Genomic DNA, 57,671 nt, shown 5'->3' with positions numbered 1-57,671 from the left:
AAACGGAGGTTACCAACCCGACGATCAGCCCCAGCACGGCGACACTGGACGCGTATTGCCTTGCCTGTTCGACCCGCCCGCCGCCCAACTCACGCGCGACCAGCGCCCCGGCAGAAATCGACAGACCGATATTGATGGCGTTCGTAAAAAACAGCAGCGTCCCGGCATAACCTACCGCTGCGGCCAGCGCGTCGTTGCCCAGCATCGAGATAAAGACCATATCGACAAAATCGACAGCAAAGATCGCCATCAATCCAATGCTCGTGGTCAGCGACATGCGCGTCACATGCAGCATCAGGTTGCCACTTAGAAAGATTGCCTTACCTGATGATTTTTCCACCAATACTCTGGTCGTCCCACCTGCGCGACCCAGACGGGCCCATGATGCCACTGCGTTCGACAAGGGAAAGCCCCGGGCAACGCCTAAGTAAACTCACGCGTTTCCGGGGCTTTGTACACCGATTATTTCAGTTCAGGCTGAGCCGACAGGAATCACACAAAGCGGTTCACGTAATTCTCAAGCACTTCCTGACGCCCCGAGCGTGGCTGAGGATTGAGGTCTTCGGCAATCACCCGCGCTGCAATCTCGTCGAGGCCAGAGGTTAGCATCGCCTGAGCTTTAGGCGTTTTCCAGCCTGCATACCGGTCGGCCAGCGCCTGTTCCAGACCACCATCTTCAAGCATCGCAGCTGCCGCTTTCAGGCCCCGGGCACAGATATCCATCCCGCCCACATGCGCAGCGATCAGGTCTTCGGCGTCGATGGATTGCCTGCGAAGTTTAGCGTCGAAGTTGGTGCCACCCGTGGTAAACCCGCCCGCTTTCAGGATGTGGTAATAAGCCAGCGCGACTTCGGGCGTGTTGTTGGGGAACTGATCCGTATCCCACCCGGACTGGTAATCGTTCCGGTTCATGTCGATGGACCCAAGCATACCCTCAGCCGCAGCAACAGCGATCTCGTGTTCGAAACTGTGTCCTGCCAGGATTGCGTGCCCTTGTTCCAGGTTCAGCTTGACCTCATCCTCGAGGCCGTACTTGCGCAGGAAACCGATACAGGTTGCCGCATCGAAATCATATTGATGCTTGGACGGCTCCTGCGGTTTGGGTTCGACGAGGATCGTGCCTTTGAAGCCGATCTTGTGCTTGTACTCGACCACCATGTTCAGGAACCGGCCCATATGATCCAGTTCGGCCTTCATGTCGGTATTGAGCAGCGTCTCGTAGCCCTCGCGTCCACCCCAAAGCACATAGTTCTCGCCGCCCAGTTTGTGGGTCGCGTCCAAACAGGATTTCACCGTGGCGGCAGCGAAAGCAAAGACGTCGGGGTCGGGGTTGGTGCTGGCACCCCCCATCCAGCGACGGTGGCTGAACATGTTGGCCGTTCCCCACAACAGCTTGGTGCCGGATGCCTGCATCTTTTCACCGATATAATCGGTGATCTCATTCAGCGTGCGCAGATTGTCGGCGAAGTTCCCATGCTCAGGGCGGATATCCGCGTCATGCCAGCAGAAATAGGGCTGTCCCAGGATCTGAAACATCTCAAAGGCGATATCGGCCTTCATCTTGGCGCGGCCCATGTCGTCTTGCGGTTGCCATGGGCGTTCAAAAGTCGAGCCACCAAACGGATCCCCGCCTTCCCAGGCAAACGAGTGCCACCACGCCACGGCAAAACGCAGGTGATCCTCCATGCGCTTACCCATCACGATCTCGTCCGGGTTGTAGTGACGGAATGCGAGCGGGTTCTTACTGTTCTCGCCCTCGAATTGGACCTGCTCGATCCCCTGAAAGAAACCGCTCGTCATCTCTTTTGCCTCATTCCGTCTTTTCACCGGGCTTCTTGCCCAGAATGATCATCGACAGCAAATCGTCATCCGTGACATCAGCGATGTCGACTGTGCCAACCAGTTGCCCGTTTTTCATGACCGAAGCCCGGTCGCACAACTCCATTACTGCATGCACATCGTGGTCGATCAGGAAAATTCCGATCCCTTGCGCCTTGAGCTGCTGGATCAGGTCCGCCACCATCTGTGTTTCGTGCGGGCCAAGCGCGGCTGTGGGCTCGTCCATGATCAGGATGCGCGCATTGAAATATACCGCACGCGCTATGGCCACCGACTGCCGCTGACCACCGGATAGCGCCGAGACCGGGTCGTTGAACTTCTGAAAGTTCGGGTTCAGCTGTGCCATGATCTTGCGGCATTCGGCCTCCATCGCGGCATCGTTGACCAGCCCGAAAGGCGTTACCATTTCCCGCCCCAGGAAAAGGTTCGAACTTGCATCCAGATTGTCCGCCAAGGCCAGCGTCTGATAGATCGTCTCGATATTGTTGGCACGCGCATCGCGGGGGTTGTTGATCTCAACCTTCTTGCCGTCGATCAGGATCTCTCCGTGGTCCTTCTGATAGGCACCCGAAAGCACCTTGATCAGCGTGGATTTACCGGCCCCATTGTGGCCTAGAAGGCCCACAACCTCGCCCTGGTACAGATCGACCGAGACACGGTCCACCGCTTTGATACCGCCGAACGAAATCGAGATATCGCGCATTTCGACAAGCGGAGGCTGGCCGGACCCACGGCCCGAAGTTTGGTTCTGTGTTTCTTGTGCTTGCATCATTTCGCTCCCAGACGTTTGCGATAGACGATGTCGATATAGACGGCCAAAACCAGAACGGTGCCCACGACGATGTTCTGAAACGGTGCGTCCACGCCAACCATGGCCATGCCCGATTGCAGCGCCTGCATGATCAGCGCGCCAAGGATCGCGCCGTAAATCGTACCGATACCGCCAGACAGCGCCGTGCCGCCGATCACGGCCGCAGCAATCACGCGCAGCTCATCCAATGTGCCGATGTCGTTCGAGTGGTTGGCCAGACGGGCCGAGGCCACGACCGCCGACAGCGCACACAGGAACCCCATCAGGGCAAAGATCTTGACGGTCATCATGCGAGTGTTGATGCCCGACAATTCCGCCGCATCCGGGTTGCCCCCCGTGGCAAAGATATAGCGGCCAAATCGGGTTTTGCGGGCCACAACAGTCAAGGTTACCGCAACAAGGATCAGGATCAGAACCGAGATCGGGATACCATAACCCACAACAAGCCCTTCAGGCATGGTCTCGCCCCGCGCTTCGAACATACGTTCCAGCCTGCGTGTGGGGATCGAGTAACTGTTTACGATCAAGACATAGCCCATAATGGCGATGCCAATGATCCCCGCCAAAGTTGTTTCAGCCCAAACCGGTTTCACAGGGAACCCATGGGCAGCCTTGGAGCGGCGTCCGCTCCACAACGCCCAGACCGCAATAGCGGTGGCGGCAAGGCCGAACAGAAGGCTGACCGTTGTACCCAAGGTCCCGTTGGTTCCGCCAAAAATCAGGAACGTGCTGTCCAGCGGGCCGATTGTCTGGCCGTCTGTCATGTACCAGGCGACGTTGCGCCAGACCAGAAAACCGCCAAGCGTCACGATAAAGGCCGGTATTGTCAGATAGCCTACCATCCAACCGTGGAATGCGCCGATCAAGGTTCCGACTGCGAGGCCGACAACAAGGGTGATTGCCCAAGTCGCCGGGTGATTTAAACCTAACCCCAGCACGTTCGGCAAAAGCTCGGTTTGGGTCATCGCCATGACGGCGGATGTGGTCGCCAGCAGCGCGCCGACCGAAAGATCAATGTGGCGCATCACGATAATGAACACCATGCCGCAGGCCATTATCGCAACCGAGACGGTCTGGATCGACAGGTTGAACAGGTTTCTGGGCGTCAGAAAACGGCCATCCGTTACGATGTTGAAGCCGATGCACAGGATGATGAAGGCGCCGATCATGCCCAATAGCCGCATGTCCAGTTCCAGTTGCTGGAACAGGTTGGCCTTTGCTTTTTGGGGTACCGGCTGAGACGAAGTTTCGGTCATATCCGATCTTTCATGTTCAGCTATGGTCTCTGGCCCGGCCTTGCGGGCCAGAGACGTTATGGTTTGGAGACTTGACTTAGTTGCAGGGTGCAGGGCCGTTTTCGACGCCCTGGCACAGGTCTTCCAGCGGAATCCAGCCAGCATCGACCACAACGGAAAGGTTGTCTTTTGTGATCGGCACAGGCGCCAGGAAGACTGACGTCATCTCGGTTCCACCTGGCGAAGTCCAGCTGACCGCGCCTTCGACGTCCGCCGCAGCCGTTCCACCGCTCAGCGCGACCGCGATTTCACCTGCGGCCTTGCCCAGCTCACGTGCGTCTTTCCAGACCGAAACGGTTTGCGTGCCTTTGGCCACCCGGTTCAGCGCCGCATGGTCGCCATCCTGACCCGACACCGGAATGCCGTCCATACCTTGTGCGGTCAGTGCAGCAACTACACCGCCTGCGGTTCCGTCATTTGACGCGACCACAGCATCAACTTTGTTTTCGTTGGCCGTCAGGATCTGTTCCATGTTGCGCTGCGCGTTCGCAGGCAGCCAGCCGTCGGTATAGGCTTCGCCAACGATCACAATGTCACCACTGTCAACAGCGCCCTGAATGATCTCCTGTTGACCACCGCGCAGGAAATCCGCGTTCGGGTCGGTGGGCGAGCCCTTGATCATCACATAGTTGCCTTTGGGCATGGCGTCGAACACCGCACGCGCCTGCATACGACCGACTTCGACATTGTCGAAAGTCAGGTAGAAGGCCCGATCATCTTCGATCAGACGGTCATATGCGATGACTGGGATACCTTCGTCGGCCGCTGCCTGAACAGCCGGTCCGATGGCCTGGGAATCCTGCGCCAGAATGATCAGCGCATCAACGCCCTGGGCGATCAGGCTTTCAATATCCGACAATTGCTTGGCCGACGACGATTGCGCATCTGCCGAAATATACTCGGCACCGCCTGCCTCAAGCGCGGCTTTGATCGCCGCTTCGTCGGTTTTCCAGCGCTCTTCCTGGAAGTTCGACCAGCTGACACCGACCGTGGTTTCTGCAAACGCAACCGTCCCCATCAGGACGGCCACAGCAGAAGCGCTGAGAATTCGTTTCATGATTTCCTCCCGGTTTATCGAGCCATCGCTTCATGATTCGTGGCTCTCACAATTCTGAGTATCATATTTATTTCAGTCAGTAAAATATTTATGCTACCGGAAAGAAGAAAAACCGCTTACGCTTAGGAAATCACCAGATTCGCGAGGGCAGGATGCTGAAAAGCAAGGTTTCTTCAAACGCTACGGATCAACGAAACATCACCCGTTTGCGTGTGCTGGAACAAATCCGGTCGACCGGCGCGATATCGCGGATCGACATTGCAAGCGCGCTTGAGACCAGCCCAGCGACAGTGACGGCGGCAACGTCAGATCTGCTTTCAGCTGGTCTGATTCAGGAAATCGAAAGCGAAACACCGTCAAAATCCGCGCGCCGCGGCAGACCACGTGTGCTGCTGAAGCTGCATGGCGGATGTCACCTGATTGCCGGTGTAAAAGTGGCCCGGCACCAGATTTCAGTCATCTTGGTCGATTTTGAAGGCACCGAGATCACCTCTTACACTCATCCGTTGGAGGAGGCCCGGATGGCCCCGGAGGCGTTTGCAAAAAAGATATGCGCGGCGCTGGAACAGGCCTGCGTCTCTGCAAGCAAGTCCCTGACAGACGTCTCCGGCGTCTGCATAGGCATTGCCGGACTGGTCGACGCAGAGCGGAACTTTGTACATTGGTCATCTTCGCTGACAGTGCGCAACGTGGATCTGAGCCCGCTTCTGTCTCAAGTGCTCCCCTGCCCCGCGTTCATCGAGAATGACGCTAATCTGGTTGCAAAGGCCGAACAGCTTTTCGGGCTTGGCAAAGGGTTGAAGAACTTTCTGGTTGTCACGATAGAACACGGCATTGGTCTGGGCATTGTGTTGGATGGCAAGCTATATCGCGGCGAGCGCGGCTGCGGTGCGGAATTCGGGCATGTCAAAGTTCAGCTGGATGGCGCGTTATGTCAGTGCGGGCAGCGCGGATGCCTTGAAGCTTATGTTGGGGAATATGCCCTGATCCGCGAGGCAACCATTGCCAGCCAGGCTACTGACCCGCACACTCTTGCTGATATTCACGCAGCTGCCCAATCCGGTGATGCCCGGTCCATTTCCGTTTTGTCCCGCGCTGGCCAGATGTTTGGAATGGGGCTTTCCAACCTAATCAATCTGTTCGATCCGGAATGTATCATCCTGTCCGGCACCCGAGGCAGCTTTGAATACCTGCATTCCGACGCAGTGATGACCCGCATCAATAACGGTGTTGTCAGCGTTGACGCGCCGCTGCCTGAAATCAACGTAAACCATTGGGGGGATTCAATGTGGGCAAAAGGGGCGGCGGCCTATGGGATCGAACAAGTCTCGATTTTGAAAGTCAGGGAACTGGCGGAAAATGCGAGTTGAACTGACGATCCTGCTAGCGACAGCGTCTGCCGCCTTGGCTGACATCAGCCTGCCACAGTTTCACAGCATCGACGTCCCCAGCCATGTTTACGACGGCGGGTGGGAGCATTTCGTCGGCGGAGGCGTTGCCGTTTTTGACTGCAACGGCGATGATCGGCCCGAGCTGTTTGCCGCAGGAGGAACTAATCCGGCTCAATTGTTTGTCAACACATCAGGACCCAATGTCAGTTTTCGGTCAGAAACGCCAAGCGCACTGTCTCTGACCGGCGTGACCGGCGCTTACCCACTGGATATCGATGGAGACGGGTTTGTGGACCTGGCAGTATTGCGCGTTGGTGAAGACGTTTTGTTGCGTGGCAAACCAAATTGCGCATTCGAACCGTTCACCTCGTTGAATTTCCAGTCTCAGGATCACTGGACCACCGGATTCTCCGCCACCTGGGAAAGCGGTCAAACCCTGCCGACACTGGCTTTTGGAACATATGTCGACCGAACCAACCCCGATGGCCCGTTTGAAGCCTGCGGGCCAACGCTTTTGTATCGCCCCGAAGGGGCGGCCTATGGCCCACCTCTCCACCTGGTACCGGGACATTGTTCCTTGTCCATTCTGTTTTCCGACTGGGCGCGCACCGGGCGCGCGGATCTGCGTGTCAGTAACGACCGACATTACTATGTGCGCGGCGGGCAAGAGCAGCTTTGGGCTATGGAAGACACGCCACGCCTTTACGCGCCGGAAGATGGGTGGCTGCCCTATTCGATCTGGGGCATGGGGATTGCATCAAGGGATATATCAGGGGACGGCTTCCCGGATGTTTACCTGACCTCGATGGGGGACCAGAAGTTTCAGATCTTTGATCCCACTGCCGAGGGGCCGACATGGCGCGACGCGACTTATGACCGGGGAACAACGGCGCACAGGCCACATGTTGGTGGCGATGGCCGCCCCTCAACCGGCTGGCATGCGCAGTTCGGCGACGTCAATAACGACGGGCGCGACGACATATTTGTCGCCAAGGGCAATGTCGAACAGATGCCCGATGCAGCGCAAACTGACCCCAACAACCTGTTGCTGCAATCCGCAGATGATCAGTTTTTCGAGGCTGCCTCAGCGGCGGGTGTCGCCTCTATGGGCAAGTCCCGCGGTGGAGCCCTGGCGGACCTGAACGAGGATGGATCGCTTGATCTGATCGTGGTCAATCGCGGGTCAGCGCTTGAAGTATTTCAGAACGAACAACAACTTGGAAACTGGGTTCAGGTTGATCTTGGCCAGGATCGTTCCAACCGCGCAGCTGTCGGCAGCTTCATCGAGGTCAAAACCACCGACGGAATTCAAACACGGGAAGTGACCATTGGCGGCGGTCACGCAAGCGGCATCTCAGGGCTTCATCACTTTGGCCTGGGCAACGCGGACGAACTGGCGCTGCGGGTTATCTGGCCAGACGGCACAGTTGGTGATTGGCAGACCTTCAAAAGCAATCAGGTGCTTCGCATCGACCGATGATCATTGATCAACAGGCAAACCGCTGGGCACATGCGCAGGCACACCTAGCCGGACTGCCGGGTCTTCCAGTGTGCTGAGGAAACTCAGAATGGCGTTCACCTCGTCATCACTCAGGCTGATTGGGGCCAGTTCATTCGACGCTGCAATCGCCTCGATCAACGTGGGGTCGAGCAAGGCTTTTTGATCTTCCGCGCCCGGAAACTCTGGCAACGCTGTTTTTTCGACCGAGTAGCTGCGCAAAGCTGCGACCGGATCCAGATGATGACGGACAACATCTTCAAGCCGCGCGTAGGCTCCGTTGTGACCATAGGGTGCCGTCAGGGTTACATTACGCAAGGATGGCGTGCGAAATGTGAAGGCGTCATCCGCATTGCCCGTAACACGCAATCGCCCGTCATCGCGAACATGGTTCTCGAACCGGGCGGCTTTTCCCGGCCCGATTTGCGGCATGGCGATTGAATGAAACCCATGATCCGTCTGGAACCAGCCGGAATGGCAGGTGCTGCACCCGGCCTTGCCGTAAAAAAGGTCGAGCCCCATTTGCGCCTGCTCGGGCAGCTCCTCTTTCCCTTGCATCGCGCGATCAAACAGGCTGTTGTCAGCGCGCCATTCAAAAGCGATGAAATCAGCAATGATATTGGCGATTGCGGTAAAAGTGATCTCTTCTCCGGGCGCGAGCTGGTCAAAGCGTGTCCTGTATTCCGGGATTGCGGCAACACGCGCCGCGATAAGGTCCCATGCGCCGTCCTTTTGGGTCAGCAAACCAAGACGTACGGCTTTGCTCACTTCGTTTTCCGAATAGTGGCCCGCCATTTCGTCAGCCGACAAGACCGGGAACATCGCCTGCGCGGCCAGTGCAGATTGGAAGCCCGGCCTCATATCTGTGCCCAAGGGCGTTCTGAACCCGTCAGGCTGTGACGGGTCTGCCTCAAGACGCCCGTCATGAAAGAAGGTGGTGAATTCCAGCGCCCCAAGGTTCCACAGCCCCGGTGCATTTCGGGGAATGCGCTGCTCGGGCATGTTTTCCTGATCAAGCCTGCGCGCTGCCCCCAGCCCCACACCGCCTTCACCGATACCCAGAGACAGCGCGTCTGACGTTCCCAGTTTCGGATGATGACAAGTGGCGCAGCTGATGTTTTTGTTCCCCGACAGGATCGGGTCGTAAAACAGCAACTGTCCCAGTTCGACCTTGGCAAGGTCCGGTTCTACAAATTGAGGAAGCGGCCCGAGGTCCTGCGCCTGCGCCGCCGACAGTGTCACGCAAAAGGCCAGAGCATACACCGATATCCCAACTCTCATACCTGATCCCCTGAGATTTCCAACGTCAGAACTTGTTTATAGGGTTTGTCCGGAGAATAGATGACGGACGGAAACAAGGGGTGGTTCACAGCGTCCGTGTAACCGGAAGGCTCAATGCAAAGCCCTGCGCATGGCGTGAAAGGATCAGACAGGTGCACGGCGGAATAGACCTGCGCGCCGGGCTGATCAGAGTAAACATTCATGCGCAAACCTGACGGTGTTTCAACCGTTGCAACCGGTCGATTTGATTTGCCCGCCTCTTCAAACACGAAGTAGTGGTCAAGGCCACGCCCCTCATCACCGATAACGCGCTCGGATGAGAAATCCAGCGCTTGCGTTTCAAGCTCATTCACGACGCCTGTCGGAATGGAGCTGTCGTCCAACTCCAGTACCCGCTTGGAATTCAGTGTCAAACGGTTGTCAAGAATACCGCTTTGACATCCCAGAGAATAGTAATTGTGCTGCGCGATACTGATCGGTGTAGACCGGTCCGGCCATGCGGTGATCGTGTAAGTCAGCCGTGGAAAAGCCAGCTCGACATGAATCTCGAACCTGATTTCTCCGGGAAAACCATCATCGCCGTCAGGTGACGTCAACGACAGAACCGCACGGTTCGGCTTGGTCTTCCTGATAATCCAGTGGCTGCGCGACAGCCCGAGCGCACCGCCATGCAGCGTGTTTTCCCCCTCATTCGCTGTCAGGCGATAAGCGGCATCCTGCATTTTAAACGTTGCGCCACCGATCCGATTGGCGACGCGACCCACGATTGCGCCTATGTAATACGGGTCCGCCAAGTATTCCTGCGGGTCTGGATAGCCCAGGATCAAGGGCGTTTCACCGATCCACCACCCTTGTGTGATCGCACCATAACTCAGCAGCGAGACCGACATCACACCATCTAACAGAACAACCTGTTCGATTGGTACTGAAGTGACGTCCTTCATCATGACGCAGACAGGGGGGATAGAGCCGCATAAAATTGGCGGTATCTTTGATATTCAGCCTCATAGGCGTCGAATAACCCCACGCGCGGTTGAACTATTTCAGAGATTTCTGGCGATGTCATGAGCTCCGCCGGATCTGCAACTTTTACTGCGCAGGCCGCAAGGCGTGCCGCGCCTATGGCGGCTCCGAATTCACTACCTTTAGGCAAGGCAAGCGGGATGTTCAGAACAGTTGCCAGCGTCTCGACCCAGAAACGGGATCGTGCGCCCCCACCGACGACCATCAGGCTTTCAGGCTTGGTTCCCGTGCTCCTGAGGGCTTCAAGGCAATCTCGCAGCGCGAACGAGACACCTTCCATCACGGACTGTGCAAGATCCTCTGGATCCGACGCAATATCCAGCCCCATAAACGCCCCCCGGATAGCGCTGTCATTATGAGGGGTACGTTCCCCCGACAGATATGGCAGGAACTTGGTCTTCGACGGCCCGGTGACGGTATCCGGCAACGCCGATGCGAGTGCACCAACGGATTGGCCGAGGTTCCGGGACAGCCAGTTCAGACTGTTGGTCGCCGACAGGATGACACCCATTTGAATCCAGTGGTCCGGCACCGCGTGGCAGAAGCAGTGAACCGCCGTTTCCGGTGCGGGCGCGTAACTGTCCTTGGCAACCAGCAGCACACCCGACGTTCCCAGCGATAGAAAACCGCTGCCTTCGGCGATACTTCCTATACCACAGGCAGCCGCGGCGTTGTCGCCTGCCCCGCCCGCAACGACTACGGGTCCGGTCAGGCCCCAGTGCTGCAATATCTCCGCCCTCAGCTCGCCCCCGACGGCGCTGCCTTCGACCAGTTCGGGCATCTGATCCCGGCGCATGTGGCTGAGCTCAAGCGCTGTTTCCGACCATTTCCGACGTCCGACGTCCAACCACGCTGTACCCGCGCTGTCGGACATTTCACTTATGTATTCTCCGGTCAGCCAGAAGCGTAAATAGTCTTTGGGGAGCAAGACTTTGGAGGTTTTTTCGAAAACGTCAGGTTCATGCCTGCGCATCCATTCCAGCTTGGGCGCAGTGAAGCCGGGAAAAACGATGTTTCCGGTGATCGATCGCATCGCGGAAAGCGCATCCAGTTCGGCAGCTTCACGGGCAGACCTTGTGTCGTTCCAAAGGACACAGGGCCTCAATACGCTACCATTTCGGTCCAGAAGCGTTGCGCCATGCATATGCCCGCTCAGACCTATGCCCCGCACTGCCGAAAACGCAGCGCTGTTTTGCCCCTGCAACTGGGCAACGACCTTTTGACACGCTTCAACCCAATCCGCAGGTTCCTGCTCTGACCAGCCCGGATGCGGTGTCGATGTGTTCACGCTCGCTTCGGCCTCGGCAACGACGTCACCGTCTTCACTGACCACAATTCCCCGAAGACCTGACGTCCCCAAATCAAGACCGAGATACACCTGCTCCTCCCATTTGTAAGCCGCAATACTGAGGCCACAGAAACCCAGTTTTGCAAAGGCATCAGGTTTCACTGGCACAGTTTGCGCTAACATCACAAGGTGAAACAAGACAAGGAATATAAAAATGATGTCGTCCTGGACAGCACTGAATGACCCGGACCCAGACAGCGACCAATACGAAGGTGCCCGATAAGAGGTGACCTGAACTAAGCCGCGGGAGAAATTTTTTGCGATTGTCTGGCGACATGTTTCCGTAAAAACTTCGAAATGTTCTCGTCTTACTGATTTCGGGCAGGCAAAGCTTCTGACACCATGATCAGCCGCAAGAAGGAAATCGGCGAATGAAATCACATGCCAAAGTTGTTGTCGTTGGCGGCGGATGTGTGGGCGCGTCCCTTCTGTATAGTCTGACACAGCACGGCTGTAGCGATGCGGTGATGCTGGAACGAACCACGCTGACCTCAGGCTCGACCTGGCATGCCGCCGGCCTGCTGGTCACCTTCGTGCGGTCCCATAACGTGTCGAAGATGACGATGGAAACCATCCGCATCTATTCAGAAGTCGAACAGAAGATGGGTACGTCGGTAGGCTTGCGCAAAGTGGGTCAGCTGCGCGTTGCCAACACCCAGAAACGTTGGGATGAATTCCAGTCATATATCTCGATTGCCGAGGCTGCAGGTGTGCCCTGCAAACTGCTGACGCCCGCGGAAATTGCCGATGTTCATCCCCTTCTGAACCAGTCTGAGCATATTCGCGGCGGTATCCTGCATACCGAGGACGGCTATGTGAACCCGGCCGACATCACCATGGCAATGGCAAAGCTGGCGCGAGATGCGGGCGCCACAATCTATCAGAACACCGAAGCACAGGCGTATGAAAAGCTGGAAAGCGGTCATTGGAAAGTGACCACCAATCAGGGAGAGATCACGTGCGAGCATCTGGTTTTTGCCACCGGCAACTATGCCCGTGAAAATGCCCGGCGCGTTGGGCTGGACCTGCCCTGCATTCCCATCGTTCACCAGTACTGGACCACGGAAACCGTTCCGCTGCTCAAGGAACGTCGCGCGCAGGGTTTGCCCGAGTTCCCGATCCTGCGGGATGAGGATTACGGCGCATATCTACGCGAAGATGTCGGCGGCATTCAGTTCGGGCCCTATGAGTTCACCAAGGACCTGAAGCTGTTTGCCGAAGACAGCGTGCCACCTGACTTTGGCGCAGACCTCTTGCCCGAGGATTTCGATGCCGTGGAAACCCAATGGGAACGGGCTATTGAGCGGGTTCCGGTCCTTGGCGAGGTGGGCATCAAGGCCAACACGCGCGGACCCTTCCAAATGACGCCGGACGAATTGCCACTTGCCGGGCCAGCGCCAGGGCACAATAACCTGTGGCTGGCCGAAGGGATGCCCGGCGGCATTCTGTGGGGCGGCACCGTGGGCGAACGGCTGGCCCGTTGGATCGTCGACGGTGATCCGGGCATGGACATGTCGGAACTGGACCCGCGCCGTTTCTCGGACTACGCCTCTAAACGCTGGACCATGGACAAGGTTCGCGAAACCTGGGGCACACATATGAACGCGCATATCCCCGGCGAAGATTTCCCGGACGCGCGCCCAATGAAAACCGTGGGGTCTTACGATCTGCTGACGGCGCATGGCGCAGTCTGGACCAGCTTCAACGGCTATGAATTCCCGCGCTGGTTCGCCAAATCGCCGCAAGAGGCGATCCCTGAACATTCTTTCCGCCGCACCAATCACATGGAACGCGTTCAGGAGGAAGTGCACACCACCCGCGAAGAGGCCGGGTTCATCGAGATGTCGCCAATGACCAAGTTTACTGTACGCGGTCCCGGCGCCGCGCGGTGGCTGGATGGTCTGATGGCAAACAAACTGCCTAAAGTGGGCCGGATGAGCCTGTCGCTGTTGTTGAACGCAAAAGGTGGCATGGATGCGGAATACACAGTTGTCCGTTATGCCGAGAATGATTTCTATCTGGTCTCTACCCCGAATTGGCGCGCCTATAACTGGGATCACCTGCAACGTCTGCTACCACAAGATCAAACGGTTATCCTTGAAGACGTTTCGGAACAGTTGGGTGTGATCGCTCTGGCGGGTCCCAAGGCGCGCGAGATTTTGCAACCGCTGACCGACAACGATTTGACGAACGCAGCTTTTCCCTGGCTCTCTGCACAAAAAGGTGAAGTTGGTTATGCCAAAGACGTTCACCTGCTTCGGGTATCTTACACAGGCGAGCTGGGCTGGGAACTGCACCATCCGGTCGGGTATAACCGCCATCTTGTCGACCTGCTTTTGAAAGCCGGTGTAAAACCCTTCGGGCTTGAGGCGTTGGAGTCCATGCGCCTTGAAAAATCCTATCGCGCCATCAACCGTGAGATTTGCAAGGACATGACACCATATGAGGCCAGCCTTGATCGGTTTGTCGTCACCGAGGGACGCGAGTTCATCGGAAAAGCGGCGCTGGAGAAGCAGAGATACGAGGGCAATCACAAACGGCTGGTCACGTTGAAACTTCCCTTTGGCGAAACTTCGGTGATGTTCGATGAAGGTGTTTATGCAAACGGTGAACTGATTGGTCGCGTTACGTCGGGTGGGTTTTCTTATTATTGCAACCACGACATAGCGATGGCACTTGTACCAAACGACATGACCTTGCCGGGTGCACGGATGCAGGTGCTGGTCCATAACGAAATGCGCGATGCCGAGGTGATCGATACTTGCGCCGTTGATCCCACCAACGCACGTGCGCGTGCCTGACCCCAGAAGTAAAAAGACTGGATTTGAAAAGATGACCGAACAATCGACCAAAACGCTTTCTCTTGCCGAGGTTCGGGCGCTGGCGAAATCCGTACTTGTTTCTGCCGGAGTCAATGCACAGGGCAGCGATATTCTGGCCGACATTGTTACCCGGTCCGAGCGGGACGGCCCGCGCAGCCACGGATTGCGTATGCTGCCGGTCTATGTCCAAAGCTTCACCTCGGGCTATGCAAACGGCAATGCGAAGCCAAAGATCGAAAAGGCTGCCCCGGGCGTTCTGCGCTGTGACGCCGATAACGGGTATTATCAGGTCGCGGCAGCCGAAGCCCGCGACATGTTGATCGAAATGACGCGGGAAAACGGCATTGCCGCTTTCACCTGCGCAAATTGCCACCATCTGGGCGCGTTAAGGTTTGACACCGAACCGCTTGCCGAAGCTGGTCTGGTGGCTTTCGCCGTGATCAACTCATTGTCCATGGTGGTGCCGCAAGGCGGGGTGCGCCCGGTATTTGGCACCAACCCGATGTCTTTTGCCTGTCCGCGCGAGGGCGGTGCGCCGATAGTCTGGGATCAGGCGTCTTCAATGGTTGCTTTGATGGATATCCGCATGGCCGCAGCCGAGGGGCACGACCTGCCCCACCCTGCCGGTCTGGACCCTGACGGCGCACCCAGTACGGACCCGAACGCTATCCTGGAAACCCGCAGCCTGTTACCTTTTGGCGAGCACAAGGGCGCCGCAATCGCTTTCATGGTTGAAGTGTTGGGTGCCGCCCTGGCTGGTGGAACCCTTTCCGTGAACAATCAAGAACGTGAGGCGTTCGGAGCCCTTAACATCAAAGGCGGTGCAACACTGATTGCGATTGATCCGACGCGGTTCGGCAACGAGGCCTTCAATCAATATATCGCGCGCATTTGCTCAGAAATTGTCGGTAATGGGGACGCCCGTGTTCCGGGTGATGGGCGTCTGGCCAAACGGGCGGCAGCCGAGGCTGACGGTGTTGAGGTCAGCACCGAGGTTCTGGCCGCGTTAAACGCGTCCTGAAATACCCGCGCTCAGCTTTCTGGCTAGAGGGCCATCCTACGACACGGGCGGCTTCAAGCGTCAATGCAGCTTTGCACAGGCGGTAATCTTGCCGAACCAAGCACGGATGCGACAGTCCATTCTCCCCTCGTAACGGCGGTCCATTGCGGTCTAAGGCGTCGCACTTATCTACCGCCGCCCGCAACAAATAGCCTGGAGAAGAAGTCAAACAAGTCAGCGTGACACTCTAATGGCAGGATATGCGCCACATATTGGTCCGGCCTGACGACGACCATACAACCCTTTCTCCGGTCAATTCCGCGCATTTCGTAGATGTCTTCACGCCTCTTGTGATCAACGCAAAAAACCTTCTCGAAGTCGCGCAGGCCATACCTGCCCTTCTCGGGTTTCAAAAGAGACGGCATATCCTCATAATTCAGCGATATGATATCCTGCGGGAAGATGGCCCGTAGGTCTAACAAACCGTCGATGTCTTCGTCAGGGCGCACAAACCGTCGCAGAGGAGAGTTCGGATCGCTTTGCAAAACCTCGCAAAGCTGATGGATCGATCCGCCTTGCGTACCTGCGTCTCCCTGTCCTGCGAAGGCATAGAGCCTCCAGCGCGCATCCGCTTCGGCCACATGCCCCAGTTGCATGGGCATGGCATCTGCAAGCCGGACAACTGGTGCTGAATGAAATCGCTTGCCTATAACCAGCCCACGCGCCAGATGCTGGTGAACCGGTTCGGCGACCAAGTCCGAAGGCCCATAGTGAACCGAAAGCCCGCCGGTGAACTCCAGATTTTCGATAAACTGTTTTTGAATTCGGGGCATATCGGTGCCGTCAAGCTCTGACTCGCCCGGAGGCGCACTCATGATCCGGGCCCATTTATGGTCGGTTTCGACCAGTCTTTTGGCCTCTTGCAAACGCTCGGCCGAGTAGCTGTGAAGAAGATCAGGCTTTGACCTTCCTGTCAGCACATGCACCAGTTTCCAGCCCAGGTTAAAAGTATCGCCCATCGACACGTTCATCCCCTGACCCGCCTTGGGGCTATGCGTGTGGCAGGCGTCGCCCGCCGTGAAAACGCGCGGGGTGCGTGTAGCAACTTCATGCTTAGGAACATCGTCGAACTTGTCGGTCAGCCTGTGGCCAATCTCGTAGACCGACCACCAAACGACTTCTTTTACGTCGATGGAATAAGGACGCATGATCCGGTTCGCGGCAGCGATGATATGGTCAGCCGTCAGATTGCGGTTGGCGATCCGCTCATCCGGGTTCAGTTTGTCAAGCTCGACATACATTCGGAACAGGTATCCGCCCTCGCGCGGAAGGATCAGAACGTTTCCTTCCGATGCCGATTGAACAAGGCATTTCCGCCGCAAATCGGGAAAATCGGAATTCGCCAGAATGTCCATCACGCCCCACGCCTGATGTGCGGCATCGCCTTGCAGCTTACCCCCTATAGCCTTGCGCACATTGCTGCGTGCACCGTCACAGCCTACGACATAGTTGGCACGTATTGTAAGCCGTTCAACAACGCCGCCATCATCGCCCAGACGTTCAAGCTCTGCCGTTACGGGGTGATCCGTGGAACCGGTATCAATCGTCAAATCGCTGACACGAAGCCCGTAATGGGGTTGCAGCCGCGTTGGAGCGTTTCTCATCACATCCAGAAACAGCTCATGAATCCGGGCCTGATTCATCAAGGTATGTGGCATCTCGGATTGATCGTCGGCAACGTCCTGCAACGTGCCCACCCGGCGGATGTGGCCTGGGCTTGCGGGATCGGGCGTCCAGAATGCCGTTTGGTTGACCCAATACGCTTCGCGCTTCACTTTCTCAGCGAAACCGAGCGCCTGAAACATCTCCATCGAGCGGACGTTGACGCCATCCGCCTGGCCTTTCTCCATTGGACCCGGCTTTTGATCCACGATCATTGTCGAAATTTCGGCGAACCCGGCCAGCTGCGCCGCGAGGCAAAGCCCGGCCGGTCCACAACCCGCGATCAAAACATCAACCTTTTCGGGGATGGATGCGGGGTGGTTGTGGTGATCGGGGCGACCGGGGCGACCGAACGCAGCCGGTTTGATATCCGGGTCACCCGGACGAAATCCATCATCGTAATATTGCATTGTCCCCTCCTCCGCAGGTTCACATAAATTTAATAACTGTACTTACTATTTCCTGTCAACAAAGATATGTACACTCACTAATTGCCGCGGTAATTCTGGAATAAGTGACGGCGTAAAGTGATTTCGGAGGTTTTGCGTGAGTATTTACGGAATGGCGGGCCACCTCATCCGCAGGCTCAATCAGATTTCAACCCACGTGTTTTCGGTCCGGATGCAGGAGGCCGGGATTGACCTTACATCCGTTCAGTTCGCAGCACTTGAAACAATTCGCGCCGAACCCGGCATTGATCAGGCCACAGTCGCGGCGAAAATCGCCTATGACCGCGCAACAATCGGCGGGGTCATCGACCGGCTGGAGCAGAAAAACTACGTCAAACGCTCGGTCAGTCAACGTGACAGACGCGCGCGAGAGGTCACCTTATCCGAAAAAGGAAAAGACATCCTTGCGGCGGCTATGCCAGTCGTAATTGACCTGCAAAACGAGATCCTCGGAGGGCTAACTCCGAATGAACGCGAAACGTTCCTGAAGCTCGCAGGCAAGGCAGTTGATGCTGTCACCGACGATAACACACGGCCTTGAATTACAAAGCGGACGCTGGCTCAATTGAAACAAGGAAAGCAAATCCACCATTTTTGAGCTTTAGTTTCCGAAACCAGAAACTTAAATCTAAGAAATCTCAATTTACCTTTGAGCCAACCGAGGGCAATGTAATCCTGAGAGGATAAATTGCGTCCGCGCATGACCTGTCTGATGCGTAGCGTTTCGACGAAAAGGTTCACATGTGTGAACATTCTGTTTTCCGAAAAGGACCTGAAACCAAACACTGAAAAAGTGGATATAACTCGTTATAAAACATAACTAATATGAGCAATCATGAACAGGGGATGATACTCATAGGTCATCTAGGGAGGAGACCATGACCAACTTGCGCAGAACCATACTCAAATCTGCAGTGGCGGCGATTGCTTTCGGTGCCATGTCAACCACTGCCATCGCGGCCGAAGTGACACTGCGGATGCACCAATTCCTGCCGGCACAAGCCAACGTACCCAAGAACGTTCTGGATGTCTGGGCCGACAAGGTCGAAGCGGATTCGGATGGCCGGATCGAAATTCAAAGGTTTCCGTCCATGCAGCTTGGGGGCAAACCCCCCGAACTGATCGACCAGGCCATTGATGGTGTGGCAGACATTGTCTGGACTGTGTCCGGATATACACCAGGACGCTTTCCCCGAACCGAGGTGTTCGAACTGCCGTTCACCATGACCAATGCCGAAGCCGTCTCACGCGCCTATTGGGATCTGGCCGAAGAAACCATGATGGACGATGACTTCAAGCAGTTCAAAGTACTCGGTCTCTGGGTGCACGGCCCCGGTTTGATCCATTCAAAGGAACCGATCGAAAGCATCGAGGATCTGAACGGCGTAAAGCTGCGCGCACCGACACGCGTAACCAACGGCCTTTTCAGCTCGCTTGGAGCAACCCCGGTTGGCATGCCTGTTCCTGCGGTGCCTGAAGCGCTGTCCAAAGGCGTGATCGACGCCACCGTGATTCCCTGGGAAGTGACCGGCGCCCTGAAGGTCAACGAGCTGGTCGGAAACCACACGACCTTTGGCGACGACACGCTATACACCACCACTTTCATCTTCGCGATGAACAAGGACCGCTGGGATGCACTGCCGGATGATCTGAAGGCCGTCATCGACGCCAACTCGGGTGCTGAATTCTCGGCCTTCGCAGGCAAGCAGATGCAGGCCGATGATGACGGGCCTCACAAGCAGGCGATGGAACGCGGCAACAACATCATCACGCTGAGCCCGGAACAGGTTGCGGAATGGAAGGCAGCATCACAGCCGACCACTGACGCCTGGATCGCCGAGATGGATGAAAAAGGTCTGGACGGAACCGGTTTGCGCGCCCGCGCGCTCGAACTGATTTCGCAATACTCGGGCAACTGATCCGATCGCTCTTCCGGCGCTATTTCACGCCGGGAGAGCAATCCCTTTGGAGTTGATCATGCGGAAACTGGTAGAGCGCATCGCGCGCTTCATGGCCGTTCTCGGCGGTGTGGTTCTGACTGCGCTGGTCCTGCTGACCTGTGTCAGCGTGCTGGGGCGCGGCCTGAATACGCTGGGCCACTCGGACGTCATGACGTCACTGTCGGAAGCAGCGGCAAATGCGCTGATTGCATCGGGCGTCGGGCCGGTGAGTGGCGATTTTGAATTGGTCGAAGCCGGCATTGCATTCGCCATATTCTCGTTCCTGCCGATCTGCCAGCTCTATGGCTCTCACGCCACAGTCGACGTATTCACCAACACGCTTCCGGCAAAGGCGAACAAAGTGATCATCACATTCTGGGAAATCGTCCTGTCGCTTGTCATTCTTTTGATCACGTGGCGCTTGTTTGTCGGCATGCAAAACAAGCTGGACTATGGTGAAACGACCTTTCTGCTGCAATTTCCGGTTTGGTGGGCCTATGGGCTAAGCTTTGTTGCCGCCCTTGTCGCATCACTTGTTGCTGTCTATTGCGCCGTCGCGCAGGTCATCGAGCTTGTCACCGGGCGTCATATCCTGCCCTACCGCGGGGAGGCCGCACATTGACCATGCTCGAACTGGGCTACGTGTCCTTTCCCGTACTTCTGATCATGATCTTTCTGCGCGCACCGATTGGCCTTGCCATGTTGCTGTGCGGGATTGGCGGGCTGTATTTTGCCATGGGTGGCACCAGCATGTTCATGGCCAAGCTCAAAACCGAAACCTACTCAACCTTTTCCAGCTATTCGCTGACGATCATTCCGATGTTCCTGCTGATGGGGCAGTTCGCGACATTGTCGGGCATGTCTTCAGCCTTGTTCAAAGCTGCTGAAAGCTGGCTGGGCCACCGCAAAGGGGGCGTCGCCATGGCGGCAGTCGGCGCTTGTGCCGGATTTGGCGCAATCTGCGGGTCCTCCCTTGCCACTGCCGCAACGATGAGCCGTGTCGCGCTGCCCGAACTGCGCCGCTACGGCTATTCCGGCGGGTTTTCAACCGCAACGCTTGCTGCTGGCGGCACATTGGGCATTCTGATCCCGCCTTCGGTGATCCTTGTGATCTATGCGATCCTGACGGAACAGAATATCGCTAAGCTGTTTCTCGCGGCCTTTGTCCCCGGCATTCTGGCAGCGCTCGGCTATATCATCACGATTTCGATCTATGTGCGCATGTATCCTGACGCCGCGGGCACCCGCGAAGCGATCCCATATCCTGAACGCGTTCGGGCACTGCTGGATGTCTGGCCTGTCCTGCTGGTTTTTGCCCTTGTTGTCGGTGGCATCTATCTTGGCTGGTTCACCCCAACCGAAGGCGCAGCCGTGGGGGCGGCGGGAACCGGGCTGATTGCTCTGATCTCGGGCAATCTGAACTGGCAGGTCTTCGTCGAAAGCATCATTGCAACGGCCTCAAGCACGGCGATGATCTTCTTCATCGTGTTGGGCGCAGGGCTGTATAACAGTTTCCTAGCGCTCACTCAGGTACCGCAGGAACTGTCTGGCTGGGTCGTTGGACTTGGGCTCAGCCCGTGGATGGTGTTGTGCCTGATCCTGGTGTTCTACCTGATCTTTGGATGTCTGATGGACAGCCTGTCAATGATCCTGCTGACTATCCCGATCTTCTTTCCGGTCATCAGCGCACTGGATTTCGGCATGAGCCCCGAGCATGTGGCCATCTGGTTCGGTATTCTGGTTCTGATCGTTGTCGAGGTCGGGCTGATCACCCCTCCGGTCGGGATGAACCTGTTCATTATCAACGCCATGGATCGTTCAACCCCGATGACCCAAACTTACAAGGCAGTGATGTGGTTCGTCACCTCTGACATCATTCGGGTCATTATCCTGGTGCTGTTTCCGGCCATTACCCTGTTCCTGATCCCCTAACTTAAACACCTTCAGCGGTTCGGGGCGGGCACATCCGAAAATAGATATGAGACACAACAATGATTGAACATATTAAAATGGAGAGGGTACGATGCAGTTAAGTGGATGTGTCGCCCTGGTCACCGGCGGCGGAAGCGGGCTGGGTGCTGCAACGGCTAGGCATTTCGCCGCCAGCGGAGCAAAGGTTGCCGTTTTGGATTTCAATGCTGAAGGTGCGAAGGCAGTTGCTGACGAAATTGGTGGTCTTGCCCTGCAAGCCGATGTCAGTGACGAGGCCGCCGTCAGTGCCGCGTTTGAGACGGCAATAGCCCATTTCGGGTCGGCACCCAGAATCGCTGTCAGTTGTGCGGGCGTCGGCATGGCGGCCAGGATCGTCGGGCGCGAAGGCAAGCTGTCATTCGACGTGTTCGAGAAAACTCTGCGCGTGAACCTTTTTGGCACCTACAACGTCATGAGCCACGCGGCGAGACACATGGCCGGTCTCGACCCGTTGGCTGACGGTGAACGCGGTGTGATCATCAACACGGCGTCGGTTGCGTGGCAGGACGGTCAATTGGGTCAAGCCGCTTATGCCGCATCCAAAGGGGCAATCGCCTCGATGTGCCTGCCTGCCGCACGGGAGCTCGCGCAGTCGGGTATTCGCGTGATGGCCATCGCACCTGGCCTGTTCCACACGCCAATGATGGAAGGCTTGCCGGAAGAGGTCAGTGCCAAGATCACTGCGAGCATTCCCTTCCCGGCCCGCCTTGGCGAAGCGCGTGAGTTCGCAATGCTCGCCGAACAGATCGTTGAAAACCCGTTTTTGAATGGCACCACTATTCGACTTGATGGCGCCGTTCGTCTGCCGCCCCGGTAAGGAGTTCCCCATGGACAGCCAAATCCTGAACATTGAGGTCAACGGATCCATCGCGACCCTGACCATGAACCGCCCTGACAAGCGAAACGCGATGTGCGAGGAACTGTTAGGCGCGCTGGATGATTTCTTTTCAGCTCCACCCAAGAACGTGCGCGTGGTGATCCTGACCGGAACTGAAGGGCACTATTGTTCCGGATTGGACCTGTCCGAGCATGTTCATCGTACGGCCGAGGAAAACCTGCACCATTCCCGCCACTGGCACAGTGTCATGGACAAGATCCAGTTGGGTGGGCTTGCGGTTGTCTCGGCCATGTTTGGCGCCGTGATCGGCGGCGGGCTGGAGCTTGCAGCGGCAACACATGTTCGCATCGCTGAACCTTCGACGATCTTTCAGCTTCCCGAAGGCCGGCGCGGAATATTTGTCGGTGGCGGTGCGACCGCGCGGGTCGGTCGCCTGCTGGGGGCCGATCGGATGACCGAGATGATGTTGACCGGCCGCAAATATGGTGCCGATGAAGGGGTATCGCTGGGGCTTGCACATTATAGCGTGGGTGAAGGCGAGGCTTTGGCGCTGGCCCAAAAGCTGGCAGGTAAGATTTCCCGAAACGCGCCACTGTCAAACTATCTGATGATTCAGGCGGTCGCGCGGATCAATGAAATGTCGCAAAACGACGGACTGTTTACTGAATCGCTGGCCGCGGCCCTGTCGCAAACAACACCGGATGCGCAGGAAGGACTGCGGGCCTTTCTTGAAAAGCGCGCCCCGAACTTCAGGTGAACACATGAAAAAGAAACATGAACACACGCCAGAAGACGGCGCGCCTAACACGATCAGCGATGCCACGCTGCGGGGGTTTGTCGGTTATCGCATGAAACGGGCCTTCAATGTGGTGCAGGAAGACCTGACAACAACTCTGCGTCCCTTTGGTCTGCGAATGCTGACTTATACGGCACTGGTTCTCATCGTCGATAACCCCGGATTGCGGCAGTCCCAACTGGCTGACGCAATGGATATCGAGCGCCCGAACCTTGTCGTCATCATTGATGAACTGGAGTGCAGGGAACTGATCGTCCGCGACCGGGTACCGACCGACCGGCGCGCCTATGCGCTAAGGACGACACTGGCGGGCAGGCAATTATATGAAAAGGCCGTCGCCGCGGTTACCGCCCACGAAGGCAAGCTGCTGGCCGGTTTGGATGACGCAACCATCACCACCGTTTTCGATGCCCTCAGGACGATCGAAAAAGCGAGGAAAAGGGGCTGATCATGCAACGCACATCGGAATACCTGGTGCATTCTGTTTCGCGCGAAGATCGGGCCGACGGTTCCATCCTGCTGAAATCGAACCACACTCTTGGTCCTGTCGTCGACAAAACCGGTGTCTGGCTGCACGCCTGGGCCTCGGACGCGCCTGACCGCACGTTCATTGCTGAACGCAGCGGCGCAGGATGGCGCAAGGAAAGCTATGCGACCACGCTTGAAAAGGTGCGGGCAATCGCAAGCTCGCTATTGGCGCGTGGGATGGGGCCTGACACACCGATCCTGATCATGAGCGGCAACGGCTTGGATCATGGTCTGCTGAGCCTGGCTGCTCAGTACATTGGCGTACCAACGGCGCCTGTGGCCGAACAATACGCCTTGATCCACGGTGCACATGGCCGCCTGCGCCATGCCATCGAACTGGTGCGCCCGAAGATGGCCTATGTCGTCGATGCGGATCAATACCGAGAGGCGCTGGAACTGGATGCGCTTCAAGGGGTCGAAATCGTAGCCAGCCGACAAGGCAGGAACAGTCAGGTCACAGCGTTCGACGAACTTCTCAAAGGGGATGTCAGTGTCGATCTGGAGGCAGCCTATGAACTGGTTGGCCCCGATTCCGTCGCCAAGATCCTAATGACCAGCGGTTCAACCTCGGCCCCGAAGGGGGTCATCACGACCCAACGCATGATGTGCGTGAACCAGACCATGCTGGCCGACGGGTTGCCATTTCTGCGCACGCGTCCGCCCCGTGTGGTCGATTGGCTGCCATGGAACCACGTCTTTGGCGGGTCTCATAACTTCAACATGATGCTCGCCAACGGCGGAAGCTTCTACATCGACGACGGCAAACCGGTAGCCGGTCTGTTTGAGAGGACGCTGGAAAACCTGTCCATGGTCACCGGCACGCTCAGCTTCAATGTCCCCGTAGGTTACAGCATGCTGCTGGGCGCGTTGCAGCGGGATGGCGATTTGCGTCGGCGGTTTTTCGAAGAACTTGATCTGATCTTTTATGCGGGCGCTTCACTGCCACAGGACATCTGGTCTGGATTTGAACAGATGGCGCTGGATGTCAAAGGTGAGATACCGCTGATGACCTCGTCCTGGGGACTGACCGAGACAGCGCCCGCCACAATGATGCAGTCCGAGCCCATTGACCGTTCCGGGGTTGTTGGCGTTCCGATGAACGGCGTGACACTCAAGCTGATACCGGATGAAGACATGAGATGCGAAATGCGCATCAAAGGGCCAAACGTGATGCCCGGGTACTTCAACGAACCGGAGAAGACAGTCAGCGTTTTCGATGAAGAAGGGTTTTTCATTACCGGCGACGCCATGCGGTTCATCGACCCGAAGGACGTAAACAAAGGTATGAAATTCGACGGCCGGATATCCGAGGACTTCAAATTGTTGACCGGAACATGGGTGCGGGCCGCGCAATTGAGGATGGACTTGTTGACCTGTCTTGCGCCTCTTACCTCAGATCTGGTCATTACAGGTGCCGACAGAAATGAGATCGGCGTCATGGTCTTTCCCGATGTCGCCGAGCTGAAGCGGGAAGGATTTGACCTGAACGACGACAGTGGCGCCTACTGCTGCAAACTGCTGCATAGCGAAATCCACCGCCGCCTGGCAGAGCGCGCCAGCGAGCTATCGGGCAGTTCCACACGGGTCGGGCGCGCCATTCTACTTAGCGAGCCTGCCTCGATGCCCGAGGGCGAAATGACCGCCAAGGGGAACCTCAATTTTCGCAAGATACTGACACGCCGGCAAAATTTACTTGAGCGTCTTTATGACGACGCCGATCCGGCAATCATAAAGATCTGAGAAAGGAACGAACAGATGGTCGATATCTCCAAGGTTCGCGCAATCGACATTCACACCCACGCTGAAGAACCCTGCGGGTGCCACTCGGATGACGGCTATGACGACCTGCAGGCAACCATGGCCAACTACTTTGGCGCGCCGTGGAGCCATCCGCCTACGGTTCCCGAAACTGCACAGCACTATCGCGAGCAAAACATAGCCGCGGTGATCTTCCCGGTCGATGCCGAGCGGGAAACCGGCTATCGGCGCTACAAGAACGAAGAAGTTGCCGCATTGGCGGCGGAAAATGACGACGTGCTGATCCCGTTTGCGTCAATTGATCCGCACAAGGGCAAGATGGGCGCACGAGAGGCGCGCCGCCTGATCCGCGAATTTGGTATCAAAGGGTTCAAGTTTCATCCGACGATGCAGGGGTTCTACCCCAATGACCGCATGGCTTATGACCTTTACGAAGCAATCGCCGAGGAAGGCTGCATCGCCCTGTTTCACACTGGTCAGACCGGTGTCGGTTCGGGCATGCGGGGTGGTAACGGAATGCGGCTTAAATACTCGAACCCGATGTTCATGGATGACGTCGCCGTCGATTTTCCGGATATGAAGATCATCCTCGCGCATCCGTCATTTCCCTGGCAGGAAGAGGCGCTGTCCGTGGCGCAGCACAAGCCCAACGTCTATATCGACCTGTCCGGTTGGTCACCAAAGTACTTCCCCGAGATTCTGGTGAAATACTGCAACTCGATCCTCAAGAAAAAGGTCCTGTTTGGGTCCGACTGGCCAATGATCACTCCAGAACGCTGGCTGTCGGATTTCGAGAAGATCAACATCAAGGACGAACTGCGCCCGGACATCATCAAAGGCAATGCCGCGCGCCTGCTGGAACTGACCCCGTGATGCTGCCCCCTGCCCCATCACTGCCCTACCCAGTCACTTTGAACTTCGACTGTGCCGAACCGCCAGAACCGGGCCGCGTCGTGGTCGTCGAAGTCACCAGCTATCGGGTGACATGATCATGAAGCCATTCGAAGCCCCACTTGCGGACATCTTATTCACGTTGAACCACGTAGTCCGGGCCACCGATCTTCCAGATTGGGACGCTGACCTTGCTGGTGAGATCGGCGAACATTTTGCCGCCTTCGCACAAGGTGAAATTGCCCCGCTGGACGAGCCGGGAGACAGGCAGGGATGCTCGCAGGAAAACGGTCGCGTATACATGCCTGCCGGCTTTGCCCAAGTTTATGCAACGTATTCGGAACAGGGCTGGCCCTCGCTCACCGTGCCTGGAGAATATGGCGGTCAAGGGCTTGGTGCCCTGATACTGGCCATAACGTCTGAGGTGTTTTCGGGCGCAAACCACAGCCTTCAGATGGATACTGGGTTGGTTCCGGGCGCGGTGCGTACCTTGTTGCGCTTTGGCACGAAAGATCAGCAGTCCCGGTACATTCCCTCTCTGGCCTCGGGTGAAACTCTGGCCACCATGTGCCTGACCGAACCCGGGGCCGGGTCTGACCTTTCTCGCGTGCGCTGCCGGGCGGAATATGCTGAAGATGGCCGGAAGATCACGGGAGAAAAAATCTTTATCTCTGGCGGTGACCAGGACATGAGCGATCACATCCTGCATCTTGTGCTTGCACGCACGTCCGATGAAGGCGTCAGAGGTTTATCGCTGTTTCTATGCACCAGCACCTGCACTGACGGCAGCCGTAACCACGTTACCGTAACGCGCATCGAGGAAAAGATGGGCCTGCATGCCTCACCCACGTGCCAGCTGGCATTTGATGGTGCCAAAGCTGAACTGATCGGGGCCGAGGGTGAAGGCCTGCTGGCCATGTTCACCATGATGAACCACGCCCGGCTTGATGTCGCCCTACAGGGCGTCGCGCACACCGCGCGGGCCTATGACATTGCCAGTACTTATGCCAGTGAAAGGGTGCAGGGACGCAATGCCGACGGTCGACCGGCAACACTGGATCAACATGCCTATATCCGCCGTATGCTGGATCAAATCGACTGGCTGGCAATCAGCAGCCGCAGTCTTGCACATCTTGCATTTGTCACCATGGAACGGGGTACATCGCCTGACTTGGTCGATTTTCTGACCCCGGTTGCTAAGGTCTATTGCACCGAAGCCGGTATCAAGGCCGCCGAATTGGGTATGCAGGTACTGGGCGGCTATGGCTATTTGCGCGAATACCGGCTGGAGCAGACCTATCGCGATGCCCGAATTACCTCGATCTATGAAGGGGCCAACGGCATACATGCGCGTATGCTGGCAACACGTCTTGCCGCAGAGCCTGCGGGCGACGCCTTTGCCGAATTTGTTGCGCATGAAGCCGAGCATTGGACATGCGATGCGATCTCGGACGTACTGGACAATTGGCAATCCGCTCGAAGAAAGCTGAAACAGGGTGACAGCGCGGCGATGGCGCATGGGTTCATGCAAACGACGATTGATACCGCTCTGATCTGCCTGAGGGCGCGGCTGCGCAACGCCGCAAGCCTTCATCCATCCTCGGAACGGATCAAACGCATTTGCGGTTGAGGCTGGATCCAAGCGCGCAGATTATCGACAACCGATACCCGCCACCAATCGGACTGAAAGGAACGCAACATGACAGATCCAAAAGTGCTGATCGCGGGCGGTGGTATTGCCGGGTTGTCGCTGGCACTGACACTGCATCAGATTGGCATCGACTGCACTGTCTTTGAAAGCGTTCGGCACCCGCGCCCGATGGGTGTCGGAATAAACCTGCAACCCAACGCCGTGCGCGAGTTGTACGATCTGGGTTTCACGGCTCAGGATCTGAATAAGTTCGGCGTCCCTGCGCAGGAATGGGCGCTTGTTGGTTTGAATGGGCACGAGATTTACTCGGAACCGCGCGGAACATTCGCTGGTTACAACTGGCCGCAATACGCGGTGCATCGCGGCGCGTTTCACATGGCGCTTTACCAGCTGTTTGTCGAACGCGCAGGCCCGGATGCCGTACGCCTTGGTGCTCGGGCCACGGGATACCAGACCAATGCGGATGAGACGGTTACAGTGCGGTTGCAAACTGACCAGGGGGACGTCCGCGAAACCGGTGCCATTCTAATCGGCGCCGACGGTATCCATTCAGCCATCCGAAACCAGATGCATCCAAGCCAACCTCCGATCCATTGGGGAGGCGCCGTCATGTGGCGCGGCACAACTTTGGCAAAGCCCGTGCGCACGGGTTCTTCCTTTGTCGGACTGGGTACGCATAAGAAACGAATGGTGATCTACCCGATCTCACACCCCGATCTCGGAACCGGCATGGCGCTGATAAACTGGATTGCCGAAGTCACCTACGATGACCCGGACGCGCATGCGGCAACCGGGTGGTTCCGGCAGGTCGAGGCCAAGGATTTCGCGCACCATTTTGACGGATGGACCTATGACTGGCTGGATGTTCCAACTCTGATACGCGGTGCGGATGTGACATATGAAAACCCGATGATCGACCGCGATCCGGTTGAAACGTGGGTTGACGGGCCGGTTGCCCTGATCGGAGACGCCGCACACCCGATGTACCCTACCGGATCGAATGGTGCCAGCCAAGCAATTATGGACGCCCGCATATTGGGGGCCAGTCTGCTCAAGCATGGCGTGGGCCCAACCGCGCTGGCGGCCTATGATGACACGCTGTGCGGTCCGGTGTCAGACCTTGTCCTTCGCAATCGGGGTGCCGGGCCTTTTGGCCTGTTGAATTTGGTCAACGACCGCTGTGGCGGTGTGTTCGACGATATTGAAACAGTCATTCCCTTGGCTGAAAGGGCCAGTTTCATGGCCAAATACAAAGCTGCCGCAGGTTTTGCGCGCGACGCCCTGAACAGCGCACAGCCAACGATTGCGCCCGGCTCGCAGCTGGCTTGGCAGGCGTGATGGAAAAGCTATCAGTGGATTGAGCACCTGCGCCCATTTCAACAGCGTTTCGCCGGTCCTGTGTATCGCCCGCAAAATCATGCGCTGCCGTGAATGATTTCGCGGCATACCAGCGTGTCCCACCGAAATTTCGTTTGTGGCGAAACGACCAACAGCTAATCGGAAAGAACGCACCGGATCAGACCTGTCTGAACGCCAGACATGTTTTGATAGAAGGAAATTGATTTCATTGCACCGCCTTCTCATGTTCAATTGCTCGCAAGCGGCATGACCAGCGAAAGGATTGATAATGCAGGATCATGGATATGCGTCAGGTCGACTGAACCTACCTTTCGTTGGAATATCGACCTTTGGAAAATCTCCGTATGTCGAGGATTGGGACAATATTGATGCGGATGTTTGCGTCCTTGGTGCGCCATTTGATTTCGGCACGCAATGGCGGGCCGGGGCAAGGTTCGGCCCTCGGGCCGTGCGTGAAGCTTCGACCCTGTTCAGTTTTGGACATGCCGGTGCCTATGACCACGAAGACGACGCAACCTATCTGGACAGTTCAGTACGTATTGTGGATTTGGGGGATGCGGATATCGTCCACACAAAGACCGAGGCCAGCCACGAAAACATCGCCTATGGTGTCCGCAAAATCCTGACTGCCGGGGCGCTGCCGCTTGTGATCGGCGGCGATCACTCTATCAACATTCCCTGCATTTCCGCGTTTGAAGATGATTGTGCGCAAAATGGCCCGATCCACGTGGTTCAAATCGATGCGCATCTGGATTTCGTGGACGAGCGTCACGGTGTCACCAATGGCCACGGCAACCCCATGCGACGGGCGATCGAAAAAGACTATGTCTCGGGGATGACCCAGTTGGGTATTCGAAACGTCTCGTCAACCGCCAAGGAAGGATACGAGGACGCGCGCGCACGTGGGTCAGACATCTTGTCCGTGCGTCAGGTGAGAAAGCTGGGAACCGAGGCTGTTCTTGAGCGAATTCCCGAAGGTGCTCGGTACTATGTGACAATAGATATTGACGCCTTTTGCCCTTCCATCGCAGCAGGGACCGGGACACCCAGCCATGGGGGGTTTTTGTATTATGACGTTCTGGAAATCCTTCAGGGCCTCGCGAAGCGCGGCAATGTCGTAGGCATCGACCTTGTCGAAGTGGCACCGGCCTATGACCCCAGCGAAAGCACGCAGATACTGGCCGCGCAGCTATTGTTGAATTTCCTGGGTTTTATCTTTCACGAACGCGCCGGTCGCGAGAGATGAAGGGGGAGCGTTTGCTCCCCCTTCTTTGTATCAGGCACCGATGATGTTGTGGCCAGGCCCATATGGGAAGCCGGTGATGTTCTCGGCCCCATGTTCGCCAACCACCAGAATATCATGCTCGCGGTAGCCCCCTGCACCGGGTTGCCCTTCGGGGATCCACAGCATGGGCTCGATTGAAACGACCATGCCAGGTTCCAACACGGTGTCGATATCCTCTCGCAATTCCAGACCGGCCTCGCGCCCGTAATAATGGCTGAGGATGCCGAAAGAATGGCCATACCCGAACGAGCGGTATTGCAGCAGCCCCTCATCGGCAAAGAAACGGTTGATCTCGGCAGTGATGCCTGAACAGGTCGCACCGGGTTTGATCAGGCTCAGACCCAGTTCATGGGCCGCCACATTGGCCTTCCACAGGCGCAGGCTGTCGGCGTCCGGCTCGCCCAGAAACAGGGTACGTTCCAGCGCAGTGTAATAGCCTGAGATCATCGGGAAAGTGTTCAGCGACAGGATATCGCCTTTTTGCAGGGCGCGTTTTGTCACCGGGTTATGCGCGCCATCGGTGTTCAGCCCGGACTGGAACCAAACCCAGGTGTCGCGATATTCGGCATCTGGATAGGCGCGCGCGATTTCCTCTTCCATTGCGTCACGGCCCGCCATGGCAATCTCGATCTCAGTTGCGCCTTCACGGATGGCCGCATGGATTGCCGCCCCGCCAACATCCGCGGTGCGTGCCCCACCCTTGATCAATTCAATCTCTTCGGCGGATTTGACCATGCGGGCGGTCATTGTATCCGGCGCGATATCAACCAGCTCGGGGGTACCCAGCATCCGCAGGGCAGTGTCGCGGGCGGCCAGCGTCATGTGGTCGCCTTCAATGCCGATGCGCTTGGCGTTGCCGATCAGGCTTGCAACCGCACGCCAATAATTGTCGCGCTTCCAGTCAGTATAAATCACGTTGTCTTCGACCGACCGACGCCACGGTTGCCCGGCGTCGATGTTGGCCGAAACGGTGGTGCAGGCCTCTTGAGTGACCACGCAGCCATACGGACGGCCAAAGGAACAATACAGAAAGCCCGAGTAGTAGGCGATATTTTGCATTGATGTCAGCAGAACCGCAGGGATATCACGTGCGGCCATGATGCTGCGAAGCTTGCTGAGACGGCGATCATATTCACCCTTGCTGAACGGCAAAGGCGCTTTGTCACCATTGTGGCAGGTAAAGAATTCGGGGCGTTTTGTTGTGTCGGTCATCACTTGGTCTCTCAACTTTGCCGGGCGACAAATCCCGGCCACATGTCCCGGCGTTCAGGACAGGCGGTCTCGGGGTCCGAGAGCCGATCACCCCCTTACGTGCCGCGACGCCATCGCAGCGAGGGTGAACAGGGAAATCGTTAGATCAGACGATACGATCCGTCAAGCGGGGGAAAGCCCCCGCAGGCGTTCCGAACGACGCCGCAGCAATTCAACCGTGGTCAGCAGCGCAATCGACAGAACCACAAGGATTGTCGCAACCGCCAGAATGGTCGGGCTGATCTGTTCCCGCAGGCCGGTGAACATCTGCCACGGCAAAGTCTTCTGACTGGCTGAGCCCACAAACAGAACCACCACAACTTCGTCGAACGAGGTGATGAAGGCGAACAGACCACCCGAGATCACTCCCGGCAGAATCAGTGGCATCTGGATCTTGAAGAAGGTACGTACCGGCCCTGCCCCCATATTCGCAGCAGCACGCGTTAGTGAGCGATCAAAGCTCACAAGCGTGGCGGTCACAGTGATGATCACGAATGGGATACCCAGAACGGCGTGCGCCAGGATGACTTTCAGATAGCCCACAAAGTTCTTGTTCATGCCCAACGTCCCTTCAAGGAACCGACCGATATCGCTGTAGAAGAAGAACATGCCGGTGGCCGAGATGATCAGCGGAACGATCATCGGCGAAATCAGGATTCCCATGATAGCACGGCGACCGGGGACGTGGCTCTGGCTGAGGCCAATGGCCGCCAGAGTACCAAGCGAAACCGAGATGACTGTGGCAATCGGGGCAATGATCAGCGAGTTCTTGAAGCTGCGTTGCCATTCATTGTTGGTAAAGAAATCGCGGTAGTGCTTCAGCGAATACCCTTCAGGGTCAAGCCGCAACATCTCGGGCGTGAAGGTGAAAAAGTCTTGTGCGTTGAACGACAGCGGCAAGACCACAAGGATCGGTGTAATCAGGAAGACGAAGATCGCACCGCAGATCACCCGAAACAGGTAGTGGTAAAAAACTTGCTGCGCGGTCAGGTATGGCAGCAGCTTGCGCCGGTATCGCCCTTCGTACAGCCAGTAGGTAAACCAAATAAAGAACCAGCCGCCCAGCAGGCCAAGAACGCCTCCCATAAGACCTGACAACAGGAAGCCTACGATGCCAAAGCCGGGAATATTGATCCAGCGGGCCAACTGCTCGTTCTTCAGAATGTTGATGTAAATCCATGCCAGTCCGGCGATCACGATGGCGCCGCCCAGGACCCCCAGCAGAACCGAGCCGTTTCCGGCGCCGACAAAGATACCAGCGAATGCCCCGGCCAGTGCGACGCTGGGCAGAACCATGGACAGAGGTTTGCGGGATATCGGAGTAAGTGCGGCCATCTTGATTATCCCAACTTCACGTTATCAATGCCCACGATCTTGTCGTAGACCCAGTAGAGCAGCAGAACGACCGCCAGCAGTATCGTTCCCAGCGCCGCCGCCAGTCCCCAGTTCAGTGAAGACGAGATGTGATAGGCGATCCGGTTTGAGATAAAGACACCTTTGGTACCACCCACAATTTCAGGCGTGATGTAGTAGCCAATCGCCAGAATGAACACGAGGATGGAACCAGCGCCGATGCCCGGAATGGATTGCGGGAAATAAATGCGCCAGAAGGTCGTCCAGTTCGTCGCCCCCATGGATTTCGCAGCGCGTGTATAAGTTTCCGGAATGGTCTGCATCACTGAATACATGGGTAGGATCATGAATGGCAGCAGGATATGCGTCATCGCTGTGATCGTACCGATCTGGTTGTTGATGATCACCAGCCGTGCATCGTCGGCTACTAACCCCAGCCAGACCAGCGTTTCGTTGATTACGCCTTGCTGTTGCAGCATGACTTTCCAGGCTGATGTTCGGACCAGCAGCGACGTCCAGAACGGCAAGAGCACAAGGATCATCAACAGGTTCGACACCCGCATCGGCAGGGTGGCCAGCAGGTAGCTGACCGGATACGCCAGAAGAATACAGGCGCCGGTAATAACCAGTGACATGAACAGGGTCCGGCCAAACAACTTGATCAGGATCTGCTTGTCTTCAGGCTGAGATTGCGCGCCGTCAGGGGTTCTGCGCATATCCACTGCATTCAGAAAATACCCGTTGGTGATCTTCGGCGAATGGATTTTGATCACGCGCCACGTTTGTGGATCGCCCCATCCGTCGTGAATATCAATTAGTTGCTCTTTGAACGGACCATCCGTTTCAGGATCCAGTTTCTTGATCTGACGACCTGACTTGCGGAACATCGAAGACATACCGGTTTCTTCGTAGTTCAAACGCGAACCAAGCCGTGTGTGCTCTTTGTTGTCAATCGCAACAATCATATCCCGGACAAATGCGTTATACACATCTTCGCCCGGCAATTCGCCAGACTGCTCGTCCCAATTTTGAAGCGCCTCGACAGTTAGAGGCAGTGTTTCCGAAACGATGCTGTTCTCGACCGATCGGAAAAGCATCGCCGCGATCGGCACAATAAAGGAAAACAGCACGAACAAAAGCAAAGGGGCGATCAGAAGAAGGGCGCGCAGCTTTTGCCGCCGCAGCGAGCGTGCCAGCGATAGTTTGAGCGGCGTTCCGTCCGCTGCCAGCATGGGTCCGGCGTTTTGGCTTGCGTCAGTCATTCGAGCCCCTCGGGTATGTCTTGGTTCAGGGGCGGCGCACCGCCCCCGACTGTGTCATGAAATCAATCGCTTACTGCGCCAGCCATGCCTGGAACTTGGCGTCGATATCGTCGCGGTAATCCGCCCAGAATTCGTAGTTATACAGGAACGTGTTCTTGGCGTTTTCCGGATCGGTCGGCATATGCGGTGCCATATCGATACCCAGATCGGCGTGCTGACCCACAAGTGGAGCTGACGAAGCGCGGGCCGGACCGTACGAGATGTACTTGGCCTGATCCGCCAGACGCTGAGTGTCGGTTGCGAACATGATATAGTCCAAAGCGCGCTGCTTGCGCTCATCGCTCAGTCCGGCAGGGATGATCCAACCGTCCAGATCGAACACCTGCGCGTCCCACAGCATTGCAACCGGCTGTTTCTGCTCTTCGATCACACTGAACAGACGACCGTTATAGGTCGAACCCATGACAACTTCGCCGTCAGCCAGCAACTGAGGCGTGTCCGCACCGGCGGACCACCAGACAACGCTGTCTTTGATGGTGTCCAGCTTGGCCAAAGCCTGATCCTGACCTTCCGAAGTCGCCAGAACGTCATAGACATCATCCTTCGCGACGCCGTCACACAGCAGCGCCCATTCCATATTGTTGATGGGGCGTTTTTCCAGCGAACGCTTGCCCGGATATGCCTCCAGGTCGAACACTGCACAGATGTCGGTTGGTGGGGTGTCACCTACCAGATCGGTGCGGTAGCCGAATGTGGTCGAATAGACGATCTGCGGAATAAAGCAATCGCTGACTAATAGTTCCCCGAAATCTTCAGAAGCCGGCGTGCCATCCGGAGCCGGAGCCAATTGGCTGTCAAAATCGATTTCAAGCGCCAGACCTTCGTCGCAAAGCCGGATTGCGTCAGCGGCCACAACATCCACTACATCCCATGTGATGTTGCCCGCCTCATTCATCGCGCGCAGTTTGGCGACGGCCTCGTTCGAGCTGTCATCGTTCAGAATCGTGATGCCGGTCTTTTCCGAATAGGGCTCGTGATACGCCTTCAACTGCGACTTTGAATAGGCACCGCCCCAGGAAACGATGGTCATCTCCTCGGCTGAAACAGTGCCCGCAACCGTCGCAATTGCAGCCGCAGTGAGCATGATCTTGGTTGGTTTCATGTGTTACTCCCAGTTCATCCCGTTTTATGTGGTGGTCAGCCGATGCACGGGTTTTCACCGGCCGGTCCCTCAGCTTAACCGCGCTTGTCCCGCGCGGTTTGGTCTATGCGTCGAGCGCACGACAATCCTGTGCCAGCCAGCCGATCTCGATCTCCTGACCCGGGGTCAGGCGTACGGCATCAGGCGCATTTCGAGTTTTGGCGATGAATTCGTTGTTTCCGGCAACGGACATGCGGAACCGAAATACGTCGCCCATATAAATGAATTCTTCGACCCTTGCTTTCAAAGTATGCGCGTCGGCGTGCAGGCGGTCTTTGTTGAATTCCACACGTTCAGGGCGGATCGAAACTTTGGTCCGGTCGCCTGCGTTGTGGACGTTGATCGGAACCGCGTCGATTTCCGAGCCATCATCCAGGCGTACGACGCAAGTGTCGCCATCAATCGATTTAATAACACCTTCCAACGTGTTGTTTTCACCGATGAATTGCGCGACGAAACTGTTTTCCGGCTCTTCGTAAAGCTGATCAGGTGGCGCAAGCTGTTGAATGCGGCCATCGTCGAAGACGGCCACCCGATCTGACATGGTCAGCGCTTCGGTCTGGTCGTGGGTCACGTAGACAGTTGTGATCCCAAGCTCATGGGCCAGACGTGTGATTTCGAACTGCATATGTTCACGAAGCTGCTTGTCCAATGCCCCCAAAGGCTCGTCCATCAAGACCAGTTCGGGCTCGAATACCAAGGCACGGGCCAGAGCAATCCGCTGTTGTTGCCCGCCCGACAGCTGAGCAGGACGTCGGCCACCAAAGGCGCCCATCTGAACCATATCCAGCGCGCGCTTGACCTTTTCATCCCGCTCCGACTTGCCCAGCTTACGGACTTCCAGCGGAAACGACAGGTTCTCGGCCACCGTCATATGCGGGAACAAAGCGTAATTCTGAAAAACCATGCCAATACCGCGCTTGTGCGGCGGGATATTGTTGATGGGCTTGCCGCCCAGGAGGATTTCACCGTGCGTGGCGGTTTCAAATCCGGCGAGCATCATTAGGCAAGTCGTCTTGCCCGAGCCTGACGGCCCAAGCATTGTCAGAAACTCACCTTTGGGCATTGCAAGGTTTAGGTCTTTTACGACGAGGTTCTCGCCGTCATAAGACTTCTGTACGCGTTGGAATTCGACAAACGCGGCGTCGTTCATTGTATCGGCCACAAGACCCCCTGTTACGTCAAATGATTATCCGTCTTCTGCGGATTTCATTGATCTGTAGCCGTTAGTTAAGACCAAGCGATGTTCACATTGCAACAGTGAATCCCGGTTTTGTTACACAATATCGGGATTTAACAGCTCACCCGGCTTCGTTCAGAACCCGCATATGCCACGCAAGACTTTGATTACTGGACAGAACCGGCTTGCCGATACGAGCGCGTATCTCGGGAATAGCCTGTTGTGTGCGAAGGTTTGTACAACTCAGAAAAACCGCATCAACCGACGGGTCCGAGCCCAGTTTTGTGGCAGCGTCGATGACGGATTGCACCGAAATCCGAACAACTTTGGCCTCTTCTGATTCCCCGAATGTCCCAAAAACATCCATCTCCACTCCGCCTTGTGCAAAGGCCCGGCGCAGGGGAAGGTTTACCTCTTCAATATAGGGCGACAGCAGCGCGAATTTCGAAACTCCCAGGTGTCGCGCACAGGCCGTAGCCGCACGCAAAGGGTTTGTAACTTCGGCGGTCTGGCATGTCTGTTTAACAAGTTCCGCTACACGGTCGGACCCGATAACCGAGCTTGCAGACGTGCACCCGTACCCGACAACGCGATAAGGTCGCGCACTGGGCAGCAATCCGGCGGCGGCTGGCAGCGCCTTCTCCATTTCCGCAAGGCTTTCCGTCGTCACCTCAATCCCGCTGGGAATACGTGTCACATAGATTGGATACTTGCGGTTCGAAAAATACGAGCTGAACTCAGGCTCCAACGTTTCATCGGTCTGCAACACGATCAGACCAAGCGGGGTGGCCTTGGGATCGTCCTCATCAAGGGCGTAATGTATTCGGGTCATATCTCGATCACCTCTGGCCCGATACGCGGGCTTAGAAAACACGGAGCGCCTTCGGTGATGACAATGTTTTCTTCATGGACAAGTATTTTTGTACCAACGGCGATTCCCGGTTCCAGTGTCAAAACCATGCCGGGTTCCAGCACGGTCTGGTCTGCCGGAATAAGGGATGGCCATTCTGTCAGTGACATCCCCAACCCATGACCCAGCCGCCCTGCATCTGTGCCTTCAGCATCTTTGGTAAGCACCTTGTTCATAGCATGGAACAAATCCGAGGCGGTTGCACCGGGTCGGGCGATTTCGAACGCGGCATCTGAGGCTTCCACCAGTCGGGCGTGCGCTGATCTCACCTCAGGCCGGGCTGGGCCTGTAGACCAATTGCGATCAAAATCACAGAAATAGCCATCCCAAACCAGACCTGTATCCAGCATAAGTACGTCGCCAGGTTCCAACGGCGCCGAAGTTGCAGGTGATATTACATCACTGTAGCCGCCCTGCTCTGCCCCGCCTGCAAGATACGGCACCCAATCGGCCCCTTCCTCAAGGCAGAGCATCTGGAAGCGGCGAAAAACCGTGTCCAGAGGCACCCCTGCGCGGGCAATCTCGGGCACGCGGGTGAAGGCGCGTCCCGCAATACCACAGGCTGTTTGGATCTTGGCAATTTCAGCCTGGGATTTGATCATGCGCAACCGGCGCAGGATACCCTGATCTCCGGTGATGCGTCGCGTGCCGAGAGCGCCGCGCAAGCGTTCAATGTCCGCCATGGGCATACGCACATGAGTCTCATGGCCGTCCGGCATTCCGACATTGCCTGAAACGGGTGTCAGTTCGGCCAGTACATCGGCCAGAAGCGAGATACCGTCGTCCTGCAAATCGGGCGCGCTCCAGGTTCGGATGTCATCGATCCAGGTATGCCCCATGAGCGCGGCCCCGATCGAAGGGATCACGGCCACCGGTTTGCCCGTGGCCGGTACGACCAGAAACCATGGCCGGGTTGGGCTTTCCCAAAATCGGGTCAGATAGCCGGTAAAGTAACGCACATCAGTTTCTGTGGTCAGCAGCAGCGCCGACAAATCCGCGGCTCGCATCAGCTCCTGCGCGCGTTTGGTGCGCGCCTCGAACTCTGTCTGATCGAACCCTCTCATTCCGCGATCTCCGACAGAAAGCACAACACGCGTGAGTTTTCGTCGATCCCCATGGCTTTCCGTGCGGTATCGTTCATCACCGCCGCAAGGCCTGCCCCGCCTGACGCCGTGGTGGCCAGCCCGACCTTTGCCATCGCGTCAAGCTTTGCCGCCACATCGTCATCTGAAAGGGTCAGGAACAGGTCTGTGTCGCGGGCCAATCCGTTTAACGCGATCAACGACGGTTCCTTGCAGTCCAGACGCCCCATGATGCTGTCCGGGCCATCCGCGAAAACACATTTTCCGGCAGTTATGCTGGCCTGCAACGCGGGTGCTGCTTCGGGTTCAACCACAACGATCTTCGGTGCGTCGTTCCAGATGTGTCGTGCGTAAGCTGCGACAGCACCGGCCAGCCCGCCCACGCCTGCTTGCAACAGAATATGCGTCGGAACCTCAGGGCACTGCCTGACAGCCTCTGCCGCCATTTGCAGATATCCTTCCATGAGCGTCCATGGCAGGTCATAATATCCATCCCACGAACTGTCCGACAGCAATATCCATCCGTTGTCTTCGGCAGCCGTTTTCGCGGCCTCCATGCTGGCGGCATAGTCAGCACCACTTCGAACAACCTCGGCTTTTTGGCCTTTCAGACGTTCCGCGAAGGTTTCGGGCACAGTTTCAGCAATGTAAACAACAGCCTTCGCACCGAAGATTCTGGCACCAGCCGCAACACTCATGCCGTGGTTCCCGGCGCTGGCAGTCACATAGGTCGCGCCTGCCAGAGTTTGTTCACCCGGCTCACCTGTCTTCTCGGCCGCATGACGCGCAATTACATAGGCTGCCCCTAAAGCTTTGAACGAACCAAGGTTCATCCGCGCCCGTTCATCTTTCACCCAAAGCCGGGCTACAGGGGCCAGTTTCCCGGCATCAACCAATGGCGTTTCTTTCGCGACAGGGCACTGAGAAAGCAAGTCTGCAACACGGGCAGCGTTTGTAGAAGGATACGGCGCAGACGGTGCAAGCTTTTGGCCCCCCCGATGTGGATTGTTGATGATCTGCATACGCCCTCCCCCAATTGTTCATCTGGTGACGTGACCCTATCGATGGAACACTGTCAATCAACCTCTGCCGTCAGCCAGAGACGTCGACGACCTTCGGGGTCTGTTCTGTTACCAAGGCCAACACCCAGTCGTGAAACAACCGGGCAGCCGGATTGGCGGCGTTTGACGAGAGGTAATAGCCTTCGTTGCTGTCAACCGAACATTCATGCGCGCGTATGACCAGACCTGCGGCAATCGCATGAGTCGTCAGCAACTCGCTGACCAACGCGACACCGCTGCCGTGAACGGCCAGTTGCAGTGCCATCCCAAATGTATCGACAAAAACACCAGGTTGGCGGCGCAAGTCCTGTTTTTCAAACCATGTGCCCCACCCACTTGATGTCCCGACAGCCTCGATCAGAGGCAGGTCAAACACGCCGCCCGCGACCGTCGGAGATTTCACGGCAACCAGACGGTCAGGCATCAGGCGGACAGCGCCCTGCCCCACCTGTTTCTTTGATCCGAACCTAATCTGAACATCAGCGTGGGATGCGTGGAAATCGTCGGGCCAGATCGCACTGAGAAGCCGGACGCGAACTTCAGGATGGCGTCTGGTAAAATCTGACAGATATGGGGCAATAACCCAATGGGCGATGCTAACAGACGTGGCGACAGTCAAGATGTCTCCGGACGCGCTGGCGTCCACGCGCCCGGCAGCCGCGGCAAGCGCTTCAAGCGCGCTGCCAACCTCGGGCAATAGTTTACGCCCCGCATCCGTCAGCGCCAAGCTTCTGGGGTGCCTCACAAAAAGAGCTGTCCCCAAACGCATCTCGAGCGATTTCACCTGCTGACTGACCGCCGATTGCGTCAAGCCAATCTCTTCGGCAGCCGCCGTAAAGCTAAGCGTTCGTGCAGCCGCCTCGAAGGATCGGAACCAGGTCAGTGGTGGAAGAGATTTACCCATTTGGTCAAGCTGTCCATTAATCTTTTTAATGGCAAAGCACATAATTCAATCATTTGTCAAAAACCCTGTCCGTTTTTAACGTTTGCGAGCGCGACAGGAGAGCTTTGATGCAACCGGAAATACGTAAGATCGTCACCTACGATGAGGAGGTCCTTGTCGAGGGCTTCCGAGCCGCCAAAACCCCATGGCGCATGTTTGCCGTGGCCGCAGTGGTTCACAACCCCTGGGCAGGACGGTTTGTGGAAGACCTTAAACCCGAGATACAGGCCTATGGCCCTGTTCTGGGTGAGATGATGACGAAACGTATGATCAAACTGGCCGGGAGTGGTGAGGCAATCGAAGCCTATGGCAAAGCCGCCGTGGTCGGGCTGAATGGTGAGGTCGAGCACGCTTCGGGCCTTATTCACACGTTGCGCTTTGGCAATCACTACCGTGAGGCCGTCGGTGCGAAATCCTATCTGGCGTTCACCAACACACGTGGTCCGGCAAATGCGCCGATCATGGTGCCGTTGATGGATAAAAACGATGCCGGGCGGAGGTCGCACTACCTGACAATTCAGTTCTCAATTTCTGACGCACCGCGCGATGACGAAGTTGTGGTCGTATTAGGCGCAGCAACCTCGGGCAGACCGCACCACCGTATCGGTGACCGTTATCAGGATCTCAAGGATTTGGGCCATGACCTGGACAACCCGGCCGCGGTCTGAGATCGGCGGGCTGGCGGCTATCCAGACTGGTTCGGGTCAGAATATCCTTCTGTTGCATGGTGTTGGTTTACGGGCTGAAGCCTGGGGTGCGCAATTGGACGGGCTTGAGTCCGAGGGTTGCATGACCGCTCCGGACATGCCCGGTCACGGAAACAGCCCATTAACTGACCTCAGCATCGGGCTTTCGGCGTATACCAAAGCGGCTCGGGGTGTTCTGGACTGCATGAGTGGAGCGGTCGTTTTGGTGGGACACTCGATGGGGGCCATGATCGCGCTTGATCTTGCCACCAAAGCGTCAGACCGGGTTTGTGGGGTCGTCGCATTGAACGCGGTTTTTGAGAGAGCCGCGAATGCGGCACAGGCCGTGCGCGACCGTGCGGCGCAGCTGGATGGCAAGACGATCGCTGATCCCACCAGCACATTGCATCGATGGTTCGGAGATGTCGCCTCGGCTGAGCGCGATGCCTGCCGTAGATGGCTGACGGCCATGGACCCGGCTGCGTATAAAACGGCCTATTCCGTCTTCGCCCGCAGCCAGTGTCCCCGACGCGATGCGTTGGAGAAACTAAGCTGCCCGGCGCTTTTTCTAACCGGCAGTCTTGAGCCCAATTCAACCCCGGAGATGTCACGCGCCATGGCGGACGCCGCGATGAACGGGCGCGCGCAAATCATTGAAGGCGCTGCACATATGATGCCGATGACGCATGCAGATCAGGTCAACGCTGCGATTTCCAGCTTTCTGAGTGAGCTGCGTCCATGACCGCGCTTGATCCTCGTGACCTTCGTCGTGCATTCGGTCGGTTCATGACCGGTGTGACGGTTGTGACGACGCGTGATGACGCAGGCAATCCACTTGGCTTTACGGCCAATTCCTTCACTTCGGTTTCTCTCGACCCGCCGCTGCTTTTGGTCTGTCCGGGAAAAAACCTGTCTTCTTTCAACGTTTTTGCAACCTGCGCCCGTTTCGCGGTGAACATTCTGGCCGAGGGGCAGGAAAACGTATCCAATACGTTTGCCGGGTTCAAAGGTGATCGATTTGCCAAAGTCGATCACTACTTTGATACGAATGACGTCCCTTTGATCAGGGGGGCAGTCGCAACGTTTTCCTGCCGCACTCATCAGGTTGTCGAAGTCGGCGACCATTGCGTTTTGATCGGTCAGGTCGAAACGTATTCTCAGGACGATGCCACCGGACTTGGCTATGCGAACGGGCAGTATTTCAGCCTCGGACTGGAGCGTGGCGCGCTGGAACCATCCGGGCGAAATGTGGTCTGTGGCGCGATCATCGAGCAGGACGGGCACGTCTTTCTGGAGAAAACAGATGCCGGTTTCCGCCCGCCGCAAGTTACGCTGTCAGATCGGCAAGATCTGCGAAGCAGCCTTATGCAGAACCTGACGGCAAAGGGTATCAATGCACACCTTGGCGTCGCGTATTCCGTCTATGACGATGCCACCACGCACCATGTTTACATTCTTGCGTCTGCGCCCGCCCTGCCCCGGCATGGCCCGTTTCACGCAGTCGCAACCAAAGACCTGGCGACCCTGCCTTACGCGTCAGCACCCATCGCCACCATGATGGCTCGTTTTGCGCTGGAAAGCCGAACCCGCAATTTCTCGCTTTATCTGGGTGACGCCCAGCGGGGCGATGTGCACAGCCTGTCGGAAAGGACCTGATGAATGGAGTTTTCCCTTTTTGCCCATATGGAACGGCTGGGCCCCGAAGAGTCGCATGAGAAGTTGTATGAAGAGTTCATCGAGCTGTGCAAGATGGCTGATCAGGCAGGGATGCGTGCGGTCTGGACCGGTGAACATCACGGGATGGATTTCACCATCGCACCCAACCCGCTGATGTCGCTGGTGGACATCGCGCATCATACCAAAAACGTGCGCCTTGGCACCGGCACTGTGATCGCACCGTTCTGGCATCCGATCAAACTGGCGGGAGAGGCAGCCGCGGCGGATATCATGACCGGTGGCCGGATCGAACTGGGCATAGCGCGCGGTGCCTACTCTTATGAATATGAGCGGCTTATGCCCGGTCTGGACGCATGGACCGCCGGTCAGCGAATGCGAGAGATCGCTCCTCTGCTGCCCGAATTGTGGGAAGGCGACTGCGCGCATGACGGAGAGTTCTTTCAGTTTCCCGCCACCAGTTCGGCGCCAAAGCCGGTGCAACCCGGCGGGCCACCCATCTGGATTGCCGCGCGGGATCCGAACAGCCACGAGTTCGGCGTTCAGAACGGGTTCAACATTCAGGTCACCCCGCTCTGGCAAGGCATCGAAGAAATCGAGACACTGATGACTCGTTTTGAGACCGCCTGCACCAATCACGGCGGAGCGCGCCCCAAGATCATGCTGCTTCACCACACCTATGTCGGGCGCGATGACGCTGAACTGGATCAGGCTGCGCGGGATTTGTCCCGGTTCTACAACTATTTCGGCGCGTGGTTCCAAAACAAGCGACCAGTCCGACAGGGATTGATTCAGGCTCTGACCGAAGAAGAAATAGCAGCCAACGCAATGATGGCACCCGAAAACCTTGCGCGCGATCTGACAATCGGCACAGCAGACGGAGTGACAGAGCGTCTGAAACGCTATGAAGACCTTGGATATGATGAATACTCGTTTTGGATCGACAGCGGCATGAGCTTCGAACGCAAACGCGCATCGCTTGCCCGTTTCATCGACGATGTAATGCCAAAGTTTCAGTGAGGGGCCGCAATGCACCATAAGCCACATTTCCAGCTTTATATCGACGGCACTTGGACCGAAGGGGCACGTGGGCAAGTGATGACCTCTTTGAACCCCGCGACGGGCGAGGAATGGGCCAGTTTCGCCTGCGCCGCATCCGAAGACGTAGAGCGCGCCGTTTCTGCAGCGCGCCGGTCACTTGACGATCCGGCGTGGCGGGACATGACGCAAACCGCGCGTGGCAAACTGTTGTTCCGGCTTGCGGAACTGATCGAACAGAACGCAGGACGCCTTGGCGAGGTCGAGACGAAGGACAGCGGCAAGCTGCTGGCGGAAACCGCGACCCAAACGGCTTATGTCGGCGATTATTATCGCTACTATGCGGGGCTGGCGGACAAAATCGAAGGCGCGGTCCTGCCGATCGACAAACCGGACATGCATGTCTTTACGCGGCGCGAGCCCATTGGCGTGGTGGTCGCAATTGTCCCTTGGAACGCGCAGATGTTTCTGACGGCTACCAAGCTTGGGCCGGCTCTTGCCGCGGGTTGCTCGGTTGTGCTGAAGGCATCAGAGATTGCGCCCGCCCCAATGCTGGAGTTCGCCCGCTTGATCGACAAAGCGGGATTCCCACCCGGCGTCGTTTCCGTCATTACCGGGGACGCAGAAAACTGTGCGATCCCTCTAACCCGGCATCCTGACGTGGACCGGATCGCGTTCACTGGCGGCCCGGAAACGGCGCGCCATGTGGTGCGCAACTCGGCTGAGAACTTTGCCGTAACCACATTGGAATTGGGTGGAAAATCCCCGATCATAGTTTTCGATGATGCCAATCTGGATGGTGCGGCCAACGGACTGATCGCGGGTAATTTCGGCGCTTCAGGTCAAAGCTGCGTCGCAGGATCGCGCGGGCTGATCCATCGCCCCCTTATGGAATCCCTTATCGCCAAAATCGAAGAAAAGATGACGGGCATTGTCATCGGCGATCCATTGAAACCTGAAACACACATTGGCCCGCTGTGCACAAAAGCTCAGATTGTCAGAATTCAGGCGACGCTGGCCAAGGCCAAGGAACAGGGCGCACGTATTCGTTTCGGTGGCGCGCCACTGGATCGGTCAGGTTATTTCATGGCCCCAACGCTGGTGGAATGCACCAATGCCGAGACGGAGACCCTGAAGGTGGAAATGTTCGGCCCCGTCATGTCCTTGCTGCCCTTCGACACTGAAGAAGAGGCAATCGCCCTGGCCAATGACACGCCGTTCGGGCTTGGCTCGGGTATCTTCACCGAAAATGTCGCCCGTGCTCACCGTGTTTCATCACGCCTGAAATCGGGCATCTGCTGGATCAACACCTACCGCGCCGTCTCACCCATCGCGCCCTTTGGCGGTTTCAATCAATCCGGTTATGGCAGGGAAGCGGGATTGGAGGCCATTCACGATTACACGCGAACCAAGACCGTTTGGCTGAATACATCGGACAAACCGATGTCGAACCCATTTGTTATGCGCTGAGGTGATCTGCAAGACGATCAACGATCACAACTGCACAGCAGCGCTGCCTTCCAGCCTTATCACTTGCCCCACTTTCAGCAGGATCAAGAGTGGGTGCGATTTGCTTGGGAAAACGCGATGATCGCATCAACCAACAGGTCAATCGTATCAACGGCTATTACGTCCGCGGCGACACTGTCGGCGATTAACGACAGCTCTGAACACGCGATAAGTTGCATATCTGCCCCGGCACCAATCAGTTCCGCAGATACGGTATTCAGAGTTTCGCGTGCCTCATTGTAAGGATCACCGGCCTTGATCCTGCGGATGGCCGCAAGCATCTTGCCCTCATCTGCTGGCCAGACAACTGACATTCCCCGCGCTTGAAACGCGGTGTCGAAAAGACCTACGCGCCGCAGCGCGGGCGACGCCAGCATCCCGATACACCCACCCGGTCCGATTGTCCGGTCGGCACGATCCACTGCCAGTTCCACCATGTTCAACAAGGGAATAGTCGCGGCATCCGTAATCGCAGCAGCATAGTAATGTGCAGTGTTGCACGGCATGGCCAATGCCACAGCCCCGGCAGCTTGAAGACGACGTGCCATCGCGGCAAGCACAGGCCCCGGATCCGCGCCCGTTCCGTCAATCAAGTGAGAAATGCGAGACGGCACCTGCGGGTTCATATCGATCAACAACGGGATATGGTCGCGATCGTCGTCTGCTGGCACAGTCTCCACCAACTTGCGCTGGAGGAGGATAGTCGCCTCAGGGCCCATGCCACCAAGAATACCGATCGGGGCCCGCGTCATTGGTCAGATATTGACCCAGCGGTTCTGATGATCAAACACAAAGTCATACCCCCCCAGCGCCGCTGCACCGCCGGTATGCAGGAATACGACTCGCTGGTCCTGGAACTCGCCTTTGCGTGCAAGATCAATAAGACCTGCCGCACCTTTTGCCGAATAGCAGGGATCCAAAAGTATCCCCTCCAGCTCGGCGAACATCCGGATTGCCTCGATACCACTTTCGGTAGGCAAGCCGTAACCCTGTCCGACGTAATCTGTATTGGCCATCACGTCTTCGCGGTTCACGACGCCTGCACATCCCAGCTTCTCGGCTGTTTTACAGGCAAGATCGTAAACCATCTGTTCTTGTTTAAGTTGGGGCGCCCGGGTCCCGATCCCCAAAACCGGCACCTTCGCGTTCATGGCGCACATACCGGTCACCAACCCCGCCTGCGTTCCCGAAGAGCCGGTCGCGTGCACCAGCCGGTCAATTCTTAAACCGCGGTCGTTGGCTTGGCCCAAAAGCTCAAAAGCTGCGTTCACATAGCCAAGGACACCTGTCGGATTTGATCCACCACCGGGGATGAGGTAGACGTTGCGCCCCTCTGCCCTTTTCTTTTCTGCTGCTTTTTCCATCTCGGCCGGCATGTCATGCCCGCCGGGAAATTTCTCGGTGGTTGCACCGTGGAGGTGATCCAGCAGGACATTGCCGTTGGTGTTGTAGTTTCCGTCCTGATAACCGGTGCGATCTTCCAGCAAAATATGGCAATCAAATCCCAGCTTGGCTGCAAAAGCGGCTGTCTGTCGGCCGTGGTTGGTTTGAGTTGCCCCTTGCGTCATGACCATATCCGCGCCCTGCGCCTCAGCTTCGGCCATCAGGAATTCCAGTTTGCGGGTCTTGTTGCCACCGGTCGACATACCAGTGCAGTCATCGCGTTTGATCCAGATTTCCACCCCCAGTTCTTTGGACAGCCTCTTCATCGGTTCCAACGGCGTCGGCAGATGGGCAAGATGCACACGGGGAAAGCGGGCGAGATGCATGTGGAGGCTCCTAACATTGAATTTCGGCAATTTACCATCCCTCAAGCCGTGCATCTAATTCAAAATTCAACTCATAACTTGCAAAAGTTGCATGTTAGACGTCCTTAGTTTATTTAAACCCCATGCGCTTGGAATGGATCGATGACATATTGGCTGTTTTGGATAGCGGTTCCTTGACACGAGCCGCTGAGAAGCGGCTTCTCACTCAATCTGCCTTCACCCGGCGGATACGGCTTATCGAAAACAGCATCGGAGCCACCCTGTTTGACCGCCGCCGCAAGCCAGTATCTCTTATGCTTGGCATTCAGTCATTGGAGCCCGACCTGAGAGAGCTTAGTACGCGGCTGCACAAACTGCGACATGTGCTGAAGACAGCGAATGACCAAACCGGGAAATCACTGTCGTTTGTGTGCCAACATGCTTTGACGACAACGATATCGCCAAGGATCGTGCAAACGCTGACCGAGAATGACGATATCCCAATTCACGTGCGATCTGGGAACCAGGACGAATGTCTGTTGAACCTGATCTCGAAACAGGTTGATTTCGCGATCATGTATTCGATCCCGGGCGACGAAATAAGCAGTATTGGTGATGCATTCGAAGCCAAGACACTTGGCGCGGACACTTTGATTCCCGTTTGCGCACCCTCTGTTCGCAACAAAATCACCAGCGCGGCACTTCCGGTCATAGGCTATCCGTCCGATGTGTTTCTGGGTCAAGTTTTCGCTCGGAAAATCGCGCCGCGATTACCAGAGGAAACCACACTTGTGACCAGAGCTGAAACGGCCCTGACATTTGCGATGCAACAATATGCCATCAATGGAATTGGCGTTGCCTGGTTACCTCATTCCCTGGTTGCTGCGTCCCTGACAACAGGTCAGCTTCAACGCGCTGACAGCACACTTCCTTCACAGGAACTGACAATCAGGATGGTTCGTTTTGCGGTTGCTCAGTCTGAGTATTGTGAGCAAATCTGGCAAAGCTTTGATACGCTTCCACTCGATTTCGCTGCGTTGCATTATTGATCTGACGTCGAAGTAAACTACTTCCAGAATGCGAATGAGTACGGCCCAAGGCAGCCCACCTATTCAAGGTGAACCCGAGTATTAAGCCCGCATCGGAACTTCTCACGGGATTCTGGCCCTAATTCGGCTCTGGTTACTCTGCCGCTGATGTTACCCTCTCCGGTGCGGTCAACCGCTGCCATGCGTCGTACTGGGCGAGAAAGATCTGCCCGTTGAGGTCGTCGAGGAAATGCGACTGTTTCAGGCGGTCCATGACGGGGCCTTTGACTTCGGACAAGTGCAGACCAACGCCCATGTCACGCAGGCGGTGGTTAATGGCCTCAAGGCTTTCGAGGGCTGAAAAGTCGACCTCGTTCACCGCCGAGAACATCAAAACCACGTTGCGGATTTCGCAGCCCTCGGTCACTCGCGCCTGGATCAGGTCTTCGAGGAAACGGGCGTTCACGAAATACAGGCTTTCATCCACCCGCAGCGTCACCAGTGACGGCTCGGTGTCGACTTTGTGGCGATTGATATTGCGGAAGTGCTGCGTGCCCGGCACAAGCCCGACCTCGGCCACATGCGGGCGCGAGGTTTTGTAGAGATGCAGAAGGATCGAAATCGCCACGCCGCTGGCCACACCGGTTTCGACCCCGGCCAGCAAAGTCAGAACGATGGTGGCGGCTACGGCGATAAAATCGGCGCGCGAATATCCCCAGGTCTTTTTCAGGATCGACATGTCCACAAGGCTCAACACCGCAACAATGATCGTCGCGGCCAGGGTGGCCTTGGGCAAAAAGTACACCAGCGGTGTCAGGAACAGCGCGGCAATCGCCAGACCACCAGCGGTATAAATGCCTGCCGCCGGGGTTTCCGCCCCCGCATCGAAGTTCACGACCGAGCGTGAGAACCCGCCGGTGACCGGAAAGCCGCCGGTAAATGCCGCGCCCAGGTTGGCTGCGCCCAGACCGATCAACTCCTGATCGGGGTCCACGCGCTGGCGTTTCTTGGCAGCCAGCGTCTGCGCAACCGAGATGCTTTCGACAAAACCGATGATCGAGATCAGGATCGCAGGCACCAGCAATGCACCGATGAGGTCCGAGGACAGCCTCGGCAAAGTCAGTGGCGGCAGGTTCTGAGGCACGTCGCCGACGATCTTGACGCCCTGCGCATCCAGCCCGAACCCCCAGACGACAACTGTGGTCACCACCACGGCAGCAACTGGTCCGGCCTTGGTCAGCACGTCAGCCAGCAGGGGCGTCACCCCCATGCGCCGCAACGCGGGTTTGAGGTTCTTGCGCACCCAAAACAGGAACGCAGTGGCCAGCACGCCGATGATTACCGTCAGCCAATTGGTCTGCCCAAGGTTTTCGAAGATTGAGCCCAGCATCCCCGGCAGGGTATGCCCATGGGCGCTGACACCCAGAATGTGTTTTAACTGGCTGGTCGCTATCAGGACACCCGACGCGGTAATGAAGCCTGCGATGACAGGATGGCTGAGGAAATTGGCCAGAAAGCCCAGTCGAAAAACGCCCAGCAGCACCAGAAACCCACCCGACAGGAAAGCCAGTGTCAGTGCCGCCACCATGTATCCAGCTGTGCCCTGCTCGGCCACCTGCCCCACGGCGCTGGCTGTCAGCAGCGACACAACCGCCACCGGCCCCACCGCCAACGCCCGGCTGGTGCCAAAAACTGCATAAAGGATGATCGGTAGAATCGAAGCATAGATCCCGGCCTCAGGCGGCAACCCTGCCAGCAAGGCATAGGCCAAGGACTGTGGGATCAGCATGATCGTGACGATCACGGCTGCGATCAGATCATTCGACAGCGACGCACGGCTATACTGGCGACCCCAGTCCAGAATAGGAAGGAAACGTAAAAGGCTCTGCATGGGTTCACGTCCTGAGAAAGCGGCGGCCTGTTGCACATTTGGCGGAGGCGGGACAGGCCAGAACTGACACCGGTTCTTCCGGTGTCAGTTTCGCAGGGAGTTAATCGGTCGCCACCTTCAGTGGTTCGGGCTTGGCCAACCACTCTTTGCCCTTCAGCATCGCAGACCAGTAGATCGGGGGCAGCAGCTTCTCTTTCAACAGCCACGCCAACCGGCTGGGTTTGGTTCCGTCGATCAGAAATTTCGGGAAGCTGGGCGTCATCACCCCACCATAGGCGAACTCGGCCAGAACGATCTTGCCACGCTCGACCGTCAACGGGCACGAGCCGTAGCCGTCATAGGCGGCAACCGGGCCGCGGCCCTGAATGTCTGCCACGATATTATCGGCCACGGTCGGTGCCTGTTTACGCGCCGCCGCTGCGGTTTTGGCGTTGGGCGCGTTCATCACGTCGCCCAGCGACCAGATATTGTCAAAGTTCTTGTGGCGCAGTGTCGCCTGATCAACATCGACCCAGCCCGCCGCGTCCGCCAGCGGCGACACGCGAATAAAGTCCGGCGCGACCTGTGGCGGGCAGACATGCATCATGTCAAACTCGACTGTGACCAAATCCGGCTCGGCGTCGGGCACTGCAACCTTAAAGGTCGCTTTTTTCGCCGCCCCATCTACCGACACCAGATTGTGAAAGAAATTCAGCGAGGCGTCGTATTTTCTGACGTATTCCATCAGCGCCGGGACATAGTCCTTGACCCCGAACAGCACACCGCCAGCGTTCATGAACTGGATGTCGATATCCTTCAGAACACCGCGCCGGAACCACGCATCGCCCGACAGATATAGGGCTTTTTGTGGCGCACCCGCGCATTTGATCGGCATCGGCGGCTGCGTGAACAGCGCCCGGCCCTCCTTAAGCCCTTCGACAAGCTGCCAGGTGTAGGGCGCCAGGTCATAGCGGTAGTTCGAGGTCACCCCGTTGCGGCCCAAGGTTTCTTCCAGCCCTTCGACCGCGCTCCAGTCCAGCTTGAGCCCCGGAGACACGACAAGACGGTCGTATTTCACCACGCGACAGCCATCCAGAATAACGGCATTGTTCAGCGGCTCGAAGGCAGCAACTGCCGCCTTGATCCACTTAACACCGCGCGGAATCAGGGATCCCATCGTCTTGGCGGTCTGTTCTGCGGAGAAGACACCCCCGCCCACCAAAGTCCAGCCGGGCTGATAATAATGCACGTCAGACGGATCAATGATGGCGATCGACAGGTCGGATTTGCGCGCGTGCAGGCTGGCCGCAGTGGCAATACCGCCAGCCCCACCGCCCACGATAACCACGTCGAAGGATGCGTCGCCCGTGTCGGTCGGCGTTTTCCCACCATTGGCAATGCGGCGGGCAACGCCGCTCATGTCATAACCGGCGACCTTGGTGGCTGACAGGATCTCGGACACCGGACGCTTGTGCGCCGCCTCGTTCAGCGACCACAGAGTGGCCGAACGCGTGCCGGTCCGGCAATAGGCCAGAACCGGCCCCGGCAACTCGGTCAGCGCGCGGCCAAAGGCATCGGCGTCTTCGTCCCTGACGATCCCGGTTTGCACTGGAACATAGCGTACCTCGAGACCCAGTTTCTCCGCTGCTACCTCGATTTCCTCGAATGTCGGCTGATCGGCACCTTCGCCATCGGGGCGGTTGCAAATGATGGCACGAAAGCCCGCGCCTTTTATCGCCTCGATGTCATTTGGCGTAACCTGCGGCGACACCGAAACTGAGCCTGATATCTTTCTGATGTCCATGGGTGCCTCTTGCGTTCAGAGCTTGTTGACTGGAACTTTGAGCATCTGGTTCCCATCTTGGTCCGTTGGAATGCCGCCCGCCCGGATGTTGACCTGAATCGAAGGTACGATCAGCGTCGGCATCGCCAGCGTCGCGTCGCGCTCGGACCGCATCTTGATGAACTCGTCCCTAGTCTTGCCACCGCCCACGTGAATGTTGTGGGCCTTCTCCTCGGCCACCGTGGTTTCCCACTGGATGTCACGCCCGTTGGGACCATAATCGTGACACATGAACAGCCGGGTTTCGTCCGGCAGGCTGAGCACCTTGTGGATCGAGTCAAATAATGTCCCCGCGTCGCCACCGGGGAAATCGGCCCGCGCCGAGCCACCATCAGGCATGAACAACGTGTCGCCCACAAAGGCTGCATCCCCGACAACATGAACCATGCAGGCGGGTGTGTGGCCCGGTGTATGCATGGTAAAGGCGGTCATGTTGCCGATCTTATAGGTCATGCCATCGACGAACAGGGCATCAAACTGGCTGCCATCCCGCTGAAATTCGGTGCCTTCATTGAAGATTTTGCCAAACACGTCTTGCACGATCTTGATGTTTTCACCGATGCCGATCTTACCGCCCAGCTTTTGCTGGATGTAAGGCGCGGCTGACAGGTGGTCGGCATGGGCGTGGGTCTCAATGATCCATTCCAGCTTGAGCCCCCTCTTTTCAACCTCGGCAATCAGCATGTCGGCATGGCCAAACGTAATGCGGCCAGCGGCATAATCGATGTCCATGACACTGTCGATAATTGCACAGGCATTCGAGGTCGGGTCTGCAACGATATAACTGATTGTCGCGGTCGCCTCGTCGTAAAAACCCTGGACATCGGGCTTCACGCTCAGATCCACCGGGTAGCTGTCAATCGGCGTCGCTATCGCGTCGGCCATCTTTTGGTTGTGTCTCTCGATAGACTTCTGATCATTCATGATCTTGCCTCCTAACTGGCGCGGATCCGTTACCCGTTTCCGCCGCGTGTCATCATCATTTCGTGGACGGCGTCCATGCCGCGATCCGCCATCGCGCTCACTTCGGCCGCATGTATATGCATGGCTTTGGCTATTTCCGGATCGTCGGATGTTTGCACCACTACGATCCCTTCGGATGTCACTTCGATGTCCGAGGTGATCTTGTCGCCATGGTCAAAAAATATGTCGAGGGTCGGACTCTGAATAATGATCATTGGATCATCCTTGCGGCCCACCCGATCGATCATCCCGGCAACATGGGAGACCAGAGCATCCATGACATCCGGGTCGGAAGATCGTGTGACAGTGCGAATACCGTTGGGAAGGTTTTCAACCTCGCGTGTGATCGTATCGAAATTGCGGAACATCACAGCCAGCTCGGCGCTTTCCTCGGGCGTCGCGTTCTCGCCCCGCAGCCCCGGCATGTTGACCTCGTCGTGGCCTTGCCCATCTGCACCGTGACGATGCTCTGCCCGTTCACCGGCCATGCCCTGGCGATGCCCGTGCCCGGACGTCAGAAAGATGTAACTGCCAGCCGCGCCGACCAAAGCAGCGACAAGCAACGCAATGGCGATGCCGCCGAACGTCCGGGCGGGATTGCGGTCATTCATCTTCGTCTCCTCCGTTTCTGCCAGCCCACATTCGGCCTTCGCGTGAGACCTGCAATCACCGTGGCGGCATGAAAAGTTGAGGAGTAAATATAACTTTGATACCCCGACTTCAGTGACAAAGTCACGAAACCGGAAAATTTCCCGAAATGGTCAGGTGCTTTGCGCCAACTGTTCCAAAGCCGCCTTGTCGGTTATCGCAATGCGCCCCCGCGATTGGGTAATCATCTCGCGCTTTTGAAAGTCCTGCAATATCCGCGAAACAACTTCACGCGCGGTGCCCAGTTCGCTGGCGAGTTGCTGATGCGTTGCCTGAATGTCTGCCCGCCCCCCGGCCAGAACCAGAAGACGTTCAGCAAGGCGAATATCCAGGTGCCCGAATGCCACGTCATCGACCACCCGCAACAGATCAATCAGCCGGCGTGAGTAGGCCTCAAACACAAACTCGCGAAATGCGTCTTCTTCCGAGACCAGACGATCGAAAGCATGTTTCGGCAAGGTCACCGACGTTACGTCGGTTTCGGCAATACCTTCAGCGTTATATGCTTCTTCTGCCAGCATGCAGGCCGTCGTCAGCACACAGCTTTCCCCCGCCTCGACCCGATAGAGCACGATCTCGCGGCCCGAATCCGAACTTTGAGACACGCGTATCCGTCCGTCATACAAGAATAACAGGCTGTCGGGGACGTTGTCTGGTCCGAAAACCTGGCCACCTTTAGGACACCGCACGATACGGGCCGCCGTACGCAACCTATCCCGCACAGCTTTCGGAAGGCGACATGTCCCGTGAAATCGCTCAGTCCAGTCCAAAATTGTCATCTTGCGTTGCGCATGGGTGCCACGATGCCCTCCTCAATCGGCGCGATACGGTTCAACAACTCGTTTCTGTTTGAGGCGATGTCAGCCAGCGTCAGATCATCAAGCACAGCCATGAATGCCCGTGTTGCCTTTTGGATCGCTTGAGACAGTTTACATATCCCGATCAAAGGGCAGGTGTTTTTTTCAGGGTTAAAGCATTCGACCACATCCAGGGGCCCTTCAGTCAGGCGAATTACATCGCCGATTTTGATCTGTTCCGCCGGTTTCGCCAACCGGAAACCGCCGCCTCTGCCGCGTGCTGTTTCCAGATACCCGGCCCGACCCAACTCGTGCACGATTTTTACAATATGCGGCCGGGCAAGGCCATGCACCCGCACGACATCGTCAACGCGAATGCGATCCGGGGCCTTGAGCGCAGCCAGTTGCAAAGACCGCAGCGCATAGTTGGAATAGGATGTCAGTTTCATACGTGCCTCCGGAAAAAGCTGTAGGCGCAATATAACTTATTTGCAATTTCTGTGTGTTTTCACGGACCATGTGGTTCGCTGAAGGTGAAGTCAGGCCAACTTACCTAACCTGCGCAGCGACTGGGTGGCTGACTGGGGCGCAACGAACATCACGGCATCTCTGGTTGGGATGCTGTCGGCGTCCGGTCGGAACGGCGTTTAAATTCTCTGCAATAAACGCTGAACAAAGACGGCATGAGTGGCGGTGCTGTCAGACGAATTCGAACCAGTCTCAGTTTGCCGCGGAAACCGCGAACCTATCCGGAACAAAGCTGACGCCACTCGCTAAGAGCGGCGGCGCGGGTCAGCTTGAAGGTGTCTCGACTGGCTAGCGATCTTTCCTGGTTGAAGTGATTGTAGACGGAGGAATGGACGGAGGCGAATTTCTGTAGACTTCGCATGCGCCTGAAACGCTGCATCGCGCGTTCGCGTCGTCGAAACGGCAGGTGTGAATTCTCGGCGCGGTTGTTGAGCCACCTGCCCGTCTGTTGTTTTTCGAACGCGCCTATTTCTCTGAGCGCAGCCTTGTAGGAAGCGAAGCGATCTGTGACGACCTCCTTGGCGCAACCGTGCCGTTTCATCAATTTCCTGAGGAATTTTAGTGCTGCAGCCTTGTTTCGGCGCTTGGTGACAACTGCTTCCAGCACTTCACCTTCGTGATCTACTGCACGCCACAGATAATGTCGCTTGCCATTCACCTTTACGAAAACCTCGTCCACGTGCCACTTCCATTTCGAGAACGCGCGCAGCTGCTGCACACGCTTCCGTCGGATCTCAGCTGCAAACATTGGACCAAACCTGTTCCACCAATATCGGACGGTTTCGTGGCTCACGTCGATGCCTCGCTCGTGCAACAGATCTTCGACATTTCGAAGCGAGAGCGGGAAACGGATGTACAGCATCACCGCAAGGCGGATGACCTCGGGACTGGTTTTGAAGAACTTGAAAGAGGCAGGTTTGGTCATGGGCAAAAGCTACGCAACCGTCCTGCCTGCCTCAAGACAAGTTCTTCTGACAAGACCGGGCGAAGAGCATTTCGACTTTCTTCCGCCGTCGCTGGCTGTCGATGTATGCATCCGTCGTCGCTATCTCCCTGGCGCGGTTTCGAGCGTCTTCGAACTGGTGACGCGCGATCTTGCGTCTGGGCTGGTTCGGGGTGCACTTCGCTTTGAGCGCACAGGCGGCACAGTCCGCCTGTCTGGCATAATAACGCCGGAAACCGTCCTTGCAGATGCCCGTTCTCGGCACACGCATCTTGCGCCAGTATTTCTTCAGGCGTTTGCCGCCTGGGCAGATGTACTCGTCAGCCACTGGGTCGTAGTGGAAGTCTGCCTGCGAGAAGGTTCCGTCCTGTCGCCCGGTCTTATCGATCACAGGGATATGCGGCTCGATCTGCCGGGCATCCAGCCATCCGAGCATTCCGCCTGATCCGTATGCCGTGTCCGCAGCAAGTCGCTTCGGGGTCAACTCGAAGCGATCTTCAGTTCTGTCGATCATCGTCTGTGTCACGCCGACCTCGGCCGAGCGGATCGATCTGCTGGCCTCCACGTCGACAATCACACCATGATCGGTGTCGATCAAATAGTTGTCTGAGTACGCAAAGAAGGCCGGTCCCTTCATGGCGCCGGTCCACTGGCTCGCAGGATCGGCAAAGGATGTGAACTTTGGCTGCACTTCGCTCGCCGCCCCGAAGGCTGCGTCGTCGAGGACATCAAGATACTCGCGCACCGCGCGCGGGGCGGCGTCCGCATCGATTTGATCCGGGTCCCAATCCGCCTTTGAAGCCGCGTATTGCTTGTTGGCATCCGCGCGGATCAGGCTCGCGTCGGCCGCGAAGGTTTGCCCGCCGACCAGCCCCTCGGCAATGCAACGCGCAACAACACTCTCGAAAAGCTGCCGGAAAAGATCGCTCTCCCGGAACCGCCCGTGCCGGTTCTTGGAAAACGTTGAGTGATCCGGCACCGGGTCGGTTAGATCGAGCCGGCAGAACCACCTGTACGCTAGGTTCAGATGCACCTCATCACACAGTCGTCGCTCCGACCGGATCCCCATCGCGTAGCCCACAATCAGCATTCGGATCATCAGCTCGGGATCAACCGAGGGCCTGCCCGTTGAACTGTAGAACGGTGCGAGATGGCGGCGCATGTCACCGAGATCGACAAACCGGTCGATCGATCTCAGCAGGTGATTGGACGGGACATGATCCTCAATGGTGAACTCGTAGAACAGCGCACCTTGCGCCACCTGCCTCGGTCCCATCATCGCCAGCTCTCCCTTACATCAGGAGAATTGAATCAGCAGCCATACCGCCGATCAAGTAGAGATTTTCAACACAATCTGCTCGAAGCCGTCATTGACGCAATCCCAACAAGTGTCTGCTCTGCGGACCTTCCAGTCACATTGTACAATACTATGCAAACCAGTTTCGAACAGAAAGCAAACCCTCACAAGGCCTTCGGGCGCCGCAGTGCAGCTAATGGCGGCTTCGTCCGGATATTGTTGAAAAACAACGTGTTGCTGGCGCAGAGAGAGGCGTACCGAACTGAGCGCGAGTGCCTTTCTTGTCAGGCTTTGCTCGTTTGC

Annotated in this window: 50 protein-coding genes and 1 pseudogene (1 of these 51 running past the window's edge); 22 read left to right on the top strand and 29 right to left on the bottom strand. The window is 57.0% G+C overall.

Annotated features, from left to right (window positions below):
- From ACR0AM_RS05635 to xylF, 5 genes are all read right to left on the bottom strand, one after another.
- Positions 1 to 340 carry the 5' portion of an MATE family efflux transporter gene (locus ACR0AM_RS05635; protein WP_480622362.1) on the bottom strand. Its footprint begins 1,061 nt before the window's first position, so the window shows 340 of its 1,401 coding nt (coding positions 1-340); it begins with the start codon at positions 338 to 340; its stop codon lies beyond the left edge, outside the window.
- 152 nt (positions 341 to 492) lie between these two features.
- Positions 493 to 1,800 carry a xylose isomerase gene (xylA, locus tag ACR0AM_RS05630; protein WP_480622361.1) on the bottom strand — a complete coding sequence of 436 codons (1,308 nt, stop codon included), beginning with the start codon at positions 1,798 to 1,800 and terminating at the stop codon, positions 493 to 495.
- A gap of 10 nt (positions 1,801 to 1,810) precedes the next feature.
- Positions 1,811 to 2,608: an ATP-binding cassette domain-containing protein gene (locus ACR0AM_RS05625; protein WP_480622360.1), complete on the bottom strand. Its 798-nt coding sequence runs from the start codon at positions 2,606 to 2,608 to the stop codon at positions 1,811 to 1,813.
- Positions 2,608 to 3,906: a sugar ABC transporter permease gene (locus ACR0AM_RS05620; protein ID WP_267364641.1), complete on the bottom strand. Its 1,299-nt coding sequence runs from the start codon at positions 3,904 to 3,906 to the stop codon at positions 2,608 to 2,610. The genes ACR0AM_RS05625 and ACR0AM_RS05620 overlap by 1 nt, the downstream gene beginning before the upstream one ends.
- Before the next feature lie 76 nt (positions 3,907 to 3,982).
- Complete coding sequence (xylF, locus tag ACR0AM_RS05615) at positions 3,983 to 5,002, bottom strand: D-xylose ABC transporter substrate-binding protein (protein WP_267364640.1); 1,020 nt, start codon at positions 5,000 to 5,002, stop codon at positions 3,983 to 3,985.
- A gap of 152 nt (positions 5,003 to 5,154) precedes the next feature.
- On the opposite strand from xylF, the gene ACR0AM_RS05610 reads away from it, so the two are divergent.
- Both ACR0AM_RS05610 and ACR0AM_RS05605 read left to right on the top strand, forming a co-directional pair.
- A complete protein-coding gene (locus ACR0AM_RS05610) occupies positions 5,155 to 6,372 on the top strand; it encodes an ROK family transcriptional regulator (protein WP_480493513.1) in 1,218 nt (405 codons plus the stop codon).
- Positions 6,362 to 7,873, top strand: coding sequence for a CRTAC1 family protein (locus tag ACR0AM_RS05605; RefSeq protein ID WP_480622359.1), 1,512 nt, complete (start codon positions 6,362 to 6,364; stop codon positions 7,871 to 7,873). The genes ACR0AM_RS05610 and ACR0AM_RS05605 overlap by 11 nt, the downstream gene beginning before the upstream one ends.
- Here the strand turns inward: ACR0AM_RS05605 and ACR0AM_RS05600 are convergent, their stop codons facing one another.
- The 3 genes from ACR0AM_RS05600 to xylB are packed head-to-tail and all read right to left on the bottom strand — an operon-like array spanning position 7,874 to position 11,573.
- Positions 7,874 to 9,172, bottom strand: a complete 1,299-nt coding sequence (locus ACR0AM_RS05600) for a cytochrome-c peroxidase (RefSeq protein ID WP_480622358.1) — start codon at positions 9,170 to 9,172, stop codon at positions 7,874 to 7,876.
- The gene (locus ACR0AM_RS05595) at positions 9,169 to 10,119 is read right to left on the bottom strand and encodes an aldose epimerase family protein (protein ID WP_480622357.1); all 951 of its coding nucleotides are present in this window, start codon (positions 10,117 to 10,119) and stop codon (positions 9,169 to 9,171) included. The genes ACR0AM_RS05600 and ACR0AM_RS05595 overlap by 4 nt, the downstream gene beginning before the upstream one ends.
- On the bottom strand, positions 10,116 to 11,573 hold the full coding sequence (xylB, locus tag ACR0AM_RS05590) for a xylulokinase (RefSeq protein ID WP_480622356.1): 1,458 nt from the start codon (positions 11,571 to 11,573) through the stop codon (positions 10,116 to 10,118). Before xylB ends, ACR0AM_RS05595 begins: the two co-directional genes overlap by 4 nt.
- Before the next feature lie 341 nt (positions 11,574 to 11,914).
- Here xylB and ACR0AM_RS05585 point away from each other — a divergent pair, with 341 nt between their 5' ends.
- Together ACR0AM_RS05585 and ACR0AM_RS05580 are read left to right on the top strand one after the other, a co-directional pair.
- Positions 11,915 to 14,344, top strand: a complete 2,430-nt coding sequence (locus tag ACR0AM_RS05585) for a GcvT family protein (protein WP_480622355.1) — start codon at positions 11,915 to 11,917, stop codon at positions 14,342 to 14,344.
- Positions 14,345 to 14,375: 31 nt separating this feature from the next.
- A complete protein-coding gene (locus ACR0AM_RS05580; protein WP_480622354.1) occupies positions 14,376 to 15,386 on the top strand; it encodes an Ldh family oxidoreductase in 1,011 nt (336 codons plus the stop codon).
- Between the two features lie 164 nt (positions 15,387 to 15,550).
- Here ACR0AM_RS05580 and ACR0AM_RS05575 read toward each other — a convergent pair whose 3' ends face one another.
- Positions 15,551 to 17,497 carry an FAD-dependent monooxygenase gene (locus tag ACR0AM_RS05575; protein WP_480622353.1) on the bottom strand — a complete coding sequence of 649 codons (1,947 nt, stop codon included), beginning with the start codon at positions 17,495 to 17,497 and terminating at the stop codon, positions 15,551 to 15,553.
- Between the two features lie 136 nt (positions 17,498 to 17,633).
- Here ACR0AM_RS05575 and ACR0AM_RS05570 point away from each other — a divergent pair, with 136 nt between their 5' ends.
- The 12 genes from ACR0AM_RS05570 (at position 17,634) to speB (ending at position 30,514) form a co-directional block, all read left to right on the top strand.
- Entirely contained in the window at positions 17,634 to 18,077 is a 444-nt protein-coding gene (locus ACR0AM_RS05570; RefSeq protein ID WP_480604063.1) for a MarR family winged helix-turn-helix transcriptional regulator, read from the top strand.
- A 337-nt stretch (positions 18,078 to 18,414) separates the two neighbouring features.
- Positions 18,415 to 19,455, top strand: a complete 1,041-nt coding sequence (locus ACR0AM_RS05565) for a TRAP transporter substrate-binding protein (RefSeq protein ID WP_480476338.1) — start codon at positions 18,415 to 18,417, stop codon at positions 19,453 to 19,455.
- Positions 19,456 to 19,513: 58 nt separating this feature from the next.
- Positions 19,514 to 20,098, top strand: coding sequence for a TRAP transporter small permease (locus tag ACR0AM_RS05560; RefSeq protein ID WP_480622352.1), 585 nt, complete (start codon positions 19,514 to 19,516; stop codon positions 20,096 to 20,098).
- Positions 20,095 to 21,408, top strand: a complete 1,314-nt coding sequence (locus tag ACR0AM_RS05555; protein ID WP_480622351.1) for a TRAP transporter large permease — start codon at positions 20,095 to 20,097, stop codon at positions 21,406 to 21,408. The genes ACR0AM_RS05560 and ACR0AM_RS05555 overlap by 4 nt, the downstream gene beginning before the upstream one ends.
- Positions 21,409 to 21,499: 91 nt before the next feature.
- On the top strand, positions 21,500 to 22,264 hold the full coding sequence (locus ACR0AM_RS05550) for an SDR family NAD(P)-dependent oxidoreductase (protein WP_480622350.1): 765 nt from the start codon (positions 21,500 to 21,502) through the stop codon (positions 22,262 to 22,264).
- A gap of 10 nt (positions 22,265 to 22,274) precedes the next feature.
- A complete protein-coding gene (locus ACR0AM_RS05545; RefSeq protein WP_480476330.1) occupies positions 22,275 to 23,042 on the top strand; it encodes a crotonase/enoyl-CoA hydratase family protein in 768 nt (255 codons plus the stop codon).
- 4 nt (positions 23,043 to 23,046) lie between these two features.
- A complete protein-coding gene (locus tag ACR0AM_RS05540) occupies positions 23,047 to 23,529 on the top strand; it encodes a MarR family winged helix-turn-helix transcriptional regulator (protein WP_480622349.1) in 483 nt (160 codons plus the stop codon).
- A 2-nt stretch (positions 23,530 to 23,531) separates the two neighbouring features.
- Positions 23,532 to 25,349, top strand: a complete 1,818-nt coding sequence (locus ACR0AM_RS05535) for a feruloyl-CoA synthase (protein ID WP_480622348.1) — start codon at positions 23,532 to 23,534, stop codon at positions 25,347 to 25,349.
- Positions 25,350 to 25,364: 15 nt separating this feature from the next.
- Positions 25,365 to 26,240: an amidohydrolase family protein gene (locus ACR0AM_RS05530; RefSeq protein WP_480622347.1), complete on the top strand. Its 876-nt coding sequence runs from the start codon at positions 25,365 to 25,367 to the stop codon at positions 26,238 to 26,240.
- 118 nt (positions 26,241 to 26,358) lie between these two features.
- On the top strand, positions 26,359 to 27,888 hold the full coding sequence (locus ACR0AM_RS05525; RefSeq protein WP_480622346.1) for an acyl-CoA dehydrogenase family protein: 1,530 nt from the start codon (positions 26,359 to 26,361) through the stop codon (positions 27,886 to 27,888).
- A gap of 69 nt (positions 27,889 to 27,957) precedes the next feature.
- Positions 27,958 to 29,247, top strand: a complete 1,290-nt coding sequence (locus tag ACR0AM_RS05520; protein WP_480622345.1) for a flavin-dependent oxidoreductase — start codon at positions 27,958 to 27,960, stop codon at positions 29,245 to 29,247.
- 289 nt (positions 29,248 to 29,536) lie between these two features.
- A complete protein-coding gene (gene speB / locus ACR0AM_RS05515; RefSeq protein ID WP_480622344.1) occupies positions 29,537 to 30,514 on the top strand; it encodes an agmatinase in 978 nt (325 codons plus the stop codon).
- Positions 30,515 to 30,544: 30 nt separating this feature from the next.
- On the opposite strand, the gene ACR0AM_RS05510 is transcribed toward speB, so the two are convergent.
- The 9 genes from ACR0AM_RS05510 to ACR0AM_RS05470 form a co-directional block, all read right to left on the bottom strand.
- The gene (locus tag ACR0AM_RS05510; protein WP_480622343.1) at positions 30,545 to 31,765 is read right to left on the bottom strand and encodes an aminopeptidase P family protein; all 1,221 of its coding nucleotides are present in this window, start codon (positions 31,763 to 31,765) and stop codon (positions 30,545 to 30,547) included.
- 162 nt (positions 31,766 to 31,927) lie between these two features.
- Entirely contained in the window at positions 31,928 to 33,139 is a 1,212-nt protein-coding gene (locus tag ACR0AM_RS05505) for an ABC transporter permease (protein ID WP_480622342.1), read from the bottom strand.
- Between the two features lie 5 nt (positions 33,140 to 33,144).
- Positions 33,145 to 34,419, bottom strand: coding sequence for an ABC transporter permease (locus ACR0AM_RS05500; protein WP_480622341.1), 1,275 nt, complete (start codon positions 34,417 to 34,419; stop codon positions 33,145 to 33,147).
- Positions 34,420 to 34,489: 70 nt separating this feature from the next.
- Complete coding sequence (locus tag ACR0AM_RS05495; RefSeq protein WP_480622340.1) at positions 34,490 to 35,581, bottom strand: extracellular solute-binding protein; 1,092 nt, start codon at positions 35,579 to 35,581, stop codon at positions 34,490 to 34,492.
- 103 nt (positions 35,582 to 35,684) lie between these two features.
- Positions 35,685 to 36,785 (bottom strand): ABC transporter ATP-binding protein, encoded by a 1,101-nt coding sequence (locus ACR0AM_RS05490; protein WP_480476308.1) that lies wholly within the window; start codon positions 36,783 to 36,785, stop codon positions 35,685 to 35,687.
- A gap of 136 nt (positions 36,786 to 36,921) precedes the next feature.
- Positions 36,922 to 37,632, bottom strand: a complete 711-nt coding sequence (locus ACR0AM_RS05485; RefSeq protein WP_480622339.1) for a maleate cis-trans isomerase family protein — start codon at positions 37,630 to 37,632, stop codon at positions 36,922 to 36,924.
- Positions 37,629 to 38,774: a M24 family metallopeptidase gene (locus tag ACR0AM_RS05480; RefSeq protein WP_480622338.1), complete on the bottom strand. Its 1,146-nt coding sequence runs from the start codon at positions 38,772 to 38,774 to the stop codon at positions 37,629 to 37,631. The genes ACR0AM_RS05485 and ACR0AM_RS05480 overlap by 4 nt, the downstream gene beginning before the upstream one ends.
- A complete protein-coding gene (locus tag ACR0AM_RS05475) occupies positions 38,771 to 39,814 on the bottom strand; it encodes a pyridoxal-phosphate dependent enzyme (protein WP_480622337.1) in 1,044 nt (347 codons plus the stop codon). Before ACR0AM_RS05475 ends, ACR0AM_RS05480 begins: the two co-directional genes overlap by 4 nt.
- Positions 39,815 to 39,884: 70 nt before the next feature.
- Complete coding sequence (locus ACR0AM_RS05470; protein ID WP_480622336.1) at positions 39,885 to 40,757, bottom strand: LysR family transcriptional regulator; 873 nt, start codon at positions 40,755 to 40,757, stop codon at positions 39,885 to 39,887.
- 107 nt (positions 40,758 to 40,864) lie between these two features.
- Here ACR0AM_RS05470 and ACR0AM_RS05465 point away from each other — a divergent pair, with 107 nt between their 5' ends.
- From ACR0AM_RS05465 to ACR0AM_RS05445, 5 genes are read left to right on the top strand one after another with little or no spacing between them, the layout of a single operon-like run.
- Positions 40,865 to 41,464, top strand: a complete 600-nt coding sequence (locus ACR0AM_RS05465; RefSeq protein ID WP_209504371.1) for an amino acid synthesis family protein — start codon at positions 40,865 to 40,867, stop codon at positions 41,462 to 41,464.
- Positions 41,436 to 42,224: an alpha/beta fold hydrolase gene (locus tag ACR0AM_RS05460; RefSeq protein ID WP_480622335.1), complete on the top strand. Its 789-nt coding sequence runs from the start codon at positions 41,436 to 41,438 to the stop codon at positions 42,222 to 42,224. Before ACR0AM_RS05465 ends, ACR0AM_RS05460 begins: the two co-directional genes overlap by 29 nt.
- Complete coding sequence (locus ACR0AM_RS05455) at positions 42,221 to 43,138, top strand: flavin reductase family protein (RefSeq protein ID WP_480622334.1); 918 nt, start codon at positions 42,221 to 42,223, stop codon at positions 43,136 to 43,138. Before ACR0AM_RS05460 ends, ACR0AM_RS05455 begins: the two co-directional genes overlap by 4 nt.
- Before the next feature lie 3 nt (positions 43,139 to 43,141).
- The gene (locus ACR0AM_RS05450; protein ID WP_480622333.1) at positions 43,142 to 44,176 is read left to right on the top strand and encodes an LLM class flavin-dependent oxidoreductase; all 1,035 of its coding nucleotides are present in this window, start codon (positions 43,142 to 43,144) and stop codon (positions 44,174 to 44,176) included.
- A gap of 9 nt (positions 44,177 to 44,185) precedes the next feature.
- Positions 44,186 to 45,664 carry an aldehyde dehydrogenase gene (locus ACR0AM_RS05445; RefSeq protein ID WP_480622332.1) on the top strand — a complete coding sequence of 493 codons (1,479 nt, stop codon included), beginning with the start codon at positions 44,186 to 44,188 and terminating at the stop codon, positions 45,662 to 45,664.
- 83 nt (positions 45,665 to 45,747) lie between these two features.
- On the opposite strand, the gene cuyB is transcribed toward ACR0AM_RS05445, so the two are convergent.
- On the bottom strand, positions 45,748 to 46,455 hold the full coding sequence (cuyB, locus tag ACR0AM_RS05440) for a cysteate racemase (protein ID WP_480476290.1): 708 nt from the start codon (positions 46,453 to 46,455) through the stop codon (positions 45,748 to 45,750).
- Positions 46,456 to 46,458: 3 nt separating this feature from the next.
- Positions 46,459 to 47,472 carry a D-cysteate sulfo-lyase gene (cuyA, locus tag ACR0AM_RS05435; protein ID WP_480622331.1) on the bottom strand — a complete coding sequence of 338 codons (1,014 nt, stop codon included), beginning with the start codon at positions 47,470 to 47,472 and terminating at the stop codon, positions 46,459 to 46,461.
- 122 nt (positions 47,473 to 47,594) lie between these two features.
- On the opposite strand from cuyA, the gene ACR0AM_RS05430 reads away from it, so the two are divergent.
- Positions 47,595 to 48,500 (top strand): LysR family transcriptional regulator, encoded by a 906-nt coding sequence (locus ACR0AM_RS05430; RefSeq protein WP_480622330.1) that lies wholly within the window; start codon positions 47,595 to 47,597, stop codon positions 48,498 to 48,500.
- A gap of 133 nt (positions 48,501 to 48,633) precedes the next feature.
- On the opposite strand, the gene ACR0AM_RS05425 is transcribed toward ACR0AM_RS05430, so the two are convergent.
- The 9 genes and pseudogenes from ACR0AM_RS05425 to ACR0AM_RS05385 all read right to left on the bottom strand — a co-directional run.
- On the bottom strand, positions 48,634 to 50,370 hold the full coding sequence (locus tag ACR0AM_RS05425) for a SulP family inorganic anion transporter (RefSeq protein WP_480622329.1): 1,737 nt from the start codon (positions 50,368 to 50,370) through the stop codon (positions 48,634 to 48,636).
- A 100-nt stretch (positions 50,371 to 50,470) separates the two neighbouring features.
- Positions 50,471 to 52,153 (bottom strand): bifunctional protein tyrosine phosphatase family protein/NAD(P)/FAD-dependent oxidoreductase, encoded by a 1,683-nt coding sequence (locus ACR0AM_RS05420; protein ID WP_480622328.1) that lies wholly within the window; start codon positions 52,151 to 52,153, stop codon positions 50,471 to 50,473.
- Between the two features lie 15 nt (positions 52,154 to 52,168).
- The gene (locus tag ACR0AM_RS05415; protein ID WP_480486479.1) at positions 52,169 to 53,053 is read right to left on the bottom strand and encodes an MBL fold metallo-hydrolase; all 885 of its coding nucleotides are present in this window, start codon (positions 53,051 to 53,053) and stop codon (positions 52,169 to 52,171) included.
- 92 nt (positions 53,054 to 53,145) lie between these two features.
- On the bottom strand, positions 53,146 to 53,766 hold the full coding sequence (locus ACR0AM_RS05410; RefSeq protein WP_480622327.1) for a hypothetical protein: 621 nt from the start codon (positions 53,764 to 53,766) through the stop codon (positions 53,146 to 53,148).
- Positions 53,767 to 53,916: 150 nt separating this feature from the next.
- Entirely contained in the window at positions 53,917 to 54,582 is a 666-nt protein-coding gene (locus ACR0AM_RS05405; RefSeq protein WP_480622326.1) for a Crp/Fnr family transcriptional regulator, read from the bottom strand.
- The gene (locus ACR0AM_RS05400) at positions 54,579 to 55,049 is read right to left on the bottom strand and encodes an Rrf2 family transcriptional regulator (protein ID WP_480537509.1); all 471 of its coding nucleotides are present in this window, start codon (positions 55,047 to 55,049) and stop codon (positions 54,579 to 54,581) included. The genes ACR0AM_RS05405 and ACR0AM_RS05400 overlap by 4 nt, the downstream gene beginning before the upstream one ends.
- Before the next feature lie 296 nt (positions 55,050 to 55,345).
- Positions 55,346 to 56,053 carry an IS6 family transposase gene (locus ACR0AM_RS05395; protein ID WP_480622325.1) on the bottom strand — a complete coding sequence of 236 codons (708 nt, stop codon included), beginning with the start codon at positions 56,051 to 56,053 and terminating at the stop codon, positions 55,346 to 55,348.
- 58 nt (positions 56,054 to 56,111) lie between these two features.
- Positions 56,112 to 57,350: pseudogene (locus ACR0AM_RS05390) on the bottom strand (IS1182 family transposase); the annotation flags it as partial.
- 51 nt (positions 57,351 to 57,401) lie between these two features.
- On the bottom strand, positions 57,402 to 57,671 hold a 270-nt coding region (locus ACR0AM_RS05385), incomplete at its 5' end, for a hypothetical protein (protein ID WP_480622324.1).

The organism is Ruegeria sp. AD9 (assembly GCF_056542305.1).
Note: the sequence above shows the minus strand (reverse complement) of the source record. Positions and strands in the feature narration are given on the sequence as shown.

Coding starts and splice junctions, on each gene's coding strand:
- ACR0AM_RS05575 (WP_480622353.1), bottom strand. CDS start 17,497: ATGCAATATTACGATGATGGATTTCGTCCGGGTGACCCGGATATCAAA.
- ACR0AM_RS05450 (WP_480622333.1), top strand. CDS start 43,142: ATGGAGTTTTCCCTTTTTGCCCATATGGAACGGCTGGGCCCCGAAGAG.
- ACR0AM_RS05510 (WP_480622343.1), bottom strand. CDS start 31,765: ATGACCGACACAACAAAACGCCCCGAATTCTTTACCTGCCACAATGGT.
- ACR0AM_RS05455 (WP_480622334.1), top strand. CDS start 42,221: ATGACCGCGCTTGATCCTCGTGACCTTCGTCGTGCATTCGGTCGGTTC.
- ACR0AM_RS05595 (WP_480622357.1), bottom strand. CDS start 10,119: ATGATGAAGGACGTCACTTCAGTACCAATCGAACAGGTTGTTCTGTTA.
- ACR0AM_RS05495 (WP_480622340.1), bottom strand. CDS start 35,581: ATGAAACCAACCAAGATCATGCTCACTGCGGCTGCAATTGCGACGGTT.
- ACR0AM_RS05545 (WP_480476330.1), top strand. CDS start 22,275: ATGGACAGCCAAATCCTGAACATTGAGGTCAACGGATCCATCGCGACC.
- ACR0AM_RS05425 (WP_480622329.1), bottom strand. CDS start 50,370: ATGCAGAGCCTTTTACGTTTCCTTCCTATTCTGGACTGGGGTCGCCAG.
- ACR0AM_RS05445 (WP_480622332.1), top strand. CDS start 44,186: ATGCACCATAAGCCACATTTCCAGCTTTATATCGACGGCACTTGGACC.
- ACR0AM_RS05500 (WP_480622341.1), bottom strand. CDS start 34,419: ATGACTGACGCAAGCCAAAACGCCGGACCCATGCTGGCAGCGGACGGA.
- ACR0AM_RS05620 (WP_267364641.1), bottom strand. CDS start 3,906: ATGACCGAAACTTCGTCTCAGCCGGTACCCCAAAAAGCAAAGGCCAAC.
- ACR0AM_RS05610 (WP_480493513.1), top strand. CDS start 5,155: ATGCTGAAAAGCAAGGTTTCTTCAAACGCTACGGATCAACGAAACATC.
- ACR0AM_RS05625 (WP_480622360.1), bottom strand. CDS start 2,608: ATGCAAGCACAAGAAACACAGAACCAAACTTCGGGCCGTGGGTCCGGC.
- ACR0AM_RS05540 (WP_480622349.1), top strand. CDS start 23,047: ATGAAAAAGAAACATGAACACACGCCAGAAGACGGCGCGCCTAACACG.
- ACR0AM_RS05520 (WP_480622345.1), top strand. CDS start 27,958: ATGACAGATCCAAAAGTGCTGATCGCGGGCGGTGGTATTGCCGGGTTG.
- xylA (WP_480622361.1), bottom strand. CDS start 1,800: ATGACGAGCGGTTTCTTTCAGGGGATCGAGCAGGTCCAATTCGAGGGC.
- ACR0AM_RS05600 (WP_480622358.1), bottom strand. CDS start 9,172: ATGAGAGTTGGGATATCGGTGTATGCTCTGGCCTTTTGCGTGACACTG.
- ACR0AM_RS05400 (WP_480537509.1), bottom strand. CDS start 55,049: ATGAAACTGACATCCTATTCCAACTATGCGCTGCGGTCTTTGCAACTG.
- ACR0AM_RS05475 (WP_480622337.1), bottom strand. CDS start 39,814: ATGCAGATCATCAACAATCCACATCGGGGGGGCCAAAAGCTTGCACCG.
- ACR0AM_RS05535 (WP_480622348.1), top strand. CDS start 23,532: ATGCAACGCACATCGGAATACCTGGTGCATTCTGTTTCGCGCGAAGAT.
- ACR0AM_RS05465 (WP_209504371.1), top strand. CDS start 40,865: ATGCAACCGGAAATACGTAAGATCGTCACCTACGATGAGGAGGTCCTT.
- xylF (WP_267364640.1), bottom strand. CDS start 5,002: ATGAAACGAATTCTCAGCGCTTCTGCTGTGGCCGTCCTGATGGGGACG.
- ACR0AM_RS05485 (WP_480622339.1), bottom strand. CDS start 37,632: ATGACCCGAATACATTACGCCCTTGATGAGGACGATCCCAAGGCCACC.
- ACR0AM_RS05580 (WP_480622354.1), top strand. CDS start 14,376: ATGACCGAACAATCGACCAAAACGCTTTCTCTTGCCGAGGTTCGGGCG.
- ACR0AM_RS05430 (WP_480622330.1), top strand. CDS start 47,595: ATGCGCTTGGAATGGATCGATGACATATTGGCTGTTTTGGATAGCGGT.
- ACR0AM_RS05410 (WP_480622327.1), bottom strand. CDS start 53,766: ATGAATGACCGCAATCCCGCCCGGACGTTCGGCGGCATCGCCATTGCG.
- ACR0AM_RS05505 (WP_480622342.1), bottom strand. CDS start 33,139: ATGGCCGCACTTACTCCGATATCCCGCAAACCTCTGTCCATGGTTCTG.
- ACR0AM_RS05560 (WP_480622352.1), top strand. CDS start 19,514: ATGCGGAAACTGGTAGAGCGCATCGCGCGCTTCATGGCCGTTCTCGGC.
- ACR0AM_RS05565 (WP_480476338.1), top strand. CDS start 18,415: ATGACCAACTTGCGCAGAACCATACTCAAATCTGCAGTGGCGGCGATT.
- ACR0AM_RS05480 (WP_480622338.1), bottom strand. CDS start 38,774: ATGAGAGGGTTCGATCAGACAGAGTTCGAGGCGCGCACCAAACGCGCG.
- ACR0AM_RS05470 (WP_480622336.1), bottom strand. CDS start 40,757: ATGGGTAAATCTCTTCCACCACTGACCTGGTTCCGATCCTTCGAGGCG.
- cuyA (WP_480622331.1), bottom strand. CDS start 47,472: ATGCATCTCGCCCGCTTTCCCCGTGTGCATCTTGCCCATCTGCCGACG.
- ACR0AM_RS05605 (WP_480622359.1), top strand. CDS start 6,362: ATGCGAGTTGAACTGACGATCCTGCTAGCGACAGCGTCTGCCGCCTTG.
- ACR0AM_RS05550 (WP_480622350.1), top strand. CDS start 21,500: ATGCAGTTAAGTGGATGTGTCGCCCTGGTCACCGGCGGCGGAAGCGGG.
- ACR0AM_RS05530 (WP_480622347.1), top strand. CDS start 25,365: ATGGTCGATATCTCCAAGGTTCGCGCAATCGACATTCACACCCACGCT.
- ACR0AM_RS05525 (WP_480622346.1), top strand. CDS start 26,359: ATGAAGCCATTCGAAGCCCCACTTGCGGACATCTTATTCACGTTGAAC.
- ACR0AM_RS05420 (WP_480622328.1), bottom strand. CDS start 52,153: ATGGACATCAGAAAGATATCAGGCTCAGTTTCGGTGTCGCCGCAGGTT.
- ACR0AM_RS05460 (WP_480622335.1), top strand. CDS start 41,436: ATGACCTGGACAACCCGGCCGCGGTCTGAGATCGGCGGGCTGGCGGCT.
- speB (WP_480622344.1), top strand. CDS start 29,537: ATGCAGGATCATGGATATGCGTCAGGTCGACTGAACCTACCTTTCGTT.
- cuyB (WP_480476290.1), bottom strand. CDS start 46,455: ATGACGCGGGCCCCGATCGGTATTCTTGGTGGCATGGGCCCTGAGGCG.
- ACR0AM_RS05405 (WP_480622326.1), bottom strand. CDS start 54,582: ATGACAATTTTGGACTGGACTGAGCGATTTCACGGGACATGTCGCCTT.
- ACR0AM_RS05585 (WP_480622355.1), top strand. CDS start 11,915: ATGAAATCACATGCCAAAGTTGTTGTCGTTGGCGGCGGATGTGTGGGC.
- ACR0AM_RS05395 (WP_480622325.1), bottom strand. CDS start 56,053: ATGACCAAACCTGCCTCTTTCAAGTTCTTCAAAACCAGTCCCGAGGTC.